At 67.6% G+C, this 55,475-nt stretch carries 50 protein-coding genes and 1 tRNA gene (2 of these 51 running past the window's edge); 23 read left to right on the top strand and 28 right to left on the bottom strand.

All coding sequences use genetic code 11. The annotated features are described in order from the left end of the window. From DQG15_RS06635 to pdxH, 6 genes are all read right to left on the bottom strand, one after another. On the bottom strand, positions 1–167 hold the beginning of the coding sequence (locus tag DQG15_RS06635) for an ABC transporter substrate-binding protein (RefSeq protein WP_198665102.1). Its footprint begins 1,330 nt before the window's first position; the window shows 167 of its 1,497 coding nt (coding positions 1–167); it begins with the start codon at positions 165–167; its stop codon lies beyond the left edge, outside the window. Positions 168–658: 491 nt separating this feature from the next. Then, positions 659–4,306 (bottom strand): vitamin B12-dependent ribonucleotide reductase, encoded by a 3,648-nt coding sequence (locus DQG15_RS06640; RefSeq protein WP_116083862.1) that lies wholly within the window; start codon positions 4,304–4,306, stop codon positions 659–661. 644 nt (positions 4,307–4,950) lie between these two features. Beyond that, positions 4,951–5,027, bottom strand: a tRNA-Pro gene (locus DQG15_RS06645). Positions 5,028–5,083: 56 nt separating this feature from the next. Further along, the gene (locus tag DQG15_RS06650) at positions 5,084–5,560 is read right to left on the bottom strand and encodes a DUF192 domain-containing protein (protein ID WP_116083864.1); all 477 of its coding nucleotides are present in this window, start codon (positions 5,558–5,560) and stop codon (positions 5,084–5,086) included. Further along, positions 5,560–6,108 carry a cold-shock protein gene (locus DQG15_RS06655; RefSeq protein WP_232830750.1) on the bottom strand — a complete coding sequence of 183 codons (549 nt, stop codon included), beginning with the start codon at positions 6,106–6,108 and terminating at the stop codon, positions 5,560–5,562. Before DQG15_RS06655 ends, DQG15_RS06650 begins: the two co-directional genes overlap by 1 nt. Before the next feature lie 220 nt (positions 6,109–6,328). Beyond that, positions 6,329–6,952, bottom strand: coding sequence for a pyridoxamine 5'-phosphate oxidase (pdxH, locus tag DQG15_RS06660; protein ID WP_116083868.1), 624 nt, complete (start codon positions 6,950–6,952; stop codon positions 6,329–6,331). A gap of 194 nt (positions 6,953–7,146) precedes the next feature. Between pdxH and fabI the strand changes: the two genes are divergently transcribed. Continuing rightward, positions 7,147–7,980 (top strand): enoyl-ACP reductase FabI, encoded by an 834-nt coding sequence (gene fabI / locus DQG15_RS06665; RefSeq protein ID WP_116083869.1) that lies wholly within the window; start codon positions 7,147–7,149, stop codon positions 7,978–7,980. A gap of 12 nt (positions 7,981–7,992) precedes the next feature. Next, on the top strand, positions 7,993–8,493 hold the full coding sequence (gene gpt, locus DQG15_RS06670) for a xanthine phosphoribosyltransferase (RefSeq protein ID WP_116083871.1): 501 nt from the start codon (positions 7,993–7,995) through the stop codon (positions 8,491–8,493). A gap of 82 nt (positions 8,494–8,575) precedes the next feature. On the opposite strand, the gene DQG15_RS06675 is transcribed toward gpt, so the two are convergent. Then, positions 8,576–8,833 (bottom strand): hypothetical protein, encoded by a 258-nt coding sequence (locus DQG15_RS06675; RefSeq protein ID WP_116083872.1) that lies wholly within the window; start codon positions 8,831–8,833, stop codon positions 8,576–8,578. 63 nt (positions 8,834–8,896) lie between these two features. Between DQG15_RS06675 and xth the strand changes: the two genes are divergently transcribed. Next, on the top strand, positions 8,897–9,676 hold the full coding sequence (gene xth, locus DQG15_RS06680) for an exodeoxyribonuclease III (RefSeq protein ID WP_116083874.1): 780 nt from the start codon (positions 8,897–8,899) through the stop codon (positions 9,674–9,676). Positions 9,677–9,766: 90 nt separating this feature from the next. On the opposite strand, the gene DQG15_RS06685 is transcribed toward xth, so the two are convergent. Next, positions 9,767–10,696 (bottom strand): class I fructose-bisphosphate aldolase, encoded by a 930-nt coding sequence (locus DQG15_RS06685; protein ID WP_116083876.1) that lies wholly within the window; start codon positions 10,694–10,696, stop codon positions 9,767–9,769. A gap of 109 nt (positions 10,697–10,805) precedes the next feature. Then, positions 10,806–11,984 carry a phosphoglycerate kinase gene (gene pgk / locus DQG15_RS06690; RefSeq protein WP_116083878.1) on the bottom strand — a complete coding sequence of 393 codons (1,179 nt, stop codon included), beginning with the start codon at positions 11,982–11,984 and terminating at the stop codon, positions 10,806–10,808. Between the two features lie 156 nt (positions 11,985–12,140). On the opposite strand from pgk, the gene DQG15_RS06695 reads away from it, so the two are divergent. Further along, the gene (locus DQG15_RS06695) at positions 12,141–12,641 is read left to right on the top strand and encodes a peptidylprolyl isomerase (protein WP_116083879.1); all 501 of its coding nucleotides are present in this window, start codon (positions 12,141–12,143) and stop codon (positions 12,639–12,641) included. Then, positions 12,634–13,197, top strand: coding sequence for a peptidylprolyl isomerase (locus DQG15_RS06700; RefSeq protein ID WP_116083881.1), 564 nt, complete (start codon positions 12,634–12,636; stop codon positions 13,195–13,197). The genes DQG15_RS06695 and DQG15_RS06700 overlap by 8 nt, the downstream gene beginning before the upstream one ends. A 64-nt stretch (positions 13,198–13,261) precedes the next feature. Here DQG15_RS06700 and DQG15_RS06705 read toward each other — a convergent pair whose 3' ends face one another. Further along, positions 13,262–14,176: a glycosyltransferase family 2 protein gene (locus DQG15_RS06705; RefSeq protein ID WP_116083882.1), complete on the bottom strand. Its 915-nt coding sequence runs from the start codon at positions 14,174–14,176 to the stop codon at positions 13,262–13,264. Positions 14,177–14,277: 101 nt separating this feature from the next. Between DQG15_RS06705 and DQG15_RS06710 the strand changes: the two genes are divergently transcribed. The 4 genes from DQG15_RS06710 to DQG15_RS06725 all read left to right on the top strand — a co-directional run bounded on the left by DQG15_RS06710 (position 14,278) and on the right by DQG15_RS06725 (position 17,069). Then, positions 14,278–15,408: a carboxylate-amine ligase gene (locus DQG15_RS06710; protein ID WP_116083884.1), complete on the top strand. Its 1,131-nt coding sequence runs from the start codon at positions 14,278–14,280 to the stop codon at positions 15,406–15,408. Between the two features lie 128 nt (positions 15,409–15,536). Continuing rightward, the gene (locus DQG15_RS06715) at positions 15,537–16,115 is read left to right on the top strand and encodes a L,D-transpeptidase (protein ID WP_116083886.1); all 579 of its coding nucleotides are present in this window, start codon (positions 15,537–15,539) and stop codon (positions 16,113–16,115) included. Positions 16,116–16,179: 64 nt separating this feature from the next. Continuing rightward, positions 16,180–16,713: a hypothetical protein gene (locus DQG15_RS06720; RefSeq protein WP_116083887.1), complete on the top strand. Its 534-nt coding sequence runs from the start codon at positions 16,180–16,182 to the stop codon at positions 16,711–16,713. Next, positions 16,710–17,069, top strand: coding sequence for a hypothetical protein (locus DQG15_RS06725; RefSeq protein ID WP_116083889.1), 360 nt, complete (start codon positions 16,710–16,712; stop codon positions 17,067–17,069). The genes DQG15_RS06720 and DQG15_RS06725 overlap by 4 nt, the downstream gene beginning before the upstream one ends. Before the next feature lie 22 nt (positions 17,070–17,091). Here DQG15_RS06725 and uvrA read toward each other — a convergent pair whose 3' ends face one another. The 3 genes from uvrA to DQG15_RS06740 form a co-directional block, all read right to left on the bottom strand. Further along, positions 17,092–19,956, bottom strand: coding sequence for an excinuclease ABC subunit UvrA (uvrA, locus tag DQG15_RS06730; RefSeq protein WP_116083890.1), 2,865 nt, complete (start codon positions 19,954–19,956; stop codon positions 17,092–17,094). Between the two features lie 155 nt (positions 19,957–20,111). Next, positions 20,112–20,810, bottom strand: coding sequence for an outer membrane protein (locus DQG15_RS06735; RefSeq protein WP_116083892.1), 699 nt, complete (start codon positions 20,808–20,810; stop codon positions 20,112–20,114). 96 nt (positions 20,811–20,906) lie between these two features. Next, positions 20,907–22,112, bottom strand: coding sequence for an MFS transporter (locus DQG15_RS06740; RefSeq protein ID WP_157968928.1), 1,206 nt, complete (start codon positions 22,110–22,112; stop codon positions 20,907–20,909). A gap of 190 nt (positions 22,113–22,302) precedes the next feature. Here DQG15_RS06740 and ihfA point away from each other — a divergent pair, with 190 nt between their 5' ends. Together ihfA and DQG15_RS18385 are read left to right on the top strand one after the other, a co-directional pair. Further along, positions 22,303–22,602, top strand: coding sequence for an integration host factor subunit alpha (ihfA, locus tag DQG15_RS06745; protein ID WP_116083895.1), 300 nt, complete (start codon positions 22,303–22,305; stop codon positions 22,600–22,602). A 10-nt stretch (positions 22,603–22,612) separates the two neighbouring features. Continuing rightward, positions 22,613–23,473 (top strand): MerR family transcriptional regulator, encoded by an 861-nt coding sequence (locus tag DQG15_RS18385; protein WP_198665104.1) that lies wholly within the window; start codon positions 22,613–22,615, stop codon positions 23,471–23,473. Between the two features lie 3 nt (positions 23,474–23,476). On the opposite strand, the gene DQG15_RS06755 is transcribed toward DQG15_RS18385, so the two are convergent. The 3 genes from DQG15_RS06755 to DQG15_RS06765 are packed head-to-tail and all read right to left on the bottom strand — an operon-like array spanning position 23,477 to position 27,572. Continuing rightward, on the bottom strand, positions 23,477–24,406 hold the full coding sequence (locus tag DQG15_RS06755) for a galactosyltransferase-related protein (protein WP_116083897.1): 930 nt from the start codon (positions 24,404–24,406) through the stop codon (positions 23,477–23,479). Between the two features lie 11 nt (positions 24,407–24,417). Beyond that, the gene (locus DQG15_RS06760) at positions 24,418–25,551 is read right to left on the bottom strand and encodes a glycosyltransferase (RefSeq protein WP_116083898.1); all 1,134 of its coding nucleotides are present in this window, start codon (positions 25,549–25,551) and stop codon (positions 24,418–24,420) included. After that, on the bottom strand, positions 25,548–27,572 hold the full coding sequence (locus DQG15_RS06765; RefSeq protein ID WP_116083900.1) for an HAD-IIB family hydrolase: 2,025 nt from the start codon (positions 27,570–27,572) through the stop codon (positions 25,548–25,550). The genes DQG15_RS06760 and DQG15_RS06765 overlap by 4 nt, the downstream gene beginning before the upstream one ends. A gap of 247 nt (positions 27,573–27,819) precedes the next feature. Between DQG15_RS06765 and DQG15_RS06770 the strand changes: the two genes are divergently transcribed. Then, positions 27,820–29,571: a tyrosine-protein kinase domain-containing protein gene (locus DQG15_RS06770; RefSeq protein ID WP_116083902.1), complete on the top strand. Its 1,752-nt coding sequence runs from the start codon at positions 27,820–27,822 to the stop codon at positions 29,569–29,571. Here DQG15_RS06770 and DQG15_RS06775 read toward each other — a convergent pair. Both DQG15_RS06775 and DQG15_RS06780 read right to left on the bottom strand, forming a co-directional pair. Continuing rightward, positions 29,568–30,326, bottom strand: coding sequence for a MauE/DoxX family redox-associated membrane protein (locus tag DQG15_RS06775; protein WP_116083904.1), 759 nt, complete (start codon positions 30,324–30,326; stop codon positions 29,568–29,570). The two genes, DQG15_RS06770 and DQG15_RS06775, sit on opposite strands and share 4 nt — an antisense overlap. Positions 30,327–30,388: 62 nt before the next feature. Beyond that, positions 30,389–31,144, bottom strand: coding sequence for a DsbA family protein (locus DQG15_RS06780; protein WP_116083906.1), 756 nt, complete (start codon positions 31,142–31,144; stop codon positions 30,389–30,391). A 154-nt stretch (positions 31,145–31,298) separates the two neighbouring features. Here DQG15_RS06780 and DQG15_RS06785 point away from each other — a divergent pair, with 154 nt between their 5' ends. Both DQG15_RS06785 and DQG15_RS06790 read left to right on the top strand, forming a co-directional pair. Continuing rightward, a complete protein-coding gene (locus DQG15_RS06785) occupies positions 31,299–32,069 on the top strand; it encodes a YdcF family protein (RefSeq protein WP_116083908.1) in 771 nt (256 codons plus the stop codon). A 92-nt stretch (positions 32,070–32,161) separates the two neighbouring features. Beyond that, complete coding sequence (locus DQG15_RS06790; RefSeq protein ID WP_116083910.1) at positions 32,162–32,851, top strand: M48 family metallopeptidase; 690 nt, start codon at positions 32,162–32,164, stop codon at positions 32,849–32,851. Here the strand turns inward: DQG15_RS06790 and DQG15_RS06795 are convergent. Both DQG15_RS06795 and DQG15_RS06800 read right to left on the bottom strand, forming a co-directional pair. Further along, a complete protein-coding gene (locus tag DQG15_RS06795; RefSeq protein ID WP_116084679.1) occupies positions 32,848–33,345 on the bottom strand; it encodes an RSP_2648 family PIN domain-containing protein in 498 nt (165 codons plus the stop codon). The genes DQG15_RS06790 and DQG15_RS06795 overlap by 4 nt on opposite strands. A 41-nt stretch (positions 33,346–33,386) precedes the next feature. Continuing rightward, positions 33,387–34,628: an RSP_2647 family RNA methyltransferase gene (locus DQG15_RS06800; protein WP_116083911.1), complete on the bottom strand. Its 1,242-nt coding sequence runs from the start codon at positions 34,626–34,628 to the stop codon at positions 33,387–33,389. A 497-nt stretch (positions 34,629–35,125) separates the two neighbouring features. On the opposite strand from DQG15_RS06800, the gene edd reads away from it, so the two are divergent. Further along, on the top strand, positions 35,126–36,931 hold the full coding sequence (gene edd, locus DQG15_RS06805; protein ID WP_116083913.1) for a phosphogluconate dehydratase: 1,806 nt from the start codon (positions 35,126–35,128) through the stop codon (positions 36,929–36,931). 353 nt (positions 36,932–37,284) lie between these two features. Further along, positions 37,285–37,920 (top strand): bifunctional 4-hydroxy-2-oxoglutarate aldolase/2-dehydro-3-deoxy-phosphogluconate aldolase, encoded by a 636-nt coding sequence (eda, locus tag DQG15_RS06810; protein WP_116083914.1) that lies wholly within the window; start codon positions 37,285–37,287, stop codon positions 37,918–37,920. Positions 37,921–37,980: 60 nt separating this feature from the next. Here the strand turns inward: eda and DQG15_RS06815 are convergent, their stop codons facing one another. Next, positions 37,981–38,250, bottom strand: a complete 270-nt coding sequence (locus DQG15_RS06815) for a hypothetical protein (protein WP_116083916.1) — start codon at positions 38,248–38,250, stop codon at positions 37,981–37,983. Further along, positions 38,243–41,047 (bottom strand): bifunctional [glutamine synthetase] adenylyltransferase/[glutamine synthetase]-adenylyl-L-tyrosine phosphorylase, encoded by a 2,805-nt coding sequence (locus DQG15_RS06820; RefSeq protein WP_116083917.1) that lies wholly within the window; start codon positions 41,045–41,047, stop codon positions 38,243–38,245. Before DQG15_RS06820 ends, DQG15_RS06815 begins: the two co-directional genes overlap by 8 nt. A 271-nt stretch (positions 41,048–41,318) precedes the next feature. Here DQG15_RS06820 and DQG15_RS06825 point away from each other — a divergent pair, with 271 nt between their 5' ends. The 5 genes from DQG15_RS06825 to DQG15_RS06845 all read left to right on the top strand — a co-directional run bounded on the left by DQG15_RS06825 (position 41,319) and on the right by DQG15_RS06845 (position 45,604). Continuing rightward, positions 41,319–41,975 (top strand): DUF1236 domain-containing protein, encoded by a 657-nt coding sequence (locus DQG15_RS06825; RefSeq protein WP_116083919.1) that lies wholly within the window; start codon positions 41,319–41,321, stop codon positions 41,973–41,975. Positions 41,976–42,170: 195 nt separating this feature from the next. Continuing rightward, positions 42,171–42,617, top strand: coding sequence for a DUF2852 domain-containing protein (locus tag DQG15_RS06830; protein WP_116083921.1), 447 nt, complete (start codon positions 42,171–42,173; stop codon positions 42,615–42,617). Between the two features lie 73 nt (positions 42,618–42,690). Beyond that, a complete protein-coding gene (locus tag DQG15_RS06835; RefSeq protein ID WP_232830751.1) occupies positions 42,691–43,152 on the top strand; it encodes an RDD family protein in 462 nt (153 codons plus the stop codon). Positions 43,153–43,320: 168 nt separating this feature from the next. Then, a complete protein-coding gene (locus DQG15_RS06840) occupies positions 43,321–44,166 on the top strand; it encodes an arginyltransferase (protein WP_116084682.1) in 846 nt (281 codons plus the stop codon). 247 nt (positions 44,167–44,413) lie between these two features. Then, the gene (locus DQG15_RS06845; RefSeq protein ID WP_232830752.1) at positions 44,414–45,604 is read left to right on the top strand and encodes a DegT/DnrJ/EryC1/StrS aminotransferase family protein; all 1,191 of its coding nucleotides are present in this window, start codon (positions 44,414–44,416) and stop codon (positions 45,602–45,604) included. Here DQG15_RS06845 and DQG15_RS06850 read toward each other — a convergent pair. After that, positions 45,553–46,611 (bottom strand): LysR family transcriptional regulator, encoded by a 1,059-nt coding sequence (locus DQG15_RS06850; RefSeq protein ID WP_116083924.1) that lies wholly within the window; start codon positions 46,609–46,611, stop codon positions 45,553–45,555. The genes DQG15_RS06845 and DQG15_RS06850 overlap by 52 nt on opposite strands. A gap of 147 nt (positions 46,612–46,758) precedes the next feature. On the opposite strand from DQG15_RS06850, the gene DQG15_RS06855 reads away from it, so the two are divergent. After that, positions 46,759–48,126: an aminotransferase gene (locus DQG15_RS06855; protein WP_116083926.1), complete on the top strand. Its 1,368-nt coding sequence runs from the start codon at positions 46,759–46,761 to the stop codon at positions 48,124–48,126. A gap of 162 nt (positions 48,127–48,288) precedes the next feature. On the opposite strand, the gene DQG15_RS06860 is transcribed toward DQG15_RS06855, so the two are convergent. Genes DQG15_RS06860 through DQG15_RS06875 form a run of 4 tightly spaced genes read right to left on the bottom strand, consistent with a single transcriptional unit; the run spans position 48,289 to position 52,516 of the window. After that, positions 48,289–49,497 (bottom strand): beta-ketoacyl synthase, encoded by a 1,209-nt coding sequence (locus DQG15_RS06860; RefSeq protein WP_116083927.1) that lies wholly within the window; start codon positions 49,495–49,497, stop codon positions 48,289–48,291. A 13-nt stretch (positions 49,498–49,510) separates the two neighbouring features. Continuing rightward, positions 49,511–49,780 (bottom strand): acyl carrier protein, encoded by a 270-nt coding sequence (locus tag DQG15_RS06865; protein WP_116083929.1) that lies wholly within the window; start codon positions 49,778–49,780, stop codon positions 49,511–49,513. 26 nt (positions 49,781–49,806) lie between these two features. Then, entirely contained in the window at positions 49,807–50,895 is a 1,089-nt protein-coding gene (lpxD, locus tag DQG15_RS06870) for a UDP-3-O-(3-hydroxymyristoyl)glucosamine N-acyltransferase (RefSeq protein WP_116083931.1), read from the bottom strand. Positions 50,896–50,926: 31 nt separating this feature from the next. After that, positions 50,927–52,516, bottom strand: coding sequence for a murein L,D-transpeptidase (locus DQG15_RS06875; protein ID WP_116083933.1), 1,590 nt, complete (start codon positions 52,514–52,516; stop codon positions 50,927–50,929). A gap of 414 nt (positions 52,517–52,930) precedes the next feature. Between DQG15_RS06875 and DQG15_RS06880 the strand changes: the two genes are divergently transcribed. After that, on the top strand, positions 52,931–53,503 hold the full coding sequence (locus DQG15_RS06880) for a DUF882 domain-containing protein (protein WP_116083934.1): 573 nt from the start codon (positions 52,931–52,933) through the stop codon (positions 53,501–53,503). 135 nt (positions 53,504–53,638) lie between these two features. Here the strand turns inward: DQG15_RS06880 and DQG15_RS06885 are convergent, their stop codons facing one another. After that, positions 53,639–55,475, bottom strand: the 3' portion of a protein-coding gene (locus DQG15_RS06885; protein WP_116083936.1) for a sodium:proton antiporter. Its footprint extends 14 nt past the window's final position; only the last 1,837 of its 1,851 coding nucleotides appear in the window; its start codon lies beyond the right edge, outside the window; the stop codon is at positions 53,639–53,641.

Here is a 55,475-nt window from a genome sequence, read left to right on the forward strand (position 1 = left end):
ATGGAAGCGGGATCGGCACTGCCCGGTGCGAACCGCACCAGACCGTTGAACATCCAGCCCACAAGCGCGACATCGGTCGTCGCAGTTGCACGATGCGGATCGAGGTTGGTGGCATCCTGGTTGATCCCGACATTCAGCGTAGCGGCAATCGCGGCCGCACTGGTCATCGACACCCCCGTAGCCACGGCCAGCCCTAGCATGCGTCTCAGGTGCGTCACTGCGTTTCCAGTCATGATCATTTCCCTGTTGTTTTGATGCGGCCGACTATGGGAACCCCCCCTTATGTCGTCAAAATCGAAAATATTAGCTCCATATTCCCTGAGGTTATACGCGCACAAATCAGCAACCTAACCCGGGGCGCCAACTTGCTGCTGCCAGCTTGGCGGCTCCAATCGAGGGTCTCTAACTTGGACGCTTAGGTGTCACCCAGGTCGGCACGACGGCCCTCCGCAGGGTCCGCAGTTTCATGCATGAACCGCGCGTCCCATCCATATGCAAAAGGCGCCGGAGCAGCCGCCCCGGCGCCTCTATCACCGCCTTTCAGAGAGCAGCCCAGGGGCTACAGGCTTTACGTTTCGCCCTTGAGCCCCTTGCGCAGACTTATGCGTCCGTCTGCGCATTCATCTGCTTTCTCTGACCCTGTGTCCGCGGGATCGCCTCAGCTGCAGCCGGACGTGCCGCCGCAGGTGTTGCACTTCATGCAGGTGCCGTTGCGGACAAGCGTGTAGTTGCCGCATTCGCCGCAGGCTTCGCCCTCGTAGCCCTGCATCCGCGCCTTCGCGCTGGCGTCGATGGGCGCGGGCGCTGGCGTCGCAGCGCCGGGCTCCAGCGCGCCGTCGATATCGAGCCCGGTGGCGAGAGCCGCCGCCGCCGCGCCGCCCTGCAGCACCATCAGGTCCTGCGGAAGGCGCTTGCGCAGGTAGCCGGTGGAGCTGATCTGCTTGAGGACTTCGAGGGATTTGGAGGCGGCATTCTCCGAGGAGCTGGCACTGCCCGGCTTCCCCTCCTCCTCGCCGCGGCCGATGTCGTCGAACGTCGCGCCCTGCGGTGCGACATGCGCCAGATCGGTCCGGTCGAGATAGGAGACGGCGAGCTCGCGGAAGATGTAGTCGAGGATCGAGGTCGCGTTCTTGATCGTCTCGTTGCCCTGCACCATGCCGGCCGGCTCGAATTTGGTGAAGGTAAACGCGTCCACGAACTCCTCCAGCGGCACGCCGTATTGCAGGCCGACGGAGACCGCGATGGCGAAGTTGTTCATCATCGCCCGGAACCCGGCACCTTCCTTGTGCATGTCGATGAAGATCTCGCCGAGCGAGCCGTCGCCGTACTCGCCGGTCCGGAGATAGACCTTGTGACCGCCGACGATGGCCTTCTGCGTGTACCCCTTGCGGCGCTCGGGCATCTTCTCGCGGTGGGAGCGAACGATTTCCTTGACGACGACCTTCTCGATCACCTTCTCGGCCAGCACCTGCGCCTTCTGCGCCGGCGTGCCCGTCTCCAGAACCTCGGCCGCCTCGTCGTCATCCTCGACGAGCGCGGAGGCCAGCGGCTGCGACAGCTTGGAGCCGTCGCGGTAGAGCGCATTGGCCTTGGTGCCGAGGGACCACGACAGCTCGTAGGCCTGCTGGCAATCCTCGATCGTCGCATCGTTGGGCATGTTGATCGTCTTGGAGATCGCGCCCGAGATGAAGGACTGCGCCGCCGCCATCATGCGGATGTGGCTGTCCACCGAAAGATACCGCTTGCCCTTCTTGCCGCAGGCATTGGCGCAATCGAAGATGTGGTAATGCGCGGGGTCAAGGTGGGGCGCGCCTTCCAGCGTCATCGTTCCGCAGACGTGGTCGTTCGCCGCCTCGACCTGCGCCTTCGTGAAACCGAGATGCCGCAGAAGATCGAAGGACGGATCGGAGAGCTTGCCCGCCGGTATGCCGAGAACATCGGTGCAGAATTCTGCGCCAAGGGTCCACTGGTTGAAGACGAAGCGGATGTCGAAGGCGGAGGGCAGCGCCGCCTCGATCTTCTCCAGTTCCGCCCTGCCGAACCCATGCCCGAGAAGCGCGGTGTGGTTGATGCCGGGCGCATTGCCCAGGGACGCATGGCCCACCGCGTAGGCGACGATCTCGCCGATCTGGCTTTCCGAATAGTTCAGATGCTTCAGCGCGGCCGGAACCGACCGGTTGATGATCTTGAAGTAACCGCCGCCCGCGAGCTTCTTGAACTTCACGAGCGCGAAGTCCGGCTCGATCCCCGTCGTGTCGCAATCCATCACGAGGCCGATCGTGCCCGTCGGCGCGATGACGGAGACCTGCGCGTTGCGGAAGCCGTGCTCGGTGCCCAGGCGCTCGGCCTCGGCCCAGGCCTCCCTGGCGAGGCCGACGAGATCCCGCTGCGGGCAGTCGTCCTGAGCGAGCGGAACCGGCAGAACCTCCAGCCCCTCGTAGCCGCTGCTTTTGCCCTCCGCCGCGCGGCGGTGATTGCGGATCACCCGGAGCATGTGATCGGCGTTGCGGGCATGGCCGGGGAACGCCCCCAGCTCGCCCGCGATCTCCGCGGACGTGGCGTAGGATACGCCCGTCATCAGCGCCGTCAGCGCGCCGCAGATCGCCCGGCCCTCCTCGCTGTCATAGCCGTAGCCGAGGTTCATCAGGAGCCCGCCGATATTGGCATAGCCGAGGCCGAGCGTCCGGAAATCATAGGAGCGCTGTGCGATCTCCTTCGACGGGAACTGCGCCATCATCACGCTGATCTCGAGCGTCAGCGTCCAGAGCCGCGTGGCATGCATGTAATCCTCGGCCTTGAATCTGCCGCCCTCAAGGAAGGTCAGCAGGTTCATCGAGGCCAGGTTGCAGGCCGTATCGTCGAGGAACATGTATTCCGAGCACGGGTTCGAGCCGCGGATCTCGCCGTCCTCGGGGCAGGTATGCCAGGCGTTGACGGTGTCGTGAAACTGGATGCCGGGATCGGCGCAGGCCCATGCGGCATGGCCGATCTGCTCCCACAGATCCCGCGCCCGGATCGTCCTGGCGACCGTGCCGTCGGTGCGGCGGATGAGCTCCCACTCCGCATCCTCGCGCACCGCCTTCAGGAAGGCATCGGTGACCCGGACGGAGTTGTTGGAGTTCTGCCCGGAGACCGAGGCGTAGGCCTCGCTGTCCCAGTCGGTATCATAGGTCGGAAACTCGATGCTCGCGTAACCCTGCCGCGCATATTGCAGCACGCGGTTGATGTAGGTCTCGGGGATCGCGTTGCGCTTGGCCGCGCGGATCGCGGTCTTCAGCGCGGCGTTCGCGGCCGGATCGGTCGCGCCCTCCTCCGTGCCGTCGAACTCGCGGATCGCGGCGAAGATCTCGTTGAGCCGGGCTTCGTGCATCTTCGAGCCGGCGACGATGGAGGCCACCTTCTGCTCCTCGCGGACCTTCCAGTTGATGAAGTCCTCGATATCGGGGTGGTCGGCGTCGCAGATCACCATCTTGGCGGCGCGCCGCGTGGTGCCACCCGACTTGATCGATCCCGCCGCCCGGTCGCCGATCTTCAGAAAGCCCATGAGGCCGGAGGACTTGCCGCCGCCGGACAGACGCTCCCCTTCCCCCCGGAGCGAGGAGAAGTTGGTGCCGGTGCCGGAGCCATACTTGAAGAGCCGGGCCTCGCGGACCCAGAGGTCCATGATCCCGCCTTCGTTCACGAGGTCGTCCTTCACGGACTGGATGAAGCAGGCATGGGGTTGCGGATGCTCGTAGGCACTCTTGGAGCGGGTGAGCTTGCCGGTCCTGTAGTCGACATAGAAATGTCCCTGCCCCGGACCGTCGATCCCGTAGGCCCAGTGCAGCCCGGTATTGAACCATTGCGGGGAATTGGGCGCGCCGCGCTGCGTCGCGAGCATGTGGCGCATCTCGTCGAAATAGGCGCGCGCATCGGCCTCGGTGGTGAAGTAGCCGCCCTTCCAGCCCCAGTACGTCCACGCGCCGGCGAGCCGGTCGAACACCTGCCGTGCGGAGGTTTCGCCGCCGAACCGCTCCTCCTCGGGCATTTCGGCAAGGGCTGCCTCGTCGGGCACGTGACGCCACAGGAATTCCGGGACGTCCTTCTCGCGGACAGGTTTCAGCGCGGCGGCGACGCCGGCCTTGCGGAAATACTTCTGGGCGATGACGTCGCCGGCCACCTGGCTCCAGAAGGCGGGCACGTCGATGCCCTTGAGGGAGAAGACCACCGTACCGTCGGGATTGCGGATCTCGCTCGCCGTCGTGGTGAAGGCGATGCCGTCATAGGCATCCCTGCCCGCCACCGTGTATGTCCGCTCGATCTTCATTGCCCTGTCTCCATCCTTGCCTGTCCCGTCCCTGTGCCCGTCCCCGACCCCGGAGGCGGTCTCTTCCCGCCGATCCGTCCTGCGCGAGACGAAACGCCGCCACCCGCCGCCCTTGATCAAAAGGGGGCGCGGCTCCTGGTCCGGCAGGAGAGTGGCGCTCTAGCGCGTCGGATCGTCGTGCCGGCCGGGTGCAATCTCTGGCTCACCTGAAGGGCCTCGCCGCGTGCGACCGATACCCACCAGATATAGTGCGCCCCAAGCCGGCTTGCACAAGGTGCCGTGGCTTTCCCAAGCCTTCAACTGATTTTTGAACTTGACCGGCATTTACCGGATACGGCCGATTCAGCCACAGATCGTACGGTCAGGGCCGGCGCGGGCGCGCTCGTCGCAACCGGTTAAACGGCCGTCCTTTTTCGGGGTGTTCTCCACACTTCTGCACCGGGGCCTGTGGAAAAGTCAGGGCAGCCGGGTCACACCGCTGCGCGCCTCGCCGCCTCCGAATCGCGCGCAGAGGAGCGATTCCGCTTGCGCCCACCGTTTCATCTTTCCCTGAAAATACCCCCGCCGGAGGCATCGACGCGCCGCAACGAGAAACGGCGCCCGATGAGGGGGCGCCGCGTGGGATCAGGACATCTTCTGAAAAGTGGTCGGGGCGAGAGGATTCGAACCTCCGACCTACGGCACCCAAAGCCGCCGCGCTACCAGGCTGCGCCACGCCCCGACGGGGGTCTTCCTAAGCCGGGGCGGCGCGGTTGGAAAGCCCCGGGATCGAGCTTGTCACTCGCAAGGCCACGCGGCCTCCTCGCCGAAGGCCGGGTGGCGCATCTGGGATCCCTCTTCGATCCCGAGCGCCTCAGCGAGGCCACCGTTGATCTCGAGGACGGCATAGACCCCCTCGCCGCCATCGATCGGCGTCTCGTCATGCGGGACGGCATTGTCGTGCACACGCGTGACGATGCCGTCCGGCCCGACGAAGACCATGTCGAGTGGGATAAGCGTGTTCTTCATCCAGAAGGACGCGCGCTGCGGTGCATCGTAGATGAACAGCATTCCCTTGCCGCGGGACATCTCTTCCACGAACATCAGGCCCTTCGCCCGCTCCGCGGGATCGTCGGCAACATCGACGCGGAAGCGCGCCTGTCCCCAGTCCCCGCGAAGCTGCACCTGCGCCGGATTGCAGACAACCTGCGCGGACGCGGCTCCCCCACCGGCAAGCAGAGCGGCGAACCCTGCCGCTAGACCCAACACACGCATCACTCGTCCTCTCCCTGCTGCTCTTCCCTTGTGGCCCGTTCCCAAGCCGCGACCTCGACGGCCATCTTGCCGCGCGGACCCTCGGCGGATCTCAGTCCCACCGCCTCGCCCGGCTGCAGATCGGCAAGGCCGGACCGGCGCAGCACATCCATGTGGATGAAAACATCCTCCGGGCGGCCGAAGACGTTCGCGAAACCGAAGCCTTTCGCCTTGTCGAACCATTTCACGCGCGCCGGCTCGAGGGGAAGCCCCGGCTCGATCTCGACGGGCGCGCCGGCACGATCCTCGCCGGTCGCCTCGGGATCGAGGTCGGCGGTGATGTCCAGAACCTCGACAGCCTGGCGGCCGCGTTCGGTCTCCTGCACGCGGATGACGACGCGGCTGCTGTCCGCGACGGAGCTCTGACCGAACATGCGCAGCACGTTGGCATGAAGCAGGATATCCGCTCCGCCCTCGTCGGCGACGACGAAGCCGAACCCCTTGCCGGGGTCGAACCATTTCACCCGGCCTTCGAGCTCAGCGCCGTCCTTGCGCGCGTCACGATCCAAGTTCTCTTTCGGCGTCTCGGCCATAAATGCGTCCGTGCCCTTTGCTTTCCTATCCGGGCGCGAAACCCTCGCGCCATCGCCCCAACGATCGGCAACAGAAAAAAACAGCCCAGAAACACAGGCGGTTCTTATCTGTCGCATACCTGCGTGGCGAAATCTGGGCTTGCAAGCGGACGCTAACGTCAAGCAGCGAACCATCGCTTATGGCGTAGGCATGACGTTACGGATTGAGGCGCATGACCTCCCAGGCCGCGCCATCCTGCCCGGCATTTAATCTCCAGCGGAAACGATCGTGCAGCCGGAACGCGCCATCGGCCCAAAATTCGATCTGAACGGGCCTGATGCGGAACCCGCCCCAGAACGGCGGCCGCCCGGGATTCGTGCCCTTGGAGGCGGTGATCTCGGCGACCTTCGCCATGAGGGCGGTCCGGGACTTGAGCGGCTGGCTCTGTTCGGAGGCCCAGGCACCGAGGCGGGACTGAAGTGAGCGACTGGCGTAATAGGCATCCGCCTGCGCACCATCCTCGCGCTCGACATGGCCGCGCACGCGGATCTGGCGGCGCAGGCTCTTCCAATGCATCACGAAGGCGGCGGTCCCCGTGGCATCGATCTGCGCCGCCTTGGCGGAGCCGTAGTTGGTGTAGAACACGAAGGCGCCGTCCGTCCCCTGCCCCTCGATCTCCTTCAGAAGGACCATGCGCGCATCTGGCATGCCGTCCGCGTCCGTGGTGGCGAGCGCGATGGCGTTGGGATCATTGGGTTCGCTCTCGGTCGCCTCCTTCAGCCAGGCCCGCGCGATGGCGAAGGGGTCGTCGCCTGCAAATTTGCCGCTTCTGTCCGCCATGGGGACCCGTCCTTTCGCCCAGAGAAAGCTCTTCGGCCCTCAGCTAATGCGGCAGGCGCCACTTCGCCAGCCTCCCCTGCCCCTCGCGATCCCTCGCCGAAACACCGCGGCACCGGGCAGCCGCAGTCTTGAAACCGGGCAGATGGATCGACTAAAGGGGCGGGACGTACCGACAGAGCGAGAAGGATGAGCTTATGGCAGGTCTGATGGAAGGCAAGCGTGGGCTCATCATGGGCCTCGCCAACGACAAGTCCATTGCTTGGGGAATCGCGAAGGCCTGCGCCGATGCCGGCGCCGAGATCGCGCTCACCTACCAGGGCGATGCCTTCAAGAAGCGTGTCGAGCCGCTCGCCGCGCAGCTCGGCTCCACCGTGCTCGCCGATTGCGATGTGTCCGACGAGGCCTCGCTCGACGCGGCCTTCGCCAAGGTCGAAGAGGCTTGGGGCGGGATCGACTTCTACGTCCACGCCATCGGCTTTTCCGACAAGTCGGAGCTGCGCGGGCGCTATGTCGACACCTCCCGCGAGAACTTCCGCAACTCGATGGACATCTCGGTCTATTCCTTCACCTCCTGCGTGAAGCGCGCCGAAGCCCTGATGACGAAGGGCGGGTCCTGCCTGACGCTGACCTATTACGGCGCCGAGAAGGTCATGCCGCATTACAACGTCATGGGCGTCGCCAAGGCCGCGCTCGAGGCCTCGGTGCGCTACCTCGCCGACGATCTCGGCCGGAAGGACATTCGCGTGAACGCGATTTCTGCCGGCCCGATCAAGACGCTGGCCGCCTCCGGCATCGGCGATTTCCGCTATATCCTGAAGTGGAACGAGCTGAACTCGCCCCTGCGGCGGAACGTGACGCAGGCAGATGTCGGCAAGTCCGCGCTCTACCTTCTGTCCGATCTCGGCTCCGGCGTGACCGGTGAGGTCCACCACGTCGATTGCGGCTACCACGCGATCGGCATGAAGGCGGTGGACGCGCCCGATATCGACACCACAGGCAGCGGTGCGACCCTGCCCAAGGACGGCTGAGGAGCATCGAGGATGGACCGTCTGCCGCACGAGAAGGGTTTCCACGTCTCCTGGGACCAGATCCACCGCGATTCACGGGCGCTTGCCTGGCGGCTCGACGGGCACGGGCCGGAGAACGGCCACTGGCGCGCCGTCGTCGCGATCACCCGCGGCGGCATGGCCCCGGCGATGATCGTCGCGCGGGAGCTCGACATCCGCACCGTCGATACGATCTCGGTGAAATCCTACGATCACCAGTCCCAGCGGGAGGCGCGGGTGCTGAAGAGCCCCGATGCCGAGCTGATGGGCGACGGGACGGGGATCCTCGTCGTCGATGACCTCGTCGACAGCGGCAAGACTTTGGAGCTCGTCCGCAAGCTCTATCCGGGCGCCCATTGCGCCACGGTCTATGCCAAGCCGAAGGGGCGCGACCAGGTCCAGACCTTCATCACCGAAGTCAGCCAGGACACCTGGATCTTCTTCCCCTGGGACATGGCGATGCAGTACGTCCCGCCCTACCGCGGCACCGACTGACTTCGGGACGGACGCATTTTTGCGACGCTTTCTTCGCCTCCGGCGGGGGTATTTCGGGAAAGATGAAGCTGGCGGTCGCGCCTCAGGCGCGGTCGATCACGCGCAGGGTCGTTCCGTCGCGCTCCACCCTCCAGCTCTTTTCCGCGATCGGCGTTCCTGCCGCGGTCCGGTGCGCCTCGAGCGTCAGGACCCCATCCTCGATAAAGCCTCCGACCGCACCCCCGTCCGAAAACGTCGCACGGATGGCGACGCTCTCCGGCGGCTCCGCGTCGAACGTACCGGCGGCGCCGGGATAGAGATGCGTATGGGTGAAGGACAGGTGGTATGCAGTCTCCGTCATGGCAGGTGAAGTAGCGTCCTGCGGTGGCTTGCCCAGCGGGGCGGGCTCGGGCATAGCGGCGTCATGCGTATCGCGACCTTCAACATCAACGGCATCAAGGCGCGCATCGGCGCCCTGACCGACTGGCTCGACGAAGCCGAACCCGACGTTGCTCTCCTCCAGGAGATCAAGTCGGTGGACGAGGGCTTTCCGTCCGAAGCTTTCGAAGACCGGGGCTACAATGTCGCGGTTCACGGGCAGAAGGGCTTCAATGGGGTCGCGATCCTGTCGAAGCTACCGCTAGAGGACGTCACCCGCGGCCTCCCCGGCGATCCGGAGGACGAACAATCCCGCTGGATCGAGGCGGTTGTGGGGGGCGAGACCCCGCTGCGCGTCTGCGGCCTCTACCTTCCCAACGGCAATCCGGCGCCGGGCCCGAAATACGACTACAAGCTGGCCTGGATGGAGCGGCTGGAGGCCCGTGTGCGGACGCTTCTGGCGGATGAGGAGGCGGCCGTGATCGCGGGCGACTACAACGTCATCCCGCAGGACGAGGATGCCGCGCGGCCCGACGACTGGCGCCGTGACGCCCTTGCCCTGCCCGAAACCCGCGCCGCCTTCCGCCGGCTCCTGAACCTCGGCCTGACGGACGCGTTCCGCGCGCGCAATGCCGGGCCCGGACATTACTCCTTCTGGGACTACCAGCGCGGGTCCTGGGATCGAAACGACGGGATTCGCATCGATCACCTGCTTCTGACGCCGCAGGCCGCGGACCGCCTCATCGGCTCCGGCATCGACAGCGCCGTGCGGGGCCGCGAGAAGCCGTCGGATCACGTCCCGGTCTGGGCGGATATCGAGGGCTGAGCCGCTCGCCGGCCGGTCCGGTTCGCCTCACCCGACGAAAAAGACCGGCCCCACTGGCCGGTCTTTTCCTGCGGATGGATCAGGCGGCGATCACGCCTTGCCCTTGTAGATGTCCACGATCTTGCCGAGCATCTCGAGCGCTTCCTCGCGGGGGCGCTGGAAGGTGTTTCGCCCGATGATCGAGCCGTTGCCGCCTCCGTCCCGGATGGCGCGCGCGTCGTCGTAGATGCCGTCCGCGCCCTTCTTCGCGCCGCCAGAGAACACCACGATGCGGCGGCCGTCGAAGCTCGCCTGCATGCAATGCTTCACGCGGGCCGCCTGGGTTGCGATGTCGATTTCCTCGTCCTTGTAGACCGCCTTCGCTTCCTTGAGCGACAGGTGGTCCGTCGACAGCTTGATCTTGATGATATGCGCCCCGACGAGGGCGGCGATCTGGGCGGCGTAGGCGGCGATATCGATGGCGGTCTCGCCGTCCTTGTCGAGCGCCTCGCCACGGGGATAGGACCAGATCACGGTGGCGATGCCCTTGGCGGCGGCCTCCTTCCGCATCTCCACGATCTCCTCGAACATGCCGACGGCCGCGTCCGACCCTGGGTAGATCGTGAAGCCGATGGCGGAACAGCCGAGGCGAAGCGCGTCGTCCACGCTGGCCGTGACGGCCTGATCCTTGCCCGCGGTCGAGGACATCAGCGAGTTGGCGGAGTTGGCCTTGAGGATCGTCGGGATCTGGCCGGCGAAGGTATCCGCGCCGGCTTCGAGCATCCCGAGCGGCGCCGCATAGGCGCTGAGCCCGGCATCGATCGCGAGCTTGTAGTGGTAGTGCGGGTCGTAAGCGGCCGGGTTCGGCGCGAAGGACCGTGCCGGCCCGTGCTCGAAGCCCTGGTCGACGGGGAGGATCACCATCTTTCCCGTTCCGCCGAGGCGCCCGTTCATCAGCATCTGGCAGAGGCGGGCTTTGACGCCGGGCGTCTCGCCTTCGTAGTTCGCCAGGATGCGGCGCACGGTCTGGGTGGCTTTCATGGGGGTCCTCCGGGGGTGTCTTCTGACTCTGCGACAAGGGGTAGGGTTGCCTCAAACCCGAGACAACCCTGCTAGCGCAAACGCCCGCCATATAAGGAAATTGGGCGCCTCAGCCCCCGAGCGCGGCGACCCCCGGCAAGGTCTTGCCTTCCATCCATTCCAGGAACGCGCCGCCGGCGGTGGAGACATAGGTGAAGTCCTCCGCCACGCCGGCCTTGTTGAGCGCCGCGACCGTGTCGCCACCGCCGGCGACCGAGGTCAGCTTGCCCTCCCGCGAGCGGTCGGCGACGGCGCGAGCGGCCGCGTTCGTGGCCCTGTCGAACGGCTCGATCTCGAAGGCGCCGAGGGGACCGTTCCAGATCAGGGTGGCGCAATCGCCGAAGAGCTCCACGAGACGCTCCACCGTTTGCTCCCCGGCATCGAGGATCATCCAGCCCTCGGGGCAGTCGGCGACGTCGACGCTGCGGCTCTCGGCTCCGGCCTTGAACTCCTGCGCGATGACGATGTCGACGGGAAGGTGGATCGTGCAGCCGGCGCTTTCGGCCTTGGCGACGATCCGCCGGGCGGTCTCGGCCATGTCCCGTTCGGCGAGCGAGGAGCCGACCTCGATCCCCTGTGCGACGAGGAAGGTGTTCGCCATGCCGCCGCCGATGACCAGGTGATCGACGCGGGAGACGAGGTTCTCGAGCAGGTCCAGCTTGGTCGAGACCTTGGCGCCCCCGACGAGAGCGGCGACGGGCCGCTTCGGATCACCGAGGGCGGCCTCGAGTGCCTTCAGCTCGGCCTCCATGAGACGGCCGGCGGCGGAGGGCATCAGGTGCGCGATGGCCTCGGTGGAGGCATGGGCGCGGTGAGCGGCGGAGAAGGCATCGTTGATGTAGACGTCTCCGAGTTCGGCCAGCTCGCTTGCGAAGCCCTTGTCGTTCTTCTCCTCACCGGGATGGAAACGGACATTCTCAAGGAGCAGCACCTCGCCCGCCGGGAGGGCGCTCACCGCATCGGCGAAGCCGCGTGCGGCGAAGCGGACGTTGGCGCCGATCTTCTCCTCCAGCGCCGGCACGATCTGAGCCAGCGACATCTCCGGCACCTCCTTCCCCTTGGGGCGGCCGAAATGCGCCAGGAGGATCGGTTTGCCGCCCTTGTCCATCACGTCCCTTATCGTGGGCACGATGCGCTCGATGCGGGTCGCGTCCGTGACGCGGCCGTCCTCGACGGGTACGTTGATGTCCACCCGGATCAGGACGCGCTTGCCGCCGAGATCCATGTCGTCGATCGTCTTCCAGGCCATTCCGGCACGTTCTCCATCTGCTGTCGGTCACCCTACTTCTACCGCAGTCGGTTCTAGGTTCACACGGCGATTTGCGGCCACCCTGCCCCGTCCCGCCCTTTCGCCGCACCGCCAGCACCGTTAGGGTCCGCCCCGACAGCTTTAAAGGAGGGCCGCATGGCCGACATCAAGGATCCCGAGAACACCGTCATCATCGAGCTGAAGGACGGCCCCGTCGTCATCGAGCTGATGCCGGACGTGGCGCCCAAGCATTCCGAGCGCATGAAGGAGCTGGCCCGCGCCGGCGCCTATGACGGCGTCGTCTTCCACCGCGTCATAGAGGGCTTCATGGCCCAGACCGGCGACGTGAAGCACGGCCACACCGATGGCGATCTGCGCCGCGCCGGCACCGGCGGCTCCGACAAGCCGGACCTCCCGGCGGAGTTCTCCAAGCTGCCGCATGATCGCGGCACGCTCGGCGCCGCGCGCTCGGCCAACCCGAACAGCGCCAACAGCCAGTTCTTCATCAACTTCGGCGACAACCATTTCCTCAACGGCCAGTACACCGTCTACGGCCGGGTCATCGAGGGGATGGAGCATGTGGACAAGATCGCCCGTGGCGAGCCGCCCGCAAGCCCCGACCGGATGATCAGCGTGAAGGTGGCCGCCGATGCGTAAGGCTCTTGCACTAACCCTGGCGCTCGCCGCCGCACCGGCCCTCGCCCAGGAAGACGGCCCCGGCCCGAACCTCGTCATCGATGTCGCCGGCGAGGCCGAGGGCACCGTGGTGATCGACCTCTTCGAGGACGCAGCACCGCAACATGTCGAGCGGATCACGACCCTCGCCGAGGACGGCGCTTATGACGGGATCGCCTTTCACCGGGTGATCGACGGCTTCATGGCGCAGACCGGCGATGTCGAGTTCGGCGGGCCGGATGCGCCCGCGGGCCGCGCCGGCACCGGCGGCTCCGATCTGCCCGATCTTCCGGCCGAGTTCTCGGACCTGCCGTTCGAGCGCGGCACCGTCGGCATGGCCCGGTCGGCCAACCCGGATTCGGCGAACAGCCAGTTCTTCATCATGTTCGCCCCCGCGGGCCATCTCGACGGCCAGTACACGGTCGTCGGTCAGGTCATCGAGGGCATGGATGTGGTCGACCAGATCCGCAGAGGCTCCGGCGGCAATGGCGCCGTGTCGGACCCCGACCGGATGGAAAGCGTGACCGTCTCCGACTGACCCATGACCCGCGGCGGGGCTTGAACCTGCCGCGGGCTGCCACTGGACTGCCGGGACCCGGCGCCTAGCGTCCGTCCGTCGTCTCATAGAGCCTGCTTTCGGCCCCGAACGCCGCCGACGCATGACCCGCCGCGATCCCGAGGCTTCTGATCCCGTCGAGCGCCGGGCCCCTCGCCAGGGGCCACAGAAGGACCCGGAGGCCGCCTCCCGTCCCCCTGAGAACCGCGGCCGTCAGATGCGCGCTCCGCCTGCGCGGGGAGAGGGCAGCCTTGGCGAGTGTCTGCGACCGGGCGCGCCGGAAGATGTAGCCCGCTCTGAGCCGCGAGGCCGGCCATTCGTCCGTCAACTCCGCGGCGGGCACCCATCCAAGCTTGAGCCCTGCCGCCGCCGCGCGCCGCGACAGGTCCGTGTCGGATCCTCCCGTCATCAGGAGCCTCGCATCGAACCGCAGACCGGTGCGCTCCAGTGCCGCGAGGCGCACGATCCAGTTGTTGGTCGGCAGGTCCAGACGCCCGGTTCCGGACGCCCGCCGCGCATCCCGCGCGGCGGCCCGCCGCGCGAGCCACGCGGCTACCTTGGCCTCACGCTCTCCTGCATCCGCCCCCGGAACGGGGCGAACGGGGCCGCCGGCTAGGTCATGGCCGCCCGCAACCGCGCCGTCCCAGAGCGCCGAGATCCAACTCGGCGGCGCCACCTCGTCGTCGTCCACGAAAGCCAGCCACTCCGCGCCGAGCGACAGCGCTTCCTCCACCACCCGGTTGCGCGCATGGGGAATCCCCAGCTTCGGCTCGACCACCACGCGCGCCTCCGGCGCGACCTCCGCCGCGATGCCCGCCGCCAGCCCATCGTCGCCGTTCTCCACCACGAGAAGCACCAGCTCGGCGCCCTCCGGCACCTCCTGTGCGGCGAGGGCGGACAGGCTCCGGCGGAGCGCCAGGGGCCGGGCGCGGGTGATCACGGCGATGACGATGCGGCTCATGCTCCCCGCCTGCCGCGAAAGGAGGCGCCTGTCCAGCGGACCTTGCGCGGTTTCCCCGCCCCTGCGACGCTTTGCGGATGCGCCTTGCGGAGGAGAAGCCGATGGCCGCCGAACCCGACCTCACGATCGGCATCGAGGAGGAATACCTCCTGCTCGACCCCGAGACATACGATCTCGTCGATGCCCCGGACGATCTCGTCGCCGATTGCGAAGCCGCCCTCGGCCAACAGGTCACACGGGAATTCCTGCGCTGCCAGATCGAGGTCGGCACCCGCGTCTGCCGGACCGTGCAGGAAGCGCGGGACGATCTCGCGCGCCTGCGATCCGGGGTTTCGGACTGCGCCCGCGCGCATGGCCTCGTCCCGGTCGCCGCCTCTTCCCATCCGCTGGCGGACTGGACGGCGCAGACCCGGACGGAGAAGGAGCGCTATGCCGCCCTGGAGAAGGACTATTCCGCCGCCGCGCGCCGGATGCTGATCTCCGGAATGCACGTCCATATCGGGATCCCGGACCGGGACATGCGGATCGACCTCATGAACCAGCTGTCCTACTTCCTGCCGCACCTTCTGGCGATGTCCGCCTCCTCGCCGTTCTGGAAGGGACAGGACACCGGCATGGCCTCCTACCGGCTGACCGTGTTCGACAACATGCCCCGGACGGGCCTGCCGCCGCGGCTCGCCTCGTGGAGCGAGTTCTCCCGGATCACCGGGCTTCTGACCGAGCTCGGCCTGATCGAGGACGGATCCCGCATCTGGTGGGACATGCGTCCCTCGGCCGACTTTCCCACCCTCGAGACCCGCATCTGCGACATCCCCGCCCGGCTTGGCGATACCGTGACGCTGGCGGCGCTCATCCGCTGTCTTGCCCGGATGCTCTGGCGCCTCTCGGCAATGAACCAGCGCTGGCGGATCTACGAATCGGTCCTGCTGTCGGAGAACCGGTGGCGCGCGGCACGCTACGGGATGTCCGGCGGGCTGATCGACTACGGACGAGGGGAAATCGTGCCGTTCGCGGACCTCGCGGCGGAACTGGTGGAACTGGTGGCTGAGGATGCAGAGGCTTTGGGCTGCACCGAGGAGGTGCATGGTCTTCTCGATATCTCGGCCCGGGGCAACGGCGCGGATCGCCAGCGCGCGGTCTACGCGAAGGCTCTCTCCGAGGGCGCCGACACGCCCGGGGCTCTGCGCGCCGTCCTTGCCCACCTCGCGGAGGAGTTCACAGCGGATATGTGAGGCATAGGCCGGTTCCGCGCCGTCACATGTCCGTGTCCCCTGGCCCATGAGCGGGCGAGACACTGGCATTCGGCTGGAAAACCTGTATCGGATCGGGTCTGAGCAGTCCCAATTCTGGAGCAGGTGCAATGAACCGCTTCTCCCGTCGCACGATGCTGGCCGGCCTCGGCAGCCTTCCCATCCTTTCCGCGCCCGCCCTCGTCCGAGCGCAGGTGCCGTCGGGCGAGTATCGCTCCGGCGAAGCGCAGCGGAACGCGTCCAGCTTCCGTACCGTCGACTGGAGTGACCACTTCGACAGCCTCGGCGTCGCCTCCATCGTCGTCGATATCACCAGCCGTGCCCTGCACTACTGGAATGCGGACGGCAGCGATTACCGGCTCTATCCGACCTCCGTGCCGATGACCGAGGAACTGACCCGCCGCGGTTACACCGAGATCGTGCGCAAGAAGGTCGGCCCGGACTGGACGCCGACCGAATCGATGAAGGAGCGGGACCCGTCGCTTCCCGACTACATGCCGCCGGGCCCGGGCAACCCGCTCGGCACGCATGCCATGTATCTCAGCTGGCCCGCCCACCTGATCCATGGCACGCACGACACGCGGAAGATCGGACGCCGGGCCTCCTCTGGCTGCATCGGTCTTTACAACGAGAAGATTGCCGAGCTCTTCGAGCTCTGCCCCATTGGAACGCAAGTTCGCCTTGTCTGAGACGGGGCGCTCCGCCGCCCTCGGGGCCGTGGAACGAAGCGGCGGGCCCCGCCGTTTCACCGCCATGGCACCGGTGACATCGCATATTTCTCGTCGCGGCGGCCTTTTGGCCGCCGCTTTCGTATCCGCCGCCCTGATCACGCCGGCCTTCGCGCAAGTGGTCGGCGGCGCGCCAAGCATCGTCTGCACCACCACGGCCTGCGCGAATTCTCCGCCGGAGGCCGGCGAGATCCTGCGGGACCACCAGTCCCGCTCCGATGCGACGCAGAAGATCCTCGACCGCAGCCGCGAGCGGCTTCTGCAATCGGGCCCGGCGCAGAACGATATCCGCCCCGGCCCCCTCACCTTCGACAGCATCCATGTCGGCGATCAGCTCCCGTCGACACGCTACACGATCCTCGACGGGCTGGAGCGTCGGGGCCTGAGGGCGCCCGACGACGGTCGCGTCTGGGCCGAGTATCAGGGACAGACGATCCTCATCGAACGGAACTCCGGGCGCGTGATGCGGCTTCTCGAAGAAGCTGACCAGGAGTTGCCGACATGCCGCTGCGAACGAGAGAGACTGGATCCGGAGCCCTGCCCCTGCGCGCAGCCTTGAGCGCCGCACTGGCCCTCGTGGCCATGCAGGCCTCAGCGCAGATCGCTACTGAACAGACGCTGGACTGCACGCCGGGCTATGTCCCCTCCGGTGAGGAATGCGTGCTTCCGGACGGCTCGATGGACACGGGATCCGTCATCCCTCCGCAGGATCGCGCGGCAGAGCCCGGAGACGTCGTTGACGGGTCCAGCGACCTCGCCCCCGACGGAACCGTGGAGAATTTCGGCGTCGAGACACCCGATATGGATGACGAGTACAGCATCGAGGACGACACGCTCGTCATCGACGACGAGGATGCCGTCGAGGAGGCCATTCCGCTCGTTCCGAATGCCGGCGAGGTCGATCTCACCGACTGAGACGGGACGGGCAGCGGCGGATCTACTCCGCCGCCACCTTCCGGGGAACCAGCATGGGCGCGAGGTAATGGCCGGTATGGCTCGCTTCGACCTTCGCCACGGCCTCTGGCGTTCCGGTCGCAACGACCTGTCCGCCGCCGTCGCCGCCCTCCGGACCGATATCCACGATCCAGTCGGCCGTCTTGATGACATCGAGGTTGTGCTCGATCACGACGACCGTATTGCCCTGATCCACCAGCTCGTGGAGCACCTCGAGGAGCTTCTTCACGTCCTCGAAATGCAGGCCCGTTGTCGGCTCGTCGAGAATGTAGAGCGTGCGGCCGGTGGAGCGCTTGGCCAGCTCCTTGGAGAGCTTGACCCGCTGCGCCTCGCCGCCCGACAGGGTCGTCGCCTGCTGGCCGACCTTGATGTAACCGAGGCCCACGCGCATCAGCGCGTCCATCTTCTCCCGGATCGACGGGACGGCCCGGAAGAACTCCTGCGCATCCTCGACCGTCATGTCGAGAACGTCAGCTATGCTCTTGCCCTTGAACTGGATTTCCAGGGTTTCGCGATTGTAGCGGGCCCCGTTGCAGGTCTCGCAGGTGACGTAGACGTCGGGCAGGAAGTGCATCTCGATCTTGATGACGCCGTCACCTTGGCACGCCTCGCAGCGCCCGCCCTTCACGTTGAAAGAGAAGCGGCCAGGCTTGTAGCCCCGCGCCTTCGCCTCGGGCAGACCCGCGAACCAGTCGCGGATCGGTGTGAACGCTCCGGTATAGGTCGCCGGGTTCGAGCGCGGCGTCCGGCCAATGGGCCGCTGGTCGATGTCGATGACCTTGTCGAGATGCTCCAGCCCCTTGATCGTCTCGCAAGGCGCCGGCGTCTGCCGGGCTCCGTTGAGTTTCATGGAGGCCGTCTTGAAGAGTGTCTCGATGGTCAGCGTCGACTTGCCGCCACCGGAGACGCCCGAGACGCAGACGAACTTGCCGAGCGGGAAATCGACAGTGACGTCCTTCAGGTTGTTGCCGCTGGCCTTGACCACGCGGATCGCCTTGCCCTTGCCCTTCCCCTTGCGACGCTCCGCCGGCACGGCGATCTCGCGCCGCCCGGCGAGGTAATCGCCGGTGACGCTCTTCGGATCGTCGGTGATCTCGGCCGGCGTGCCATGCGCGACGACCTGGCCGCCGTGAACGCCGGCGCCGGGGCCGATGTCGAAGACATAGTCGGCTTCGCGGATCGCCTCCTCGTCGTGCTCGACGACGATCACCGTGTTGCCCTGGTCCCGCAGGTTCTTGAGCGTGGTCAGGAGACGGTCGTTGTCCCGCTGGTGCAGGCCGATGGACGGCTCGTCGAGAACGTAGAGCACCCCCGTCAGGCCGGAGCCGATCTGCGAGGCGAGACGGATCCGCTGGCTCTCGCCGCCGGAGAGCGTACCGGCGTTGCGGGAGAGGGTCAGGTATTCGAGGCCGACATTGTTGAGGAAGCCAAGCCTCTCGCGGATCTCCTTCAGGATGGCGCGGGCGATCTCGTTCTTCTGCGGGGACAGGCTCCCGGGCACGGTCTCGCACCAGTCCGCCGCCTGCCGGATGGACATCTGCACAACCTGGCCGACATGCAGGCCAGCGATCTTCACCGCGAGGGCTTCGGGACGCAGGCGGTAGCCGTCGCAGGTGCCGCAGGGCCGGTTGTTCTGATAGCGCTCGAATTCCTCGCGCACCCAGCTGGAATCGGTTTCCTTGTAGCGCCGCTCGATATTGCGGATCACGCCTTCGAAGGGCCGCGACACCTGGTACACCCGTCCGCCCTCGTCGTAGCGGAACAGGATCTCCTCCTTGCCGGAGCCGCGCAGGATGACCTGCTGGACGTCCTCTGACAGATCCTTCCAGGGCGTCTTCGGATCGAAGCCGTAGTGTTTCGCGATCGCCTCGATGGTCTGCGTGAAGTAAGGGGACTTGCCCTTGCGCCACGGCGCGATGGCGCCCTCCTTCAGCGACAGCGCCGCATCCGGAACCACGAGCCGCTCGTCGAAGAAGAGCTCCACGCCGAGGCCGTCGCAATCGGGACAGGCGCCGAACGGCGCGTTGAAGGAGAAGAGCCGCGGCTCGATTTCGGGGATGGTGAAGCCGGACACCGGACAGGCGAAGTTCTCGGAGAAGGTGATCCGCTCGGGGTCGCCCTCCCGCGGCGCCGTCTCCAGCACGGCGATGCCGTCGGCGAGGTCGAGCGCGGTGCGGAAGCTGTCCGCGAGCCGCGTCTCCAGACCCTCGCGGACAACGATCCGGTCGACGACCACGTCGATATCGTGGCGAAACTTCTTGTCCAGCTTCGGCGGATCGTCCAGCTCGTGGAACTCACCATCGACCTTGACCCGCTGGAAGCCCTGCTTGCGCAGCTCGAGGAACTCCTTGCGATACTCGCCCTTGCGATCCCGGATCATCGGCGCGAGGAGGTAGCCGCGCGTCCCCTCCTCCATCTTCATCACCGCATCGACCATGTCCTGCACCTGCTGCGCCTCGATGGGCAGGCCGGTGGCGGGGCTGTAGGGCGTCCCGGCGCGGGCGAAGAGCAGCCGCATGTAATCGTAGATCTCGGTCACCGTGCCGACCGTGGAGCGCGGGTTCTTCGATGTGGTCTTCTGCTCGATGGAGATCGCCGGAGAGAGGCCGGAGATATGGTCGACGTCCGGCTTCTCCATCATGTCGAGGAACTGCCGAGCGTAGGCCGAGAGCGATTCGACGTAGCGCCTCTGGCCTTCGGCGTAGATCGTATCGAATGCCAACGAGGACTTGCCGGACCCCGAGAGCCCCGTGATCACCACGAGCTGGTCGCGCGGAATGTCGACGTCGATGTTCTTGAGGTTGTGCTCGCGTGCGCCGCGCACCTCGATCGATTTCATCTCTGCCATCGCCTACCCCCGAGGATCCAGTCAGTCTCCAGATAGGCACAGCATAGGAGCACGCCAGCCGCAGGCCAGAACATTTGGAGAACTTCAGACGGTTTTTTAACGAAGTTCGGTATCGGGCGAAAGGTCGCGGGCCACCTCTTTCACGAAAAGGTGCCTCAGAACCTGTGCGTCAGCTTGAGCGAGAAGGTCGTGAGCTCGGCGCTGACGTCCGCCATGTCCCAGTCGTCGTAGGAATGGCGCACCACTTCTCCGCCCAGCGTCCACCCCCGGCGGAGACGCACTTCCGTGCCGGCGGCGAGTGCGAGGCCGGTGGCGGTAAAGCTGTCATCCGTGAAGGCTGCGTCCATCATGTCCCCGTAGGCGCTGAACTTTGCCCGCGCCGGGCCAGCCGCGACATAGACCAGCGCGTCTCCCGCATCGTAGCCAAGTCGCCCCATCAGCCGCGCCGCGTAATCCAACTCCAGGCCGTCCTCGCCGATCGAGATGCGCGTCTCGGTCCGGGTGACGGCCAGTTCGACTCCCCAGACGACCGCCCCCGCCTGCCAATCCCACCCCGCGTGGATCCCGTAGATCGGGGAGCGGTTCTCGATCTCGGGCCCTGACATCTCGGCGCCGGCCAGAAGCGCCGGAAATTGCAGCGCTCCCGGCCCCGTCCGGCGGCGCAGCATGCTCTCCATGACCGGCTCGACGATACCGTCGAACTCGAGACCACCCGCCTCGGCCCCGCCGGCCTGCACGCCGAGATAGGGACCCGCCCATGTCTGGTCCTGGGCCTCCGCCGCCCCCGCTCCGCTCAGAATGGCGCATAGAAGAACGGTCGCACGGATCGCCCGCGCGCTGAATATGCCGGTCATGTCAATAAGTCCGTAACGCTGTCGCCCCCGCGAAGTCTTAACAGCGGGTAAAGGAGACGTCCGTCGAAACCTTACAGCAAGGTTAACGTCTTGCAGCTAGTCCTGCGCGTGCCGCGCCTCGGCCTCCGGCGCGGCGGCTGGAAGTGGCCCGATCCCGCGATGAGCCGCGCGCACCGCGATCATGCCGATGACCGAGAGCGCGGCCGCGAGCCCGCAGATCCCCCCGATGCTCGCGGCGAAAAGGGAGAAGATCGGCGGGCCGAGCGTCGTGCCGATGTTGCCGAACTGCGCGATCGCGCCCGTCGCCCGCGCCCGGTCCGGCCCGGCCGCGTTCAGCGCCGCGATATCGGCGAACGAGGCGCCGGGCACGAGACCGAGGCAGATGAACTGGACGATCGCGACCGCGAACCGCGCCTCTTCCGGCACGGCGAGAAGCACGAGAAGCGCAGCGGCCGACGCGCCGTAGCCGATCGTTGCCACACGCGCCGGCGGTGCCCGTCTGCACATCACGCCGGCGGCAAGCGTGCCGACAAGCGACACGAGCGGCAGGACAGCGGTCGCCGCGCCGCCGATCCGCGGCGCGAGAAAGGTAACGAGGGAGATGTAGCTCGCCGTATAGCAGACGAAGCCGATGGCCGGCGCCCGGCGTCGCGCGTCGCTGTAGGTCAGCCGGTGCTGCGCGACGTAATTCGTTAGGGACACCGGCGCGCCCCGCCCGCTCCGCGGCAGCAGCGGCCAGAGGACCGCCGCCATCGCGAGGAGCCCCGCCCCGTGCAGCGCGAAGAGAAGCGGCAGTCCGCCTGCGCCGATCAGACCCGGCACGATCGCCGCGGTCAGCGCGAAGCCGACGCCGAAGAACGTCCCCCAGATCCCCATCACCACCGGCCGCATCCCTTCGGAGGCGGCTGCGGCCATCAGCGTGGGCGCCGCGACGACGATCACGAGATGAGAGGCCCCTTCGAGGACCCGGCTCAGCAGGAACAGCGCAAATGGCGGCAACAGCGCCTGCAGGAGCGACACCGCCCCGCCGAATGCCATTGCCCCGACCAGAGCGCGCCTTGCGCCGATCCGCGCCACGAGCCCGCCCGCCATGACGCCGAACAGGATGCCGACGATGCCGACCACGGAGATCGCCATGGCGACGCCACGCCCCGCCCCGGGCCAGACCTCATGGGCGGTGTCGATGGTCAGGGCGACCTTGGCGAACTGTCCGGCAGCCAGCAGCCCGGTAAGAAAAAGGGCGAGGACGAGGCCCCACCGGGTGTGCCCCCCGGCGGGCTGGATGTCGGTGCGCATGGTCATGCCCTCGCCCTTATACGAGCCGCGCGGCGGGGTCATCGCCCTCCAGCGGCGCACCGCTTCGGCGCCCCGGAATCACCCCGGGCGCCGTCTCGCAACGCTCCGCCTCGCAAGCCCCTGTAATTGACGACTGAATTGACGCTTCGAGAAACTTCGCCTACGCTTTTCCCAATCCAGGGGGATGCTATTTAAGATGACCAAGACATTGACTCGGATGGACCTCAGCGAGGCCGTCTTCAGGGAAGTCGGTTTGTCCCGCAACGAATCCGCTCAGCTCGTCGAGAGTGTCCTCGGGCACATCTCGGATGCGCTCGCCGAGGGGGAGCAGGTCAAGATCAGCTCCTTCGGCACCTTCTCGATCCGGGACAAGGCCGCCCGCGTCGGCCGCAATCCCAAGACCGGCGAGGAGGTTCCGATCCTGCCCCGCCGCGTCCTGACCTTCCGCCCGTCGCACCTGATGAAGGAGCGGGTGGCGGCCGGTAAGAAGTCTTAAGGCCCCGGCGATGTCTGCCAAATCGCCGGACGCGTTCCGCAACATCTCAGAGGTGGCCGAGTGGCTTGGCGTCGCCAGCCACGTCATGCGCTATTGGGAAAGTCAGTTCACCCAGATCCGGCCGACCAAGCGCGCCGGCGGCCGACGCTATTACCGCCGCTCGGACATGGAACTCCTCGACGGGATTCGTCAGCTTCTCTACGAGGAGGGCATGACCGTGAAGGCCGTGCAGCGGCTGCTGAAGGAAGAGGGCGTCAAGGCCGTCTCCGCCCGCTCTCGCCCGATCGAGGCGCCATCCCTGGGCAAATCCCGTCGCGCCTCGCGCAAGCCCACCGCGGCGACCGGCGGAAGCAGCGCGCCCGCGGCGCAGGTGCCGGCAAACGATCCCGGACCGGCCGCATCCCCCGGCGCCGCGACGATCCACGCCTCGGACAACGCCGGAGCGCGGCCCATACCACTCATGGAACAGACGCACCCCGATCCGGATGCCGAGCCCGACGACGCCCCCGGACCGGAGGAACTGGCGGACCTCGAGGCGCTCGATGGGCTGCCCCCGGAGCCTGCTCGCGACGAGGCTGACGGGGCCGACGGCGCTGAGGTCATGACGGAGACCGATATCCCCTCGGCATGGGTCGCTGAGCAGGCTGGGCCGCCCTCATCGGACGCGCCGGACGATGGTTCGCTCTTTGCCGCCGCTCCCGGGGAGTCCGTCGATGCCGGCCCGGATCATGGACCTGTCATCGAACCGTTGCCCGCGCGGGACATGACGCTCGCCGAGGGCCTTCGCTACCTCGAACCCGGCCGCATCCCGGCGGACCGTCTTATCCCGATTTGCGAACAGCTTCTCGGCTTGCGGGAGCGGATGGGCTGAGCCCTACTCCGCGGCAATCCGGGGCGATGCCGTTTCCTTCATCGCCTGAAGCGCCCGGATGACGCGGGCGGTGTTGACGTAGGGCATCCCCTCGGATTGCGAACTCAGGGCCCTGTCCGCGTCGTTGGGCTCGCGGAGGATCCGCAGGGCGCCGCTCTCGTCTTCGTCCAGAAGGCCCATGAGACCGAACGCGTAGAGCCAGTGGCCCATGGTGCGGTACCCCCATTTCTCCTCGAACTTCAGAGCGTTGCGAACCACGGCGTGCAGGTGATGGATCGGCGGCATGTGGTGGGCATGGTACTGGTGATAGACCCGTCCGCCCTTCAGCCAGCCGATCGGTAGGCCCGCCACGACGGCGGTCTTGCCGAAATCCGTATCCTCGCCGCCATAGCCGCTATAGCGCTCGTCGAAGCCGCCGATCAACTCGAAAGCCGCTCGCGAGAGCCCGAAGTTCAGGGACCAGAAGCACCTGTAATCGTTGCAGATATCTATGCCGTCCTCGGGCGGGCCGCGGCGGTCCGAGTGCTTTTCGGAGGCAGCAGCGAACGCCGCGTAGTCGATACCGCCGTCAAGCGCGCCCGATGGAAGATACATGACCTCTCCCATGAGGATCCCGCTCCAAGCCTCTATACCGGAACGATATTCCCTGACGAGATCAGGAGCCGGGATGCAGTCGGCGTCGAGGAAGACGAGACTGTCCCGCGTCGCAGCCCGGGCGGCGGCATTACGTGCATTGGACAGCGGAAGCTCCTCTCCCGAAACGTGAATTTGCCGGATCGGGAACGGCGCATCCGGCAGCTCGTAGGGCGCATCCTGCATCCGTGCGATCACCAGCTCGTCCGGCAACACCGTCTGGCGGCAGAGACCGCGGACGACATTGGCAAGGGCCGCGTCGCGACCGCGGGCGATGGTGAGGACGGATACGCCTGACATGGAAGCTCCGATCATTGGGCTGGAATGGGAGTGGCGGTGGGCGCGTCTGCCGGCGCCCAGAGCCGCTCTGCGAGATCATGAAGCCAGAGCCCGGCCAGCTTGTCCGCCCCGTCCTGCACGAGGCGCGTCTGAGCGGCCGGATCATGTGTCTCGCGGGAGGCGGTCAGGGCTGCCATCCACGCCTGAGCCGAGGACGGCCAGTCGGCCAGGACATGCGCGGCGCCGGCACGCGCGAGCGCCGCGCCCTTCTCCCGCTGCTCGTCGAAATACCGCCATTCGGGGATGACGATCCAGGGCACGCCGCTGCGAAGGACCTGGTGACACGTCGTGTTTCCGGCCGAGGAGATGACGAGATCCGCTGCCGCAATCCAGTCGGGCGCCGTCTCGACCCACCCCATGTGTTCGAGGTTCGGCGGCTCGCTCGCATGCCACTCCGGCGCGATCCGGCCGAGCGTGACCCATCGCGCGCCGGGATTGCTCCGCGCGCCCACCGCGATCGGGGCCAGGGGCGCGCCGGAGCCGCCGCCGCCCGACAGGACCAGCGTCAGGCGCTCCGCGCCGATCCCGAGCCGGGCGCGCGCAACCTCGCGTGTCGGCGCCGCATCCGGAACGCCGATGCCGGGCGCGTGGAAGGTCCTGGCGCGCATCCAGTCCGGCCAGAAGGGCTGCGCCAGATCCTCGTGGAACGGCGCGAGAAGTCCAGCGGCGCCTTCATAGGCCGCCATATGGCCGGGATCGCTGCGATCCCCGTGCTGCAGCACCGCAACATGCGGCACCGAGCATATGCGCGCCAGTTGCGCGAGTTCCGCGGAGACATCGGTGACGAAGAGAGCGGGATCCGCCTCTGCGAACCAGGACGTGATGGCCGCCGTCGCGGTCCTGATGCCGGGCCAGCCGAGCGGCGCGCAATGGAGCGTGTCCGGCACACGGACGGCATTGAGCGCCGGCGGCACGGCGTCGCCCGACGCCTGGAACAGCGACGGGATCAATCTGATCTGAGCGGTGTCCGGCAGAGGGCCGAAGATGTCGTCCCGCGCGCAGAAGATGGTGACGGGGCGGGGGCCGGGCAGAGCGCGCACGAGGGCGGTGATCCGCTCCGCATGGCCCCTGCCCTGATGATGCACGAAGATTCCGATCGGCTTCATGGCGCCACCTGCCCGAACCGCGCCAGCCCTTCGAGGACGCCATCCGCGTAGGGGCGTCCCGCGCGGAAGAGCTCGTCACGGGGCGGAAGCGCGTTCAACTCGTCGGAGTGGTTCGCCACGACAATGCCGCAGCGCGCCGCGCCGAGGAGACACAGATCGTTCCCCGAATCTCCGGCAGCGATGCAGAGGAGCTCCGGAATGTCGAAATGCTCCCTGACCCAGCGGAGCGCCGCACCCTTGCCGGCCCGTTCCGGAAGGATATCGAGAAGCCTCCCGTGGGAGTGGACGACATGGGCCGGAAGGCCGCGCGCGGCCAGTCGCCGGCGCACATCGCTCACCACGCCTCGCTCCGCGAAATAGCTGCGCTTCCAGGCCCGGGCCTCGATGGCGGGTTGAGGCACGAGACTCGGCAGGTCCGACAGCGCTGCCTCGATGGCCTCCGGCTCCCACCCCTCCGCGATCGACGCGGCAAAGCCGGAGGACAGGACCGGCGTTCCGCTCGCATCCCGCAGCCAGATCTCGGAGCCGACGGAGGTGACGAAGACGTCGGGCTCGGGGAGGCGCCACGAGGCCAGCACGAACCGCGCTTCGCTGAGCGAACGGCCGGTGGCGACGGCAAAGAGCGTGGAGCCGCGGCGGCCCGCCCAGTCAGTGAAGCGCGTCGCGGCAGGCAGGCTGCCGGTCAGCGTGTTGTCGATATCGCTCATCAGCATCGCCGTGGGCGTCGGGCGCGGCGGGGGCGCGCGCAGAAGGCCGTCACAGATCGCGGCATGGCGTTCGGCGTAATGTGCCCAGCTCCAGCGCGCGGAGCGGCGCCGTCCCCTCCCGGCGGCCTCGGCCCGGCCTGCGCTGTCCTCGAGCAGCTCCAGCATCGCGCCGCCGAACGCTGCCCTGTCGCGCGGATCGGCGATGCGGCCATGGCCGAGCAGCTCGACGATATCGCGCGGACCGCCGTGGCTCGTGGCGACAACGGGGAGCCCCGCCGCGGCGGCCTCAAGGATCGTAAGGCCAAAAGGCTCGGTGACGGCCGGATTGACAAAGATCCCGCCGCTCGACGCCGCTAGCGCATAGAGGCCCGGCACATCCGCCGGGTCGTGGCGCTCTGGAAGGGCGACAAGGCCGCCAAGACCATGTCGCTCCACCGACGCAATGAGCCCTCCGATCACCGAGCGCTGCTCCTCGGGCCCGTCCTCGGGGCCGTCCCGCTGGCCCGCAAGGATGGCGAGATTGGCGATGTCCCGGAGGCCCGGCGTACGTGCGTAGATCTCTATGAGCTCGGGCAGGTTCTTCTTCGCGACGGGCCGGGCGATGGCGAGAATGAGGGGTTTCTCCATGTCCCTCAGATGCGGCGCGAGAAGCGCGCGAGCGCGGGCGATCTCACCGGCCCCCGCCTCGTTCGGCACGATGCCCGGCATGACCCGGTGGACCCGGCCATGCCGCGCACCGGGATAGAGCCCGATCTGCCGCTCCGCCTCGTCCCGCGAGGAAACGATCACCGCGTCCGCCTCTGCAATGGCACGCGCCTCGCGCGCCAGCCGGCCGTCCAGCCCTTGTGCGGAACCCGTCGCGACGCGCTTGTCCGCAGCGAGGGAATGGGCGGTGTAGATCACCGGAATGCCGAACCGCTCCCGCGCCGCCAGGGCGGCCTCGGCGGCGTCGGCAAAATGCGCGTGGATCACGTCCGGCCTCGGGGAGACCTCCAGATACGAAAGGAGAGCCTTGGTGAAGGACGGGATCTCCGCCTCCAGCGCCTCCTTCGTGAGATAGCCGCGATGTGCGGTTCTCAGCCGGACGATCTCCGCCCGCGTCCCGAGGACCTCACGCGGCCGAGCATAGATCGCGCCCAGCGCGGGGGCATCGATGGCGCGAGTGATCACCGTCGAGCGCGCCCCCGGCCGGGCCGCCCCGGCAAGGGCCGCGCCCAGCACATAGGCGATATGGCCGCCGGTATCTGCGGTCCGGCCATATTCCACGGGCGGCGCCTTCAGGCAGCCCCCGAGGGCGATGTGCATCACGTGCATTGTAAGGGTGATCTCCGAACGTCCTGTGCGGCAGTCGAAGCGACAAGACCTCTACAGCGGGACGGTTCCCCCCTCCCCCCGGGGGGGAGGGTATTCGTTAAACTGGTTTGCGCCGCCCGACGGACGCGGGTGGATGGCGCCCCCCTCCCGCGTCCCGAACCAGGCCCGTTACGAGAATTTTAACGTTTGACCCGGAAGGGTGGTCGGCACGCGTCGCACAGGCGCATCCGCAGGGCATGGAAGGGCGATGCAGGACACGGAACTGACGTTGCAGGCGGGGCTTGGGATCCTCGTTCGTCAGGCGCGCCTCATCGCAGCGACGCTCGCGGCGGGGGTCTGCCTCGCTGTGCTTTACCTCCTCCTGGCGGAGCCGGAATACAGGGCGACCAGCCTTCTCATCGTCGATCCCGCCGGCAGCGACGTGCTGGATGACGCGCCGGTGACCACGGGGTCCGAGAATGCACGGGTGGAAAGCGAGGTCGAGATCCTCCGCTCGGAGGCAATGGCCCTCGCCGCCGCCCGCCGCGCCGGGCTCACGAGCGAGTCTCCGGGCGTAGCTGCCCCTGCTCGGGATCGCCTCGAAGGCACGGTTACGGATCGCGCCGCGATAGAGGACATCCTGTCATCCCGGCGGATCACCCGCCGCGGCCTGACCCATCTCATCGCGATCACGGCCACGGCAAACAGCCCTGCCGAGGCGGCCCGAATCGCTAATGCCTATGCCGAGACCTATCTCGAACGGCAGGTCGCCGCGAAGGTGGCGCGCGTCCAGACGGCGCGGGACGTGCTCGGCGCCCAGATGAAGGCCGCGCAGGACGCCGTCGCCTCGTCCGAAGCCGCGCTGGACAGGTTCGTGGTGCGGAGCGCCGGCGAGGACATGTCAGAGGCGATACTGGACGCGAAGCTGTCCTCCGGCGCGCTGCCCTCGTCCGTGTCGAGCCGGATCCTCCTTCTGCAGCAGAACGCGGCGATCGCGCGCGCCCAGCACCAGTCCCTCATGTCGCGGCTGAGGGACCTCGAGGTGGACGTCACGCTGCAGCTTGCCGATGCGCGGATCGTCTCCAGGGCAATGCCCCCCGCAGCGCCGAGCGCCCCTGACCGCACGATGGTTCTCGCGCTTGCCGTGGCGGCGTCTCTCGCCGTGGGCTCGGGGATCGCCTTTGCGTCCGAGTACCATTTCGGCGGCATCACGTCGGAGGACCAGCTGGCCCGTCTCGCCGCCAGTCCGGTGCCGACCACCCTGCCCCACCTCTCGGGGCACGAGATGCTCTCACCAGCCGACATGGTCGTGCGCGCTCCGCTCTCGCCCTACGCGGAGGGCCTGCGCAAGCTGCGCGCGGCGCTCGATCGATCCTGGCACCTGGAGACACGGCCGGAGAAGCAGGGGATGGTCGTCCTTCTCGCCTCCGGCGATGCCGGCGAGGGCAAATCCACCATCGCGCTGGCGCTTGCGCGCACCTACGCCGAGGCCGGAAAGCGCGCCATGCTGATCGACGGCGATCTGCGCGCGCCCACCATCCACGACAAGCTCGGCATCCGGAGCTTCTCCTCCCTCGTCGCGTTCCTGACCGATGAGACCGGCTCGGACATGCTGGACCAGTACTACGTCGACGACCCCATGACCGATGCCGGCATGATCCTCGGGGCCGGCCGGAGCGGCATTGCCACGGACAAGCTCGTCGCCTCGGATCTGTTCGAACGCATGGTGGAGGAGGCGCGGAGCTGGGTGGATGTGCTGATCCTCGACTCGCCGCCGCTCCTTCCTGTGGTCGATGCGCGGTACATGGCCCCGCTGGCGGACGCCGTGGTGCTGGTGGCGCGCCATGCCGTGACGCGTCCGCAGGACCTGCGAAGGGCGGCCGCGGATATCGCGGAATACGCCCGCCCCGGTGCCGCGCGCGTCGCGGTGCTCAATGCCCGGAAACGCCACCGCCTGCCCTACGCCGCTTCCGAGCAGGACTTGCCCGGCCCGCTGGACGCAAGGCCCTCTCGCCCCTAGCCGAGCACCCACATCCGCAGCGGCATCCAGAGGCCCATGAGGACCATCATCACGTTCTCGGTGAGGGAGATAAACCCGAGCGGGACGTTGCTGTTGCCGCCAACGCAGGCGCATTTTAGCTCCCGCTTGTCGATGTAGACGGCCTTGACCACGGAAACGGCACCGATCGTCCCGATGAAAAGCGCGATGGGGGCGGAGATCCACGTCAGCGCACCGGCGATCATGAGAAGACCGGCCAGCGCCTCGCCATAGGGATAGAGGTAACCGTACCGGACCCACCGGCGGGCCAGCAGGTCGTAGTTCAGGAACATCGTGGAGAAGCTCTCGACGTCCTGCAGTTTCTGAATGGCGAGGAAGGTCATCGAAATCGAGATGACCCATTCGAGCGCGCGCAAGGTGAAGATCGTGCCGTAGGCCGCGTAGCTCACCGCCAGAGCCATCAGCGCCGCGACCGCGAAGATCGTCAGCACGGGACGATAGGAGGTCTCCTTGTCCTCCGCCACGTCCTTCCCGAACTCCCGGCGCAGGTCATCGTGGCCGCCGATCCGCTTCCCGTCGATGAAGGTCTGCGGCGTGGTCTCAACGCCATGTTCGGCCTGGAAGGCGTCGGTCTCCTCGCGGGTGGTGAGGTGATGGTCCTCGACCTCGTATCCCTCATGCTCCAGCAACGCCTTCGACTTCAGGCCAAAGGGGCAGAGGTGATCGGGCATCACCATCCTGTAGAGGACAGCGCGCTTTGCGGTATCTCCGGGCATTCAGAACCTCCGGTATTGGGCGGGCATTCTTCCAAACGCCTTCCCGCCACCGGAGGGTTCCATCACTGACCGTCGGCCTCGCGGGCGGCTTCCACCATCTCGGCGAGGGCAGCGCGCTCCACGAAGCCCGGCGCCATTTCCTCGCCGATGACGAAGGAGGGGGTGCCGGAGAAGCCGATGGACTGGGCAAGGTCGAGGCTTTGCTGGATATGCGCGTCCACCTCGGGGGCGTCCATGTCCGCCCTCAGCTGATCGGTATCGAGCCCGACCTCCTCCGCCACGCGCATAACGGTCGGCTCCTCGGCACGTCCGGCCATGGTCATCAGCGCGTTGTGGAACGCCTCGTAGAGCCCCTGCTCGCGGGCGGCGAGCGCGGCGCGGGCGGCGAAGACCGAGCCCTCGCTCAGGATCGGCCATTCGCGCAGGACAACACGCACGTCGTCATCCTCCTCGAGGAGCGCATTCACCTCCGCCGTCGCGCGGCGGCAATAGGGACAGTTGTAGTCGAAGAATTCGACGATCGTGACGTCCCCGTCCGGATTGCCGATGACCGGCGCATTCTCGACGCTTTCGAGCGCCTCGCGCTGGACGGAGAGGGCATTCCGCGACTGCTCGGCCTGCTCAGCGGACTGCCGCGCCTCGAGGATCGCGACCGCTTCCATGACGATCTGCGGGTTCTGCCGGATCGTCTCGAGAACCAGCTCGCGCACGCGATCCTCCGTCAGGTCCTCTTGCGCATTTGCCGGCCCTGCGAGGGGAAACGCTAGAAGCGCAGCGGCGCAGGTGGCTCGGATCGGGGCAGTCAGGGGAAGGGTCATGCAAGTGGCCTCGTTGTCTTTCGCGTTGCGTCCCTTCTAGGACAAGAGCGGGCCGGCGCCCATAGCCCCCACGCCGAGGTGAAGGCCACCGTCATGGTCCCCGCGCCGCAGCGGCACTCTTGACCGCGCCCGGCCGGATGCAAAGGTCCCGCCCATGGATACGCTGTTCTTCATTGCCGCAAAGATCGCCGGCTTTCTCGTCGCGCCCACGACATGGCTGGCCGGGCTGGCCTTTCTTGCCGTCCTCGGAACGGCGCTGGAGCGGCGGGGGCTGGCGATCTGGTCCTCCTCGATCCTGTTCTCTGCTATCGTGCTTCTGGCGGTGTTGCCCCTCGGCGCGGCGCTCGTCCGGCCACTGGAGCACATGTATCCGCAGGAGCCCCGAATTTCGGAAGTGGACGGCATCGTCGTGCTCGGCGGCGGGATCGATCTCGATGCGTCCCGCGTGGCCGGGCGCCCCGAGCTGAACGAGGCGGCAGACCGCATCACCGCTGCCGTCGCCCTCTCCCGGCGGTTCCCCGAGGCGCGGGTGCTCTTCACCGGCGGCAGCGGCGATCTCTTCGGGCGCGGCGGCTCGGAGGCGGACGCGGCACGGGATCTGCTGCTGTCCCTCGGCCTGTCCGAAGAGCGGCTGATCCTCGAGGGCGCCTCCCGCAACACCGCCGAGAATGCCCGCCTGTCCCGCAAGGTCGTGGATCCGCAGGAGGGAGAGACGTGGCTTCTCGTGACCTCCGCGTTCCACATGCGCCGCGCGGTGAACAGCTTCGAGGCGGCGGGCTGGCCTGCCGTGGTGCCCTATCCGGTCGACTTCCGCGCCGGGGCGACGACGAGGGTGGGATGGGACCTGGCAAGCTCGATGGAACTTCTCCGGATCGGGCTGAGGGAGCGCGTGGGCCTTCTGGGATACAGCCTGTTCGGAAGATGACGCCGGAGAGGCCCGCGGTATGAAGCCGAGTTGATCCGCCCGGCATCCCTCCACGCTTGCCCGCTCCCAAGCGGCAGCCCATATTCAGCGCGATGTTGAAGCTTACCCCGCTCCTACTGCTCCTTGCCTACGGGCTCGTCATGTACCGGTTCTCGGTCTGGCGGACGAAGAAGGAGCTCGACGAGAAATCCACGGAGCTCGCGGACCGGAAGCTCAAGGAGCTGACGGATCGCATGGCAAAGGCGCTCGATCTCGACAGGATCCGGGTCAACATCTACGAGATCGCGCCGGTGAACGGCCTCGCCGCGCCGGACGGCCGGATCTTCATCACACGTGGCTTCTTCGACCAGTACCGCAACGGCAAGGTCACGGCGGAGGAGATGGCCAGCGTCATCGCCCACGAACTCGGCCACGTCGCCTTGGGACATTCGCGGCGCCGGATGATCGACTTTTCCGGGCAGAACGCGATCCGCATGACACTAGGCGGCATCCTCAACCGTTTCCTGCCGGGCCTCGGCTGGGCCATTGCCAGCGCCCTGACCTCGCTTCTGGCCGCGAAGCTTTCGCGTCAGGACGAGCACGAGGCCGACGCCTACGCCTCGGCGCTGCTGGTAAAATCGGGGATCGGAACCGGCCCGCAGAAATCCCTCTTCGCCAAGCTCGAGAAACTGACCGGCTCCGGATCGGGATCGCAGCCCGCGTGGCTCTTGTCCCACCCGAAGACCGCAGAGCGCGTCGCGGCCATCGAGGCGCGGGAGGCGCGCTGGCTTCCGAACGATTAACCGATCGCCTTGGCGAGCCGCGGCAGCCGGGCCTTCTTCAGGAGCGTCCGGGCATCGCGCGGCGCGTCGTCCATCCGCGCGGCCCGGTGGACGACATCCGCGACCGCCGCCTCCATCCCGGCCGCATCCTTCAGCCACAGGTCCATCAGGAACGCATCCGGGTCGATCCGGTCCAGCCCTTCCTCGCGCAATGTGTGGCGCGGGAAGTCCTTGGCATTCATCGTCACCACAAGGTCGGCGCCGCTGGCGATGGCAACGGCAAGGACGTGGACATCCGCGGGATCCGGCAGCCAGAGCCGCTGCTCGATGCCCGGTGCAGGCGGAACTTCTGCGGCCGGGAAAGCTGCGCGCAGAAGGGCCACGTCCCCCCGTGCGATCGCTTCCTCGCCGGCGCCACGCTTCGCCGCCGCCCGCGCCCATTCCTCAAGGAGCCGCGCGGACCACAGGGGTCTGTAGAGCCCCCGCTTCGCGGCCGAGACGAGAACCTCCCGCATCACGGCGGGATAGAGGACGCAGGCGTCGAGGAGAGCGCGGGTCACGGCAGGAGCCGGAAGACCAGTGCCTTGAGATAGCCGCTTTCTGCGAGATAGGGGTGCAGCGGGTGATCGGGCCCGGCCCCGCCGGTATGAACCAGCTGCGCCTGCCGCCCCGCCCGGCCGATCCCCCGCAGGCAGGCGGAGCGGAACTTGGTCAGATCCGCGGCATGGGAGCAGGAACAGAGGGTCAGGTATCCGCCGGGCTCCACCAGCGGCGCCGACAGCCGCGCGACCCGCTCGTAGGCCCGCAGGCCCGCTTCGAGGGCCGGCTTGGAGGGCGCGAAGGCAGGTGGATCGCAGACCACGAGGTCGAAAAGCTCGCCCGCCTCGCCCATCGCCTGCATCGCGTCGAACGCATCCTCGCGGCGCGTCTCGAAACGATCCGCGACGCCGGACGCCTCTGCGCCGCCCATCGCCAGCTCAAGCGCCGGTGCCGACCCGTCCACCGCGACAGCGCTGCCCGCCCCCGCCGCGAGGGCCGCCAGGGCGAAACCGCCGACATGGGCGAACACGTCGAGCACGCGCCCGCCCTGCCCGGCAAGCCGCGCGCAGAAGGCATGGTTCGGGCGCTGGTCGTAGAACAGGCCGGTCTTCTGTCCGCCGGTCAGGTCCGCAAGATACGTCGCGCCGTTCATCGGAACGGGAAGCGGCCCGTCCGGCGCCTGGCCGATCAGCATGGACGAGACATCGTCCAGCCCCTCGAGCCCACGCGCCCGTCCCGACGCGTTCTTGTAGATCGCGCGAAGCCCCGCCACCTCGGTCAGGATCTCGGCGATCTCGCCCACCCGCGCCTCGGCCCATGCCGCGTTCGGCTGGATGACGGCAATTTCGCCGAAGCGGTCGATGACCACGCCCGGCATGCCGTCCGCCTCTGCGTGGACCAGCCGGTAATAGGGTGCATCGAAGAGGCGTTCCCGCATGTCGAGCGCGGCGACCAGACGCTTCTTCAGCCAGTCCCGGTCGATCTCCGCCTCGGGGTCGGCGTCCAGAAGGCGCGCGACGATGCGCGAGCCGGTGGTCGCGGCGACCGTGCCGATGGGCTGGCGCCCGGCATCCTCGAGCCGCGCGATGGCGCCCGGCGCAAGCGCGCGTGTCCGCCGGTCGGACACGATCTGGTCCGAGAAGACCCACGGGATCCCGCGGCGGATGGCGCGCGCGTCGGTGTTGGGGCGAAGGCGGATCGTCGGGCGGGCGCCGGAGCGATCGGTGGCGTCGTCTTGAGAGCTATCGGGCGATGTCATGCGGGCGCCTTACTACCTGCCGCGCGCGCGGGGAAGTGGGGGAACGCAGCCTCAGCGATATGTGCCGACGGACCACGGCGCGGGTGACGTGAGCACGGGACGGCCTTCCGTCGCCGGTTTGCGGGCGAAAGACGCGATGACAAGACCGGCAACCGCAATCAGGGGGATCGTCCGCAAGGCCGCATGTCTGACGGGTCCGCGCATCCTAGTCTCCCTCTTCCCAAGGGCAAGATAGCACGGCGGGCGGCTTTCCTGACTGCAAATCCTGCAGTCGTCGGCGTCAGGCATCGAATGATGGCCTGCAGGCACTCCCGGGCGCCCCTGCGGCCAGGGTGCCGGGATCCGCCCGTACCGAACAAAACCGGGCGCCGCGGCAATCCGTGCAGCCCCGTTCAAGGTTTCGATCAGGATCCGGCCTCGCCGGCCGGAGTGACGATTGCACCGTTACCGCTAACTGGCTAAGTGTCCGTCGTCGACAGCCCGCAGGGAGAGCCGCAATGCCCCTCGACGAGACCATCGCCCGTGTCACCGACCGCATCCGGGAGCGCAGCCGCGACAGCCGGCCGGACTATCTCGCCCGGCTCCATGCCGCGGCGGACCAGGGCGTCGCCCGCGCGCACCTGACCTGCGGCAACCAGGCCCATGCTTATGCCGCCATGGGCGAGGACAAGGACCGCCTCGCCGGGGGCCACGTCCCGAACCTCGGCATCGTCACCGCCTACAATGACATGCTTTCGGCGCATCAGCCGTTCGAGCGCTTCCCCGAGCTGATCCGCGCCGCCGCCCGTGACGCCGGCGGGACGGCGCAGGTCGCCGGCGGCGTTCCGGCCATGTGCGATGGCGTCACGCAGGGGCAGACCGGGATGGAGCTGTCGCTCTTTTCCCGCGATGTGATCGCTCTGGCCGCCGCCGTCTCCCTCTCGCACAATTGCTACGATGCCGCGGTTTTCCTTGGCGTCTGCGACAAGATCGTCCCCGGCCTCATCATCGCCGCCGGGGCCTTCGGCCATATCCCGGCCGTCTTCCTGCCGGCCGGCCCGATGCTGTCGGGTCTGCCGAACGACGAGAAGGCCAAGGTCCGCCAGCAATTCGCCGCCGGCGAAGTCGGCCGGGACGCGCTGATGGACGCCGAGATGAAGAGCTATCACGGCCCCGGCACCTGCACCTTCTACGGCACCGCAAATTCCAACCAGATGCTGATGGAGTTCATGGGGCTGCACCTGCCGGGCGCCTCCTTCGTGAATCCAGGCACCCCCCTGCGCGACGCCCTGACCGCCGCTGGCGCAAAGCGAGCGCTGGAGATCACCCGGCAGGGCAACGAATATCGCCCCGCAGGCGAGATCCTCGATGAGCGCGCCTTCGTGAACGGGATCGTCGGGCTGATGGCCACGGGCGGCTCCACCAACCTCATCCTGCACATCCCCGCGATGGCGAAGGCGGCCGGCATTCACATCGACATCGAGGACTTCGCGGACATCTCGGCGGTCGTGCCGATGATGGCGAAGGTCTATCCCAACGGCCTCGCGGACGTGAACCACTTCCACGCGGCCGGCGGTCTCGGCTTCATGATCGGCGATCTGCTGAAAGAGGGCCTGCTGCACGAGGACACGCTCACGGTCCACGGCGACGGGCTCGGCTCCTACACGCAGGAACCCAAGCTGAAGGACGGGGAGCTGGTCTGGGAAGATGGCGCAGGCTCGAGCCAGAACGAGAAGATCTTGCGCCCCTCTGCCGATCCCTTCCAGAAGACCGGCGGGCTGCGGCAACTCGAGGGCAATCTCGGCCGCGCCGTGATGAAGGTCTCCGCCGTCGCGCCGGAGCGCCACGTGATCGAGGCAAAGGCCCGCATCTTCCACGACCAGGCCGAAGTGAAGGAGGCGTTCCGCAACGGCGAATTCACCGAGGACACCATCGTCGTCGTGCGCTTCCAAGGCCCTCAGGCGAATGGCATGCCCGAGCTGCACAACCTCACGCCCGTCCTGGCGGTGCTGCAGGATCGTGGCCTCAAGGTCGCCCTCGTCACGGACGGACGGATGTCCGGCGCGTCCGGAAAAGTGCCGGCGGCGATCCACCTCTCGCCCGAAGGCGCCTCCGGTGGCCCGATCGCCAAGCTCAGGACCGGTGACAGGGTGCGCGTCGATGCGGTCGCGGGATCGATCTCGGTTCTCGAGGACGGCTTCGACGCGCGCGAGCCAGTCACGCCGGATCTGTCCGGCAACCGGTTCGGCCTCGGGCGGGAACTGTTCGAGACCTTCCGCCGCCAGGCCGGCCCGTCCACCGAGGGCGCGAGCGCCCTGCTGTGAGGCCCGGGGCGGGACTGCGCGCGGATGGCGGTCCGCCAGCCAGGACCCGCCAGCGGGGCACCCGGCCGTGGTGCCGCGGAACCCTCTGGCGTTGGGTGCGTAGGTCCGGGGCGCGCCCCGACCGGTGCCTCCGGCGGGGCGACCTACCCAAAGGTGAAGGCGCGCGCCGCCCGTTCGAAGCGGCCCCCTCGTCACGTCTCAGGACGTGAGCAGGTGCGTTCACCTTTCGCGGTCATCGGCTCCACAGCCTGTACCGCAGGTCCCATTCACCATGATTCCAGTTTCAACTTTCTTAAAATACCCCCGCCGGAGGCAAGAACGGCCGCAGCGGGCCAGACAGTCGGAGACCTTCCATGACGCCCGAAGAGATCAGCCAGCACACGTTCGCCCTTTGCAGCCGCGCGCCCGTCGTGCCGGTCCTCGTGATCGAGGATGCCGGACAGGCCAAGGATCTGGCGAAGGCCCTCGTCGCGGGCGGCCTGCCGGCGCTCGAGGTGACGCTCAGGACGCCGGCGGCGCTCGATGCGATCCGGGAGATGTCAGACGTCGAGGGTGGCGTCGTCGGGGCCGGCACGCTCCTGACCGCGCGCGACGTGGAAGCCGCAAAGAAGGCCGGGGCACGTTTCGGGGTCTCCCCCGGCGCGACTGAAACGGTGCTGGACGCGGCGGAGGCGAACGATCTGCCGATCCTGCCCGGCGTCGTCACGGCCTCCGAGATCATGCGCCTGCTGGACCGCGGCTACACCATGGCGAAGTTCTTCCCGGCCGGAACGTCAGGCGGGGCCCCGGCCCTGAAGGCGTTCTCCTCCCCGCTGCCGCAAATGCGGTTCTGCCCCACGGGCGGGGTGAGCGTGCAGAATGCGGCGGAGTACCTCTCCCTGCCGAACGTCGTCTGCGTCGGCGGAAGCTGGGTCGCGCCGAAGGACAAGCTCACATCCGGCGACTGGGCCGGGATCGAGGCCATCGCGCGGGAGGCCGCGTCTCTCTGAGCGCGCAGTAGGGCGCTGCTCCGACGCCGGGCGGGCGGAGCAGACCTCTTCTCGCCTGCGTCAGGGCCGGCGGCGTGCAGCCGGGCCGCCGCGACGGCCCGTCCTCTGCGGCGCGGCCAGTCCTTCGCGCAGCACGTCCGTCATCGGATGACCCGGCTCCGCGTGACGCTCCAGCAGCGCCTCGATGGCCGTGGCGGGGTCGCTGCCGGCGGGCAGTGAAATCGCCCAGTCCATGAAGATCGACCGGCATTCCTCCGTCGTGATGCCATCGATCCGATAGCTTTCCGCGATCAGGCGCTTGGGGTCGGCCCAGTCTCCGGTCTTACGCATCATCATATCCTTCGAGCGCGGCGTCGATTGCGGCGGCGGCGCGGGTGCGGGCGTCTGCAAGCGCGGTTTCGAGAGCGTCCAGGCTCTTGTGCCCGGTGCCCCTGAGGAGGAGTTCGGCCGGACCCGCGGCGAGCGTTCCCGGCTCAGGCGGTTCGCCGCTGACGAGGCGGATGGCGCTCTGGACCCTGCGTTGAAGGCGAAGCGCATCGCGCAGCGGCGGGATCTCGAACGGAGCGCCGCAGGCCTCGGCGGAGGTCAGTTGACCCTCGGCGTCCCGCGGCCCGGCGCCGGGGCAGATAAGGGCGGCGGCCTGAGCGGCGAGCTCGATGTCCTGCAGCCCCCCCGGCCCCGGTTTCACGTCCAGGGCGGACCGCTGGCTCTTCGCTTCTCCGATCCGGGCGCGCAACTTCGAAAGCTCCGCCAGCACGTCGGCCTTGGGACGCGGGTCGCCCAGCACACGGTCCCGCACCGCCGCGACGCCCTCGGCGACTTCTGCCTCCCCGGCGCTCGCCACCGGGCGGGCACGGGTCAGGGCGAGGTGTTCCCATGTCCAAGCTTCGCTCTGCTGGTAGGTTTCGAAGGCCTGGAGGGAGGTCGCCACCGGCCCCTGCCGCCCCGAGGGACGCAGACGCATGTCGGCCTCGTAGAGCCGGCCTTCGGTGGTCGGCGCGGTCAATGCGGTGATCAGCGCCTGGGTCAGGCGGGCATAGTAGGTGCGCGCGGGCAGCGGCCGGCGGCCCTCCGACATCTCGCCGCCCTCGGCATCGTAGATCACGATCAGGTCGAGATCGGATCGCGCCGTCAACCAGCCGGCTCCCAGAGCGCCCATCGCCAGAACGGTCACCCCCCGACCCGGCGGGCTGCCGTGACGCTCGGCGAACTCGTCCACCACGACGGGAAAGAGCGCGCCCAGAATGGCGTCCGCAAGCGAGGCATAGAGACGGCCCGCTTCGTCCGCGTCGATGAGGCCGCGCAAGTGATGCACACCGATGCGAAAGTGCCGCTCCTTCATCCATCGGCGGGCGGCGTTGAGGCGGTCCTCGTGGTCGGACGCAGCGGCGAGAAGATCCGACAAGTCCCGGCGCAGCGTTTCCTGCTCCGGCCAGGCCTCGAAGAACGTGCCGCCCAGAACGGCATCGAACACGGCGGAATTGCGGGACAGGTATTCGGCGAGCGCAGGCGCCGTGGCGGCAATGTCGACGATGAGTTCCCGAAGCTGCGGGTTCGCCTCGAAGAGGGAAAAGATCTGGACCCCTGCCGGAAGTCCGCGAAGAAAACCGTCGAAGGCGCGCAGGGCCTCGCCGGGATCAGCCGCCCGGCCGAGACGCGCGAGCAGATCCGGCTTCAGCCGCTCGAAGATCTCGGTGGCGCGGGAGGAGCGCATGGCGGGATAGGTCCGCCACCGGGCGATGAGTTCGGGCTCCTCCTGGCCGGCATCGGCGGGCCCGGGCAGCGCATCGCCGGTCAGGCCCGGCGCGAAGAACGGATCGGTGCGGGTCGCGACATCTGAAAGAAGCGCGGAGATCCCGTCCCGGAAACGCGAGGTGTCCCCCTCCCCGCACATCCGCGCGATGCGGTCCCAATCGGGCGCAGAGGTCGGCAGGCAGTGGGTCCGGGTGTCCTCCACCATCTGCACGCGGTGCTCCAGCTCCCGCAGGCGGCGATAATGATCCGTGAGGTCCGCGGCGTCCTTGTCCTCGATCCAGCCGGCGGAGGCCAGCGCGGCAAGGGCCGGCAGGGTCTTGCGGGAGCGCAGTGTGCTGTCACGCCCTCCGGCGATAAGCTGCCGGGTCTGCGTGAAGAACTCGATCTCCCGAATGCCGCCGGGCCCGAGCTTCAGGTCGCGCCCGTCGAGACCCTCCGCATCGTGCAGCCCCCTGTGATCGCGGATGGCGACGCGCATGTCATGGGCGTCCCGGATCGCGGCGAAGTCGAGATGCCGGCGCCACACGAACGGGCGGAGACGGGACAGGTAGGCCTCACCCGCCTCGATCGCGCCGGCACAGGGGCGGGCCTTGATATGGGCCGCCCGTTCCCATGTCCGCCCGACGCTCTCGTAGTAGCGCTCGGCCGCCTCGATGGAGAGACAGACCGGGGTGACGGAGGCATCCGGCCTCAGGCGCAGGTCCGTGCGCCACACATAGCCCCCGCGCGTCCGGTCCGACAGCAGCGCCATGCCGTTCCGCACCGCCTTGACGTAGACGGCGCGGGCCGCGGCATAATCCTTCGGGTCGAACAGCGATTGGTCGAACAGGCAGACGAGGTCGATGTCCGACGAGTAGTTCAGCTCCGCCGCACCCATCTTCCCCATCGCGATCACCACCATCCCGGCGAGGGTCGGCAGGTCCTCCTCCCCCCGTCCCGGCAGCTTGCCGCGGGAGAGGTCGCCTGCGAGGGTGGCGGCGAGAGCGTCCTGCACCGAGCGATCCGCGAACGCGGTCAGCGCGCCGGTCACCTCCTCGAGGCTCCAGGCTCCACCGAGATCGGCGACGCCGGCGAGAAGGGAGATGCGGCGCTTGTCCCGTCTCAGGACGTCGCTCGCCTCCTTCGGGCTCATCACATCCGCGGGGGACGTCACGAGCGCGTCACGCGCCGCGGCGGGATCCTCCAGCGCGGTTCTCAGCCAGTCCGCTTCGCTCCGCATCAGGCCGCGGAGGTGGGGCGAGCAGCCGGCGGCCCCCGAAAGGACCTCCCGCGCCTCCGGGTCCATATCGGCGAAGGTACGTTCGGCCTCCTCCCCGGCCTTCGGGTCGAAGGGGATCGGCGCGCGGGTGAAGGTCAGGCGATCTGTGCTCATAGGGCGGACATCGCCCGGCATACCCGGTCCAGTCAATGGCGCAGGGCGCGCGAGGCGGATCCCCGACAGGTTCCCCGCTTTCACGCGCCTTTTAGCTGCTCGGCAACGCTTTGCCTGTTTGAAACAGGTCCGGCACCATCCCGCTGACGGGAGGGCCTGCACCCTCTGAAGGCTGATCCTAGGCGAGGAACCTCGGACAGTCTGGGCGGTTTGAAGCCGCAATGGAAGAAGCGACCTTTCGTTTCCCAGAGCAGTTCAACAGGAGATCAATATGTCCCTTCGTAAAACGCTTGCCCTGACCACCGCCGCGGTTCTCGCAGCCGGTGCCGTGTCCGCACAGGCCGTCGACGCGACCGCAACCACCGACCTCAACTTCCGTGCCGGTCCCGGACCCGACTACGAGGTTCTGGGCGTGATCGGTGCAAACGACACCGTCGCCGTGAACGGCTGCGTGGAAGCCGCCAACTGGTGTGAGGTCTCCTATGACGGCACGACCGGCTGGGCCTACGGCGAGTATCTCAACGTCCCCGTTGGCTCCGAGACCGTCGCGATCAGCACGCAGCCTGAATCCGTGACCGTCGAGACGATCGAGTACGAAGACACGCGCGCCCAGTCCGCGACCGCAGGCGCCACCGTGGGCGCCACCATCGGCGCGCTGGCCGGTGGCCCTGTCGGCGCCATCGCCGGCGGTGCGCTCGCCGGTGCGGCGCTCGGCGCTGCCGCCGATCCCGGCCCGCAGGTCGTGACCTATGTCAGCGAGAACCCGGTCGATCCGGTCCTGCTCGACGGTGAAGTCGTCGTCGGCGCCGGCATCCCCGATGTCGTCGACCTCTACGATGTGCCCGAGTCCGACTTCCAGTATGTCTACGTGAACGGCCAGCCCGTGATCGTGGACGGTGAGCGCCGGATCGTCCGCATCATCCGGTAATCGCCTCGTCTTCTAGGTGCAGACAGCACCAAAGAGCCCGCCTCCCGACCTTCGGGGGGCGGGTTTTTCTATGCCCGGTGGTGAGTTATACGATTTATGTAAAAAGCATTCACATCGCATCTTGCGGCACGGTCCCAGCCTCCCCATCTGGAATAATGTAAAACGAATTCACATCATCCTGAGGGAGATATCGACATGACCACGACCACCGCTTCCATGCCCCGGCCGAACTGGTTCGTCCGCGGCGAAACCTGGCTCGACGAGCGCGGCAAGGGCGCTTGGATCGCGGCCATGGTGCTCGGTTTCATCGTATTCTGGCCGATCGGCCTTGCCGTCCTTGGCTACATGCTGGTGACCAAGCGCTTTTCCGGATGCCGGGGCCCGCGCGCCCGCACAGGGTTCTCCCGCTTCGCGACCGGCATGACGGGCTCCACGGGCAACGCGGCCTTCGATGCCTACCGCAACGAGACGCTGCGCCGGCTGGAAGACGAGCGGCAGTCCTTCGAGACCTTCCTCGATCGCCTTCGGGAGGCTCGCGATAAGGCCGAGTTCGACCAGTTCATGGAAGAGCGCGCCAAGACCAGCGGCGAGCGTGAGACCAGCGCCGACGACTCCGAGGCGCAGCTCCCCGAGCGGGCCTGATCGCTCCAGCTTCCCCACAGATGGCGGCGCCACGGCGCCGCCTTTTTCCCATCCATCGTTCCACCCCGCGAGAATGACCATGATGAGCCGCACAGTTTTTCCCGGCAGGACCGGCCTGCCAGATCCTGAAGACGAAGCCGAATTCTATGCCGATGTGCCGCTCAAGCGTCTGATCGCCTGGATCGTCGATACCGTTCTCATCGCGATCCTCGTGGTGCTCGGCGTCGTCCTGACGCTGTTCACCGGACTGTTCTTCCTGCCCGTCCTGTGGCTCACGGTGTCCCTCGTCTATCGCGGGCTGACGATCATACGCTTCTCCGCGACGCCGGGCATGCGGCTCATGGGGATCGAACTCATGGACAAGGACGGCGCGCCGCTCTCGCCTATCGAAGCCTGGGCGCATACCGGGATCTATGCCATGTCCGTCGCATTCGTCTTTCCGCAGCTGATTTCCCTTGCCACCATGGCCGCCGCGCCACGGGGCCAATCGCTGACGGACATGCTTCTGGGCACGGCGATGGTGAACCGCAGCTGATCGGACGGAGCGGGCGACAGGAGGGCTGACTGCCCGAGGAACGCCATTCGCATCGCGCATTGGGGCGGAAACTTCCGGAAAATGCCGCCCCTTCTCCCCCTTGGCGAAGCGAAATCGCTGCGCTACCGTCCAGGTCTCTTGCTTCAATCGCCCGGGCCGCCCGCTCCCATGCGCCATACGCTTCCAATCGCGCCGCAGTTCTACGTGACGGCCCCCCAGCCCTGCCCCTATCTCGACGGCCGGATGGAGCGGAAACTGTTCACCGCGCTGCAGGGGGATCAGGCCGAACAGCTCAACGACTCGCTTTCGAAACAGGGCTTCCGGCGCTCACAGAACGTCCTCTACCGCCCCTCCTGTGCCGATTGCATGGCCTGCCTCTCCGCCCGCATCCGGGTGGACGATTTCAAACCCTCGCGCTCGCAGCGCAGGACGCTGAAGCGCAACGGGGACCTCGTGCGCGACCCGGCCTCCCCCTGGGCGACCGAGGAGCAGTTCTCCCTCTTCCGCACCTATCTCGACAGCCGGCATGCCGACGGCGGCATGGCGGACATGGACATCTTCGAATTCGCCGCGATGATCGAGGAGACGCCGGTGCGCAGCCGCGTCGTGCAGTATCGCATGCAGCAGGGCGACCGGCCCCGCGGCACGGCCGATCCACTGACCGCCGTCTGCCTGACCGACATGCTCGATGACGGGCTGAGCATGGTCTACAGCTTCTACGACCCCTCTCTCGCGACGCGGTCCCTCGGCACCTACATCATCCTCGATCATATCGAGATCGCCCGCGCCGCAGGTCTGCCTTACATTTACCTCGGCTACTGGGTCCCCGGCAGCGCGAAAATGGGCTACAAGGCCGGCTTCGACGCTCTCGAGATCTACAAGCACGGCAGTTGGCAGGATATCGGTGATCCCGCGCAGCACAGCAGCGAGACGCATCCTCTCTCGGTCGATCCCATCGCCGAGCAGGTCGCCAACATCACCCTCCCCGGAAGCCGCCCCGCCCCGCGCCGCTGATCGGGCCCGGCGATTGTCGGAACCGCGCGTAAAGCGAAGCGTCGTCGCTCAGAACTGACGGGTCATGCCCGGACAGGCGGACCCTGTTTCCTGCGACGGCCGCACACCGGAAGGGTATCGCCTCCGAACCTCCTCGATCACGGGTCCCCCGAGCCCCTCCTCCTCCACGATTGCAAAAAGTTCATTTTCAGGAAGGCTGAAGATCGGATACACCTTTCCTGAAAAGAAGAGCCGAGGGGCATTCGAGTTGAACCAGCATACCGCCGTCGCCGCACCGAACGTCTATGATGCCGAGCCGATCCCGGCCGAGGCCGAAGCGGAGATTGCCCGCCTCCTCTCCTCGGGGGACCTCTTCCGCTACACCGCGCCGCAGGATGCCCCCGTGGCCCTGCTGGAACGCGAGTTCGCAGCTCTTCTGGGCGCCCGCTTTGCGCTCGCCGTCTCGTCCTGTTCCGCCGCGCTCTTCCTGTCGCTGAAGGCGCTCGACCTGCCTGAGGGCGCCCGCGTCGTGATCCCGGCCTTCACCTTCGGCGCCGTTCCGTCCGCCGTCGTCCACGCCGGCTGCGTGCCCGTGCTCTGCGAGGTCGGCGAGAATTACCGCATCGATCTGGAGGACTTCGAAGCCAGGCTCGATGGCGCGGACGCGATCCTGATTTCCCACATGCGCGGTCACACCTCCGACATGGACCGCATCATGGAGCTCGCCGAGGCGCGCGGCCTGCCCGTCATCGAGGACGCCGCCCATTCTCTCGGCACCACCTGGTCCGGCCGGAACATCGGCACGATCGGCCGGATCGGCTGCTTCTCCTTCCAGTCCTACAAGCTCGTGAATGCCGGCGAAGGCGGCATCCTCGTCACCGACGATCCCGAGCTGATCGCGCGAGCCGTCATCATGTCGGGCGCCTACGAGCAGAACTGGCGCAAGCATGACGTTCTCGAAGAGCCCTTCGCGCGCTGGCAGAACCGCCTGCCGCTCTACAACACGCGGATGGGCAACCTCTCCGCCGCCGTCATACGCCCGCAGCTTCCCCTCGTCGCAGACCGTGTGGCGCGGGGCCGCGCCGGGCACGACCGGGTCGCCGCCGTGCTCAACGAGACAGAGTGGCTTCACGTCCCGGACGCGCTCCCGCAGGAGAAGCGCGCCCCCGATTCGATCCAGTTCAACCTCCTCGGCATGGAGGAGGAGCAGGTCCGCGCCTTCGTTTCCGCCTCGAAGATGCAGGGCGTGCCGGTGCAGGTCTTCGGCCTGAGCGAGGATAATGCCCGCGCCTTCTGGAACTGGCGCTTCCTCCCGGGCGAGGTGCCGGACATGCCTCGCACCCGCGCCATGCTGATGCGCGCGTGCGACGTGCGGCTCCCGGCCCGCCTCACCGATCCCGAGCTCGACTATATCTCCCGGGCGCTCGTCGTCGCAGCCGGCGAGGTCATGGCCGGCTGATCGCCGAGGATCCGCAGTTCCTCGCCCAGCCACGGCATCCGCGACAGGGCCGGCGCCACGATCAGATCGCCGAGCAGGCCCCGCAGCCGCGCGGCGAGCCGCTCCGGCATGTCCTGAAGCACCTCGGCCCGCGCATGGAGGGAGATCCGCCGTGACAGCGGCGGAAACGGCAGCGGCAGAACGTCCACGTCGGGTGCAAAACGGCGCGTGCGCATCAGGCCGAGCGGCGTCAGGATCGTCCAGCCCGCCCCGGCCGCGACGAGCGCCATGATCGCCGTGTAGCTGTCCAGCTCGAAGCGATGCGCCAGCGTCAGGTTCTGCCGCGCCAGATGCGCGCCGATCTGTCGCCCCATCAGGTGCCGCTGGGTATACAGGATGAGCGGAAGCGCCTTCAGAGCCGCCAATGCGTCCCCGCCGTCGGGCACGCTCCCCTTCGGCGCGGCGACGACGAAGGGCTCCTCGATCAGGGGGTGCATCTCCATCCAGTCTGCAGGCGCGCCCAATTCGGCAGCGACGATCACGTCCAGCGCCCGCGATTCCAGAAGATCGAAGAGGCGATGAGAGGCGCCGGTCTCCAGGAGGAACTGGCAATGCGTGAGCTCGTCCGCGATCCCGGCGAGGAGCCGCGGCGTCACCTCCGCCTCGAGATCCTCGATCATCCCGAGCCGCAGGTCCGTCAGATGCGCAAGGCCCGGCACGGCGAGTTCCGCCCGCGCCTGCGCCGCCTCGTTCAGGATCCGCTGAGCGCGCCGGCGAAAGGCCGCGCCCGCGGGCGTCACCGCGACCGGGCGTCGCGCGCGGTCGATCAGGGGCTGGCCGATCGCGGCTTCGAGGGAGGCGAGTTGCTGGCTGACGCCCGAGGGGCTGGTGCCGAGGCGCCGCGCGGCCGCGGTCAGCGATCCCTCCTCGGCCACCGCCGCGAAGACCTCGATCCCCCAGAGCGTGATCCGCCCGGCGGCATCCCGTCCGCCGTGGTCCGCACCGCCCTTCTCCGAACCGCCGCGCATGGGTGCACCTCCTGCCGAACGTCCCCCTCGTCCTGTCGCCCCTCGCCTCGGCGCGGTCAAGCGCGGCGGACGCGGGCGCAGCGGCACCGATTGCGGGCGCCGCGCCCCGGCGCTAGCGTGGCGGCACAGTCAGGGAGACCATGGGCCATGGACGACAAGAGACCAACCGGGTGGGATACCCGCGCCGAGGCGGTGAGCTTCTTCGGCTTCACCGATTTTCCGACCGTGAAGCGCCGGGGCAGCATCGTCTTGACCCACGGTGAAGGCCCCTACGTCTTCGATACCGAGGGCAACCGCTACCTCGACGCGAATTCCGGCCTCTGGAACATGGTGGCAGGCTTCGACCATCCCGGCCTGATCTCCGCCGCGCAGGACGCCTATGCCCGCTTCCCCGGCTACCACGCCTTCTTCGGGCGGATGTCTGACCAGACGGTGATGCTCTCCGAACGGCTTATCGAGCTTGCCCCCTTCGAGCGCGGGCGGGTCTTCTATACCAACAGCGGCTCCGAGGCGAACGACACGCTGGTGAAGATGCTGTGGTTCCTCGGCCGCGCCGAGGGCAAGCCCGAGCGCAAGAAGATCCTGACGCGCAAGAACGCCTATCACGGCGTGACGGTCGTGTCCGCCTCGATGACGGGGAAGCCCTACAACGAGGTGTTCGGCCTGCCGCTGCCCGGCTTCGTCCACCTGACCTGTCCGCATTACTGGCGGGAGGGGATGGAAGGCGAGAGCGAGGCTGAGTTCACCCAGCGTCTGGCGCGGGAGCTCGAGGAGACCATCGCGGCAGAAGGCGCCGACACCATCGCCGCCTTCGTCGCCGAACCGGTTCTCGGCGCGGGCGGCGTCGTGCCTCCGCCCGAGGGCTACTTCCAGGCCATCCAGCCGATCCTGAAGCGTCACGGCATCCCGCTGGTCTCGGACGAGGTGATCTGCGGTTTTGGCCGCACGGGCGCGATCTGGGGCTGCGACACCTACGGCGTCGTGCCGGACGCGATCATCTCATCGAAGGCGCTGACGGCGGGCTTCTTCCCCATGGGCGCCGTGATCCTCGGCCCCGAGCTGGCCGACCGCATGCAGGCCGCTGCCGAGGCGATCGAGGAATTCCCCCACGGGTTCACCGCGTCCGGCCACCCGGTCGGCTGCGCCATCGCACTTGCCGCGATCGATCTGATCGTGGAGGGCGGCCTGATGGACAAGGTGCGCGAGGGCGCACCCCGGCTCGAAGCCAAGCTCGCAGAGGTGGCGGATCGCCCCAATATCGGCGAGCTCCGCGGAATCGGGTACATGTGGGCGCTGGAGGCCGTGGCGGACAAGGCCACAAAGGCGCCCTTCCCGTCCGAACTCTCGGTCAGCGAGCGGATCGCGAATGCCTGCACCGACGAGGGACTGATCTGCCGCCCGCTCGGCCAGTCCATCGTCCTGTGCCCGGCCTTTACCCTGACGGACGCGGAGATGGACGAGATGTGCGCCAAGCTCTCGACCGCCCTCGACAAGGTCTTCGCCGAAGTCGCCTGAGCGACAGGGGGCCGACGGACGGGCAAAGGGGGCGCTGCCCCCGGCACCTCGCGGTGCCTCCCCCGGGGTACTTGCCGGAAAGATGAACGGGCCCTCGCGCCCCGGTTTCATCTTTCCGTCGGGTGCCCCCTCGTCCGGCGAGGCGCGCCCGTCCCCGCGGGATCAGGCGCTGCGAAGAGCGAGGACGGCGTTCAGGCCGCCGAAGGCGAAGGCGTTGGACAGCGCGACGTCGATTTTCGCCTCGCGCGCCTCGTTCGGAACCACGTCGAGGGCGCATTCGGGATCCGGCTCCTCGTAGCCGATCGTCGGCGCGACGATCCCGTCCTTCAGCGCCATGATGCAGGCCAGTAGCTCCACAGCGCCGGTGCCGCCGATGACGTGACCGTGCATCGATTTGGTGGAGGAGATCATCAGGTTGTCCGCATGGGACCCGAACGTGTCGGCCACGGCGGCGCATTCGGTCTTGTCGTTGGCCGAGGTGCCCGTGCCGTGAGCGTTGACGTAGCCGACCGCATCGCCACTGATCCGGGCATCGCGCAGGCAGGCGGCGATCGTCTGGGCCGCCCCCTTGCGGGAGGGCATGACGATGTCGGTGGCATCGGACGTCATGGCGAAGCCGATGACCTCGGCGAGGATCTCAGCGCCGCGGGCGCGGGCATGCTCCATTTCCTCGAAGACGAAGATCGCGGCCCCTTCGCCCTGCACCATCCCATTGCGATTGGCACTGAAGGGGCGGCAGGCGTCGCGGGACATGACCCTGAGGCCCTCCCATGCCTTGATCCCGCCGAAGGAGAGCATCGCCTCGGACCCGCCCGTCACCATCACACGCGACGCGCCGGACCGCACGAGGTGGAAGGCCTGCCCCATCGCGTGGTTCGAGGAGGAGCAGGCGGTGGCGACGGTGTAGGTCGGTCCGCGGAGGTTGTACTCCATAGAGATATGCGACGCGCCGGCATTGTTCATCAGCTTCGGTACGACGAAGGGATGGACGCGGTTCTTCCCCTCCTCGTACACGGTGCGGTAATTCTCGTCCCAGGTGTTCACGCCGCCGCCCGCCGTGCCGAGGACCACCCCCGCTTCCATCGCCAGATCGCCGATGAAGGTCAGGCCGGACTGGCCGATGGCCTGCCGCGCCGCGAGGAGGGAGAACTGGGTGAAGCGGTCGTAAAGCGCGATCTGCTGGCGATTGAAATGCTCGTCGGGGTCGTACTCCGTGACCTGCCCGCCGATGCGCACATTCAGGCGATCAATGTCCCGCACGTTGATCGGACCGATGCCGCACCGCCCCTCGGCCATGGCGGAGAGGGTCGACGGGACATCCTGACCCAGGGCATTGATCGTGCCGGCCCCCGTGATGACGACGCGCTTCATTGGTGAGGTGCCATCACGCCGGGTGCTGCTGCGCGACGAGCTGGCGCACCGCCGCTACGATGGAGGCCACCGAGGAGATGTCGAACGCGCTGCTCTGGGGCTCGTTGGCATTGAAGGGGACCTGGATATCGAAGGTTTCCTCGATCGCGAAGATACTCTCGACGAGGCCGAGGCTGTCGATGCCCAGATCCTCGAGCGTCATGTCCATGCGGACATCGCCCGGCTCTAGGACGGCCTGCTCTGCAATGATCTCCGCCACCCTGGTTTCGATGTCGTCCGTCATGCGTATCCCTTCCCGGTCGGCCCCATTTAATTGCCCGGCCCGCGCTTTGAAAGACCGTCCTTGAGTGCTGCGACATCCCGGAAGAGCCGCGGCAGCCGGCGGAGGGCCTTGTAGCTCTCGATGGACGCCTCCATCCGCATCGCGGGATTGCCGAGCATCACCCGTCCCGCCGCCTGATCGGTGCGCAGAAGCGTGCCGGCGCCGGCGATCACGTCATCCCCGATCTTCAGGTGATCGGTGATGCCGACCTGGCCGCCCATCACGCAGCGATCCCCCAGGACCGTCGAGCCGGCGATGCCGGTCTGGCCGCAGAGGAGACAATCCGAGCCGACCCGGACGTTGTGACCGACCTGCACGAGGTTGTCGATCTTGGTCCCGGATCCGATCTCGGTGTCCGCGATGGTGCCACGATCGATGCAGGAATTCGCGCCGATCTCGACGTCGTCCCCGATCACGACAGCGCCGAGGGAATGGATGCGGGCATAGGCGGACTGGGCGCGGCCCTGCCGGTCCCCGAGGGAGGCGCGAACGGCCTCCACCGCGCCTGGCTCCGGCGTCACGAAGGAAAAGCCGTCCCCACCGATGACTGCGCCGGGCTGGGCGACGAACCGATCCCCAATGCGGCAGCGCGCGCCGATGCGCACACCGTCCAGGATCAGCGCGTCCGCCCCCACCCGGGCCTCTGCGCCAATGGAGACATGCGCCCCGAGCCGCGCATTCGGGCCGATCCGGGCGCCCGGCCCGATGACGCAGAAGGGCCCGATGGCGGCGCCCTCGGCAATCTCGGCGGCCGGGTCCACGACGGCGCTGGGATGGACCCCGGGCGCGATTGCGGGGCCGTCGTCCAGCAATTGCGTAAGGCCGGCCATGGCGTAGCGCGGGCGCGGCACGAGAATGGCGGCCTCCAGCCCCAGCGCCCGCCAGTCCTGCCCCTCTGCGAGCATCGCCGCACGTGTTCCGGGCGCGAGACTTGCGGCATAGGCGGGGGACATCGCAAGCGCGAGACGATCCGGGGTCGCCGCCTGCGGCTCGGCCGCACCGGCAACGCGAAGGTCCGTCCTGCCCTCGGCCCGGGCGCCGATGGCGGCGGCGATCTCGGCGATGCTGTATCTCATGTCAGCCCCTCTCGCGACGCGGGGCCGAGTACTAACCCCGCCCGGCCGTCACTTCCACCCCGGCGGCGCGCAGGGCCTCCCAGAGTTCGGCGTCACGACCGTACACGTCGCCGCGGTAGGCCATCCGGCCCTTCGGCTGGCTGACCGCGGTGCGGTAGATCAGGTGCACTGGCACCGGCGCGTCGAGGTTGACCCGCGTTTCGGAGCCGGTCCGCAGGTGGCTCTGGAACAGGCCCCGCGGATCGCCGCTCTGTTTCGCAAGGAGTGCATAGGCGAAGTCGAACGGATCGCTGAGCCGCACGCAGCCATGGGAGAACGCCCTTTTCTCCCGGCTGAACAGGGACTTGGAAGGCGTGTCGTGCAGATAGATGTTGTACCTGTTGGGGAACATGAACTTCACGAGGCCGAGCGCATTGTTCTGCGACGGCGGCTGGCGCATGGAGAACGGGAAGCTCGACTGGCTGTAGGCGGCGAAATTGATCGCGCTGCGCGGAACGGTCCGCCCCCGGCTGTCCACCACCTCCAGATGCGAGACCGCGTTGGGGTTCCGCTGCATCATCGGAAGGTATTCCTTCGTCGTGATGGAGCGCGGAATGTACCAGGTCGGATTGATGACCATGTGGTCCATCACGTCCGAGAATTCCGGCGTCTGCCGGTCGGAATTGTTCGCGCCAACGACGGAGCGCGTCTCGAACGTCACCTTGCCGTCATCGAGGATGCGCGCGGTAAAGTCGGTGATGTTGACGAGGATGTGCCGCTCTCCGCGATCCCGCGGCAGCCAGCGCTCGCGCTCCATGGCGACCGTTACCTGCGCCAGCCGCTGCTCCGGGGAGACGTTGAGCGCCGCCAGCGTCGAAGGTCCGGCCACGCCGTCCGTCGCGATTCCGTGGTCCCGCTGGAACTGCTGCACGGCCGATACGAGGGCCGCGTCGTAATCCGGAGATGCTGTCCGCTCCAGGTATCCCATGCGGATCAGTCGATTGCGCAGGGCGACGACACGGCCGCCGCTCTGGCCCGCTTCGAGCTTCTCGCCCTCGACCGCTGGCCCCCAACCACCCGCGGCGGTGACGCGGACAAGGCGCTGCGCCTCGGCCATCAGGCGCGTGTATTCAGGTGTCCGGGGAGCGAGACCGGCCAGAAACGCGTCCGGATCGCCCGTCGCCGCGAAGGCCTCGAGCATCTCGGCGGCATCGGGACGCGCGATCTCGCGCTTGATGCCGGGGACGACCTTGCCCGGTTCGAGCGCACCCGACGAGATGTCCCGCCCGAAATCGACCAGCATGCGGGCCGCCATCATCTCGACGCGGCCGCGATCCCGATCGCTCTTCACAGAGCGGAACGCGGCGATCAGTTCATCGGGATCGTAGCGGGACGTCGGCAGGCCGTGAGCGCCCGCCTTGGAAAGGGCCGAGAGCAGAGCCTGGCGCCGCGCCTCGTCCTCACGTCCTGTAAAGATCGGTGCGTAATCCCGATTGCGATAGGCCTCCCCCACCGCATCGGCCCCAAGCGCGCGCTCCGCGACCGATTGGCGGAAGGCGGAGATCTGAGCCTGTGCGGGAATCGCGCCGACAGCGGCGGCGGCAAGGCAGATGGCGGAAAGGGTCCGTCGTGCGGCGTTCATCGAAGATATCCCGATCGGCGCCGCGCGGGGACGCGGGCGGGTGAGTTTTGGCCAATCTTTGCCGGGGGCCGGGCGGTGTCCAGTCACGCAGCGCTCGCGGAAACGTCACCTCGGATGCCGGAACAAGGAAAAACGCCCCTTTTTCGCCTCCATATCAATGCCTTAGCTGCTTACAGACCCCCCTCCGGGGATGTTGCGCAAGAGGCTCACTTGGCGCAAATCGTTGAAAACGATCAATTAAGGTCACGGTCTTGGCAGAATCCCGCCGAAAGCGGAGACGCTCACGGAACCCGCGCGATTCCGTTATTGGTCCGGTAACCATCCTGTGGCATCAATCCCGGGCATCTGGGAATAAGTGGACACAGGCCGCCACCATAGAGCGGCCCCCACGAGGCAACGGGACAGAAGCGAAACATGACTGATTCACGCACATCGGGCGCCCTTTCGCGGCGCGGTCTTCTTGCGGCCTTCGCCGCCACGGCCGTCGCATCGGCGCCCACCTATTCGAACGCCTTCGGCTTCCTCCGGGGCGCCGGGGACATCCGGCGGCTGAAGATGTACAACGGCCGGACCGGCGAGAAGCTCGATACGATCTACTGGATCGAGGGCGACTACATCAAAGATGCCAAGGTCGAGATCGACCACTTCTTCCGCGACTGGCGCCGCAACGAGGTGAAAGCCGTCGATTTCCGCACGCTGGACATCATGGCCGCCTCCCACAACCTGCTCGAGTGCAACGAGCCCTACATGCTGCTCTCCGGCTACCGCTCTCCGGCCACCAACGCGATGCTCGCCAGCCGCTCCGGTGGCGTCGCGAGCAAGTCGCTGCACATGAAGGCGCAAGCTGCGGACCTCCGCCTCGACACGCGCTCGGTGAACCAGATCGCGAAGGCGGCCCAGGCCTGCCGCGCCGGCGGCGTCGGCAAGTACTACGGCTCGAACTTCGTGCACATGGATTGCGGCAGCGTGCGGACGTGGGGCGGCTGATCAGCCTCTCTCCTCAGCACGATCCGTTCAAAAGCGCGCCCCAATCGGGCGCGTTTTTCGTTTCCGGGCAGGCAGGATCCGAGGGGACCCGGTGAGACGAGGGCGGGCCCGGGATCGGCCCGCCCTGCTCCGCTCCTATTCAGCCGCCTCGGACGTATCCGCGTCGTTCTGCGGCGTCTCCTCCTCCGGTGGCACGAGCGCCACGAGGCGTGTGCCCTCCGGCGAACGGAACTCGTCTTCGGGCCCGGTGAGGATTCGCAGATCGCCGCCCGGCAAGATCCGAGCCAAGGGGATGCCGCCCGGATAATGGGCTGACCAGTCGTCCACCGTGAATTCCTCTGTCAGGCGCGTGACGCGGAAACTCCAGCCCTCCGCGATCAGGGCGTTGACCTCGGTATAGGTCCGCCCCCCGGCGATGGTCTGCCCGCCCAGCGTCGCGGGGAGTGCATGGCGAGTGCTTTCCTGCTTCACGCGGCGAAGCTGGAAGATGAACTCCCGCCCCAGCTCCGGTCCCATGTCGGTGGTAACGAGGGTGTTGTAGGCGTCGTTGTCCGTTGCCGCGATCCAGATGCCGTAGCTGGCGATCTCAACCGAGTATTCGGCGCTTTCGGAGAGGATGTCCCCGAAAAAGGTCGGCAGTCCCGCGGCGCGGGCGCCCCGCAGACGGGCGCGGTTCGGGTCGGCAATGAGAACCGGCACGTCCGCCTTCTTCAGCGCCTCGGCGAACCCGACGGAAAAGGCAGAGCCACCGATCAGCGCGACTCCCACGGTCTCACCGCCTGCAAGTCCGAGCCAGCGCGCGACAGGGCGGAGCGTGAAGCCGTGAAGCACCACAGTCGCGGCAACGAGGGCGAAGGCGAGCGGACCGATCCGCGCGCCGTCCTCGAATCCGAGCTCAGACAGACGTTCGCCGAAGAGCCCTGCGACCGCCACCAGGACCACGCCCCGCGGCCCGGTGAACGCGACGAGGATCCTTTCCTTCATCGGGATCGGCGTCTTCAGGAGCGAAACCAGGACCGTGAGCGGTCGCGCGACGAAGATCACCACCGCGATCAGGGCCGCCGCGCGCCAGTCGAGAAGCGAGAGGGCCGAAAATTCGAGATTCGCGGCCAGGAGGATGAAGACACCCGAGACGAGCAGGATCGTCGCGTGCTCCTTGAACCGACGCATCTCGGTGTAGCTCGCGAGATTCGCATTCGCGACCACCACGCCCATCACTGTCACCGCCAGAAGACCGCTCTCATGCAGGATGAAATCGGACAGTCCGAAGGCGATGAGCAGGAAGGCAAAGAGCACCGGTACCTTCATGAACTCGGGCACGAACCCGCGCTTGAAGGCGAAAGCGAGGATCCAGCCGGTCATGGCACCGAGGATGCAGGCCACGCCGATGCCGAGGGCGAGGTCCCATGCCGCCACGCCGAAGCTCTCCGCCGTGTCGAGAACGACGACCAGTTCCAGAGCGAGCACGGCCGCAAGCGCGCCGATCGGATCGTTGACGATGGCTTCCCATTGCAAGAGCTGCGCCGGGCGCCGTGCAAGTCGGGCCGTCCGGAGAAGGGGCGCGATCACGGTCGGCCCTGTCACGATCATGATTCCGCCGAAGACCGAGGACGCCGCCCAGCCGAGGCCGGCGACATAGTGCAGCGCGAGCGTGGAGAGCAGCCATCCGAGCGGCGCGCCGATCATGACGAGCCGCCGGACGCCAAGCGCGGCATCCCGCAGCGAATGGATGTTCAGCGTCAGACCGCCCTCGAAGAGGATGATGGCGACGGCGATGGCCACCATGGGCTGCATCAGCGGTCCGATATCCCGCTCCGGGTCGAACACGCCGAAGACCGGCCCGATGAGCAGGCCGGCCAGCAGCATCAGCACGATTGCCGGGAGACGCAGGCGCCACGCGATCCACTGAGCTCCGACCCCGAGCGCGCCCACGAGGGCAAAGGCCATGATCGGCGCCATCGCCGCCTCTGAT

The sequence above is a fragment of the Tropicimonas sp. IMCC34011 genome (genome assembly GCF_003390865.1).
GTDB lineage: Bacteria > Pseudomonadota > Alphaproteobacteria > Rhodobacterales > Rhodobacteraceae > Tropicimonas_B.

What these genes read in the sequence shown, in the direction of transcription:
- DQG15_RS06640 (WP_116083862.1), bottom strand. Translation starts at nt 4,306, where the DNA reads ATGAAGATCGAGCGGACATACACGGTGGCGGGCAGGGATGCCTATGAC.
- DQG15_RS06650 (WP_116083864.1), bottom strand. Translation starts at nt 5,560, where the DNA reads ATGCGTGTGTTGGGTCTAGCGGCAGGGTTCGCCGCTCTGCTTGCCGGT.
- pdxH (WP_116083868.1), bottom strand. Translation starts at nt 6,952, where the DNA reads ATGGCGGACAGAAGCGGCAAATTTGCAGGCGACGACCCCTTCGCCATC.
- fabI (WP_116083869.1), top strand. Translation starts at nt 7,147, where the DNA reads ATGGCAGGTCTGATGGAAGGCAAGCGTGGGCTCATCATGGGCCTCGCC.
- gpt (WP_116083871.1), top strand. Translation starts at nt 7,993, where the DNA reads ATGGACCGTCTGCCGCACGAGAAGGGTTTCCACGTCTCCTGGGACCAG.
- DQG15_RS06675 (WP_116083872.1), bottom strand. Translation starts at nt 8,833, where the DNA reads ATGACGGAGACTGCATACCACCTGTCCTTCACCCATACGCATCTCTAT.
- xth (WP_116083874.1), top strand. Translation starts at nt 8,897, where the DNA reads ATGCGTATCGCGACCTTCAACATCAACGGCATCAAGGCGCGCATCGGC.
- DQG15_RS06685 (WP_116083876.1), bottom strand. Translation starts at nt 10,696, where the DNA reads ATGAAAGCCACCCAGACCGTGCGCCGCATCCTGGCGAACTACGAAGGC.
- pgk (WP_116083878.1), bottom strand. Translation starts at nt 11,984, where the DNA reads ATGGCCTGGAAGACGATCGACGACATGGATCTCGGCGGCAAGCGCGTC.
- DQG15_RS06695 (WP_116083879.1), top strand. Translation starts at nt 12,141, where the DNA reads ATGGCCGACATCAAGGATCCCGAGAACACCGTCATCATCGAGCTGAAG.
- DQG15_RS06700 (WP_116083881.1), top strand. Translation starts at nt 12,634, where the DNA reads ATGCGTAAGGCTCTTGCACTAACCCTGGCGCTCGCCGCCGCACCGGCC.
- DQG15_RS06705 (WP_116083882.1), bottom strand. Translation starts at nt 14,176, where the DNA reads ATGAGCCGCATCGTCATCGCCGTGATCACCCGCGCCCGGCCCCTGGCG.
- DQG15_RS06710 (WP_116083884.1), top strand. Translation starts at nt 14,278, where the DNA reads ATGGCCGCCGAACCCGACCTCACGATCGGCATCGAGGAGGAATACCTC.
- DQG15_RS06715 (WP_116083886.1), top strand. Translation starts at nt 15,537, where the DNA reads ATGAACCGCTTCTCCCGTCGCACGATGCTGGCCGGCCTCGGCAGCCTT.
- DQG15_RS06720 (WP_116083887.1), top strand. Translation starts at nt 16,180, where the DNA reads ATGGCACCGGTGACATCGCATATTTCTCGTCGCGGCGGCCTTTTGGCC.
- uvrA (WP_116083890.1), bottom strand. Translation starts at nt 19,956, where the DNA reads ATGGCAGAGATGAAATCGATCGAGGTGCGCGGCGCACGCGAGCACAAC.
- DQG15_RS06735 (WP_116083892.1), bottom strand. Translation starts at nt 20,810, where the DNA reads ATGACCGGCATATTCAGCGCGCGGGCGATCCGTGCGACCGTTCTTCTA.
- DQG15_RS06740 (WP_157968928.1), bottom strand. Translation starts at nt 22,112, where the DNA reads ATGACCATGCGCACCGACATCCAGCCCGCCGGGGGGCACACCCGGTGG.
- ihfA (WP_116083895.1), top strand. Translation starts at nt 22,303, where the DNA reads ATGACCAAGACATTGACTCGGATGGACCTCAGCGAGGCCGTCTTCAGG.
- DQG15_RS18385 (WP_198665104.1), top strand. Translation starts at nt 22,613, where the DNA reads ATGTCTGCCAAATCGCCGGACGCGTTCCGCAACATCTCAGAGGTGGCC.
- DQG15_RS06755 (WP_116083897.1), bottom strand. Translation starts at nt 24,406, where the DNA reads ATGTCAGGCGTATCCGTCCTCACCATCGCCCGCGGTCGCGACGCGGCC.
- DQG15_RS06760 (WP_116083898.1), bottom strand. Translation starts at nt 25,551, where the DNA reads ATGAAGCCGATCGGAATCTTCGTGCATCATCAGGGCAGGGGCCATGCG.
- DQG15_RS06765 (WP_116083900.1), bottom strand. Translation starts at nt 27,572, where the DNA reads ATGCACGTGATGCACATCGCCCTCGGGGGCTGCCTGAAGGCGCCGCCC.
- DQG15_RS06770 (WP_116083902.1), top strand. Translation starts at nt 27,820, where the DNA reads ATGCAGGACACGGAACTGACGTTGCAGGCGGGGCTTGGGATCCTCGTT.
- DQG15_RS06775 (WP_116083904.1), bottom strand. Translation starts at nt 30,326, where the DNA reads ATGCCCGGAGATACCGCAAAGCGCGCTGTCCTCTACAGGATGGTGATG.
- DQG15_RS06780 (WP_116083906.1), bottom strand. Translation starts at nt 31,144, where the DNA reads ATGACCCTTCCCCTGACTGCCCCGATCCGAGCCACCTGCGCCGCTGCG.
- DQG15_RS06785 (WP_116083908.1), top strand. Translation starts at nt 31,299, where the DNA reads ATGGATACGCTGTTCTTCATTGCCGCAAAGATCGCCGGCTTTCTCGTC.
- DQG15_RS06790 (WP_116083910.1), top strand. Translation starts at nt 32,162, where the DNA reads ATGTTGAAGCTTACCCCGCTCCTACTGCTCCTTGCCTACGGGCTCGTC.
- DQG15_RS06795 (WP_116084679.1), bottom strand. Translation starts at nt 33,345, where the DNA reads ATGCGGGAGGTTCTCGTCTCGGCCGCGAAGCGGGGGCTCTACAGACCC.
- DQG15_RS06800 (WP_116083911.1), bottom strand. Translation starts at nt 34,628, where the DNA reads ATGACATCGCCCGATAGCTCTCAAGACGACGCCACCGATCGCTCCGGC.
- edd (WP_116083913.1), top strand. Translation starts at nt 35,126, where the DNA reads ATGCCCCTCGACGAGACCATCGCCCGTGTCACCGACCGCATCCGGGAG.
- eda (WP_116083914.1), top strand. Translation starts at nt 37,285, where the DNA reads ATGACGCCCGAAGAGATCAGCCAGCACACGTTCGCCCTTTGCAGCCGC.
- DQG15_RS06815 (WP_116083916.1), bottom strand. Translation starts at nt 38,250, where the DNA reads ATGCGTAAGACCGGAGACTGGGCCGACCCCAAGCGCCTGATCGCGGAA.
- DQG15_RS06820 (WP_116083917.1), bottom strand. Translation starts at nt 41,047, where the DNA reads ATGAGCACAGATCGCCTGACCTTCACCCGCGCGCCGATCCCCTTCGAC.
- DQG15_RS06825 (WP_116083919.1), top strand. Translation starts at nt 41,319, where the DNA reads ATGTCCCTTCGTAAAACGCTTGCCCTGACCACCGCCGCGGTTCTCGCA.
- DQG15_RS06830 (WP_116083921.1), top strand. Translation starts at nt 42,171, where the DNA reads ATGACCACGACCACCGCTTCCATGCCCCGGCCGAACTGGTTCGTCCGC.
- DQG15_RS06835 (WP_232830751.1), top strand. Translation starts at nt 42,691, where the DNA reads ATGACCATGATGAGCCGCACAGTTTTTCCCGGCAGGACCGGCCTGCCA.
- DQG15_RS06840 (WP_116084682.1), top strand. Translation starts at nt 43,321, where the DNA reads ATGCGCCATACGCTTCCAATCGCGCCGCAGTTCTACGTGACGGCCCCC.
- DQG15_RS06850 (WP_116083924.1), bottom strand. Translation starts at nt 46,611, where the DNA reads ATGCGCGGCGGTTCGGAGAAGGGCGGTGCGGACCACGGCGGACGGGAT.
- DQG15_RS06855 (WP_116083926.1), top strand. Translation starts at nt 46,759, where the DNA reads ATGGACGACAAGAGACCAACCGGGTGGGATACCCGCGCCGAGGCGGTG.
- DQG15_RS06860 (WP_116083927.1), bottom strand. Translation starts at nt 49,497, where the DNA reads ATGAAGCGCGTCGTCATCACGGGGGCCGGCACGATCAATGCCCTGGGT.
- DQG15_RS06865 (WP_116083929.1), bottom strand. Translation starts at nt 49,780, where the DNA reads ATGACGGACGACATCGAAACCAGGGTGGCGGAGATCATTGCAGAGCAG.
- lpxD (WP_116083931.1), bottom strand. Translation starts at nt 50,895, where the DNA reads ATGAGATACAGCATCGCCGAGATCGCCGCCGCCATCGGCGCCCGGGCC.
- DQG15_RS06875 (WP_116083933.1), bottom strand. Translation starts at nt 52,516, where the DNA reads ATGAACGCCGCACGACGGACCCTTTCCGCCATCTGCCTTGCCGCCGCC.
- DQG15_RS06880 (WP_116083934.1), top strand. Translation starts at nt 52,931, where the DNA reads ATGACTGATTCACGCACATCGGGCGCCCTTTCGCGGCGCGGTCTTCTT.